General features: G+C 65.1%; 56 protein-coding genes and 3 tRNA genes (1 of these 59 running past the window's edge). 38 read left to right on the plus strand and 21 right to left on the minus strand.

Features of this window, described 5'->3' with window-relative positions:
• Nucleotides 1–241: 241 nt before the first annotated feature.
• From BST27_RS13755 to rplA, 12 genes are all read left to right on the plus strand, one after another.
• A complete protein-coding gene (locus BST27_RS13755; RefSeq protein WP_069420857.1) occupies nt 242–457 on the plus strand; it encodes a type II toxin-antitoxin system VapB family antitoxin in 216 nt (71 codons plus the stop codon).
• A 104-nt stretch (nt 458–561) separates the two neighbouring features.
• Nucleotides 562–634 (plus strand) — tRNA-Thr (locus tag BST27_RS13760).
• 63 nt (nt 635–697) lie between these two features.
• A tRNA-Met gene (locus tag BST27_RS13765) sits at nt 698–771 on the plus strand.
• Between the two features lie 36 nt (nt 772–807).
• Nucleotides 808–975 carry a 50S ribosomal protein L33 gene (gene rpmG, locus BST27_RS13770; RefSeq protein ID WP_069420856.1) on the plus strand — a complete coding sequence of 56 codons (168 nt, stop codon included), beginning with the start codon at nt 808–810 and terminating at the stop codon, nt 973–975.
• A 56-nt stretch (nt 976–1,031) separates the two neighbouring features.
• Complete coding sequence (gene hadA / locus BST27_RS13775) at nt 1,032–1,511, plus strand: (3R)-hydroxyacyl-ACP dehydratase subunit HadA (RefSeq protein ID WP_069420855.1); 480 nt, start codon at nt 1,032–1,034, stop codon at nt 1,509–1,511.
• On the plus strand, nt 1,498–1,926 hold the full coding sequence (hadB, locus tag BST27_RS13780) for a (3R)-hydroxyacyl-ACP dehydratase subunit HadB (RefSeq protein WP_069420854.1): 429 nt from the start codon (nt 1,498–1,500) through the stop codon (nt 1,924–1,926). The genes hadA and hadB overlap by 14 nt, the downstream gene beginning before the upstream one ends.
• Nucleotides 1,927–1,928: 2 nt before the next feature.
• Nucleotides 1,929–2,429, plus strand: coding sequence for a (3R)-hydroxyacyl-ACP dehydratase subunit HadC (hadC, locus tag BST27_RS13785; RefSeq protein WP_069420853.1), 501 nt, complete (start codon nt 1,929–1,931; stop codon nt 2,427–2,429).
• A 130-nt stretch (nt 2,430–2,559) separates the two neighbouring features.
• Nucleotides 2,560–2,632: transfer RNA gene (locus BST27_RS13790), tRNA-Trp, on the plus strand.
• 104 nt (nt 2,633–2,736) lie between these two features.
• Complete coding sequence (gene secE, locus BST27_RS13795) at nt 2,737–3,219, plus strand: preprotein translocase subunit SecE (RefSeq protein ID WP_069420852.1); 483 nt, start codon at nt 2,737–2,739, stop codon at nt 3,217–3,219.
• 25 nt (nt 3,220–3,244) lie between these two features.
• The gene (gene nusG, locus BST27_RS13800; RefSeq protein WP_069420851.1) at nt 3,245–3,973 is read left to right on the plus strand and encodes a transcription termination/antitermination protein NusG; all 729 of its coding nucleotides are present in this window, start codon (nt 3,245–3,247) and stop codon (nt 3,971–3,973) included.
• Between the two features lie 57 nt (nt 3,974–4,030).
• Nucleotides 4,031–4,462 carry a 50S ribosomal protein L11 gene (gene rplK, locus BST27_RS13805; RefSeq protein ID WP_069420850.1) on the plus strand — a complete coding sequence of 144 codons (432 nt, stop codon included), beginning with the start codon at nt 4,031–4,033 and terminating at the stop codon, nt 4,460–4,462.
• A gap of 76 nt (nt 4,463–4,538) precedes the next feature.
• Nucleotides 4,539–5,249 (plus strand): 50S ribosomal protein L1, encoded by a 711-nt coding sequence (gene rplA / locus BST27_RS13810; protein ID WP_069420849.1) that lies wholly within the window; start codon nt 4,539–4,541, stop codon nt 5,247–5,249.
• Between the two features lie 81 nt (nt 5,250–5,330).
• Here rplA and BST27_RS13815 read toward each other — a convergent pair whose 3' ends face one another.
• The 13 genes from BST27_RS13815 to BST27_RS13875 form a co-directional block, all read right to left on the minus strand.
• Entirely contained in the window at nt 5,331–5,897 is a 567-nt protein-coding gene (locus BST27_RS13815; RefSeq protein ID WP_069420860.1) for a dihydrofolate reductase family protein, read from the minus strand.
• 243 nt (nt 5,898–6,140) lie between these two features.
• The gene (locus BST27_RS13820; RefSeq protein ID WP_069420848.1) at nt 6,141–7,841 is read right to left on the minus strand and encodes a PPE family protein; all 1,701 of its coding nucleotides are present in this window, start codon (nt 7,839–7,841) and stop codon (nt 6,141–6,143) included.
• 315 nt (nt 7,842–8,156) lie between these two features.
• The gene (locus BST27_RS13825; protein ID WP_069420847.1) at nt 8,157–9,374 is read right to left on the minus strand and encodes an RNA polymerase sigma factor; all 1,218 of its coding nucleotides are present in this window, start codon (nt 9,372–9,374) and stop codon (nt 8,157–8,159) included.
• An 8-nt stretch (nt 9,375–9,382) separates the two neighbouring features.
• The gene (locus BST27_RS13830) at nt 9,383–10,078 is read right to left on the minus strand and encodes a YciI family protein (RefSeq protein WP_069420846.1); all 696 of its coding nucleotides are present in this window, start codon (nt 10,076–10,078) and stop codon (nt 9,383–9,385) included.
• A gap of 113 nt (nt 10,079–10,191) precedes the next feature.
• Nucleotides 10,192–11,103 (minus strand): hydroxymycolate synthase MmaA4, encoded by a 912-nt coding sequence (gene mmaA4 / locus BST27_RS13835; RefSeq protein WP_139805154.1) that lies wholly within the window; start codon nt 11,101–11,103, stop codon nt 10,192–10,194.
• A gap of 131 nt (nt 11,104–11,234) precedes the next feature.
• Nucleotides 11,235–12,116: a cyclopropane mycolic acid synthase family methyltransferase gene (locus BST27_RS13840; protein WP_069420844.1), complete on the minus strand. Its 882-nt coding sequence runs from the start codon at nt 12,114–12,116 to the stop codon at nt 11,235–11,237.
• Between the two features lie 122 nt (nt 12,117–12,238).
• Entirely contained in the window at nt 12,239–13,105 is an 867-nt protein-coding gene (gene mmaA2, locus BST27_RS13845; protein ID WP_069420843.1) for a cyclopropane mycolic acid synthase MmaA2, read from the minus strand.
• A 170-nt stretch (nt 13,106–13,275) separates the two neighbouring features.
• Entirely contained in the window at nt 13,276–14,136 is an 861-nt protein-coding gene (locus tag BST27_RS13850) for a cyclopropane mycolic acid synthase family methyltransferase (RefSeq protein ID WP_069420842.1), read from the minus strand.
• A 76-nt stretch (nt 14,137–14,212) separates the two neighbouring features.
• Nucleotides 14,213–15,118, minus strand: coding sequence for an alpha/beta fold hydrolase (locus BST27_RS13855; RefSeq protein WP_069420841.1), 906 nt, complete (start codon nt 15,116–15,118; stop codon nt 14,213–14,215).
• 6 nt (nt 15,119–15,124) lie between these two features.
• On the minus strand, nt 15,125–16,471 hold the full coding sequence (locus BST27_RS13860) for an ABC1 kinase family protein (RefSeq protein ID WP_069420840.1): 1,347 nt from the start codon (nt 16,469–16,471) through the stop codon (nt 15,125–15,127).
• A gap of 97 nt (nt 16,472–16,568) precedes the next feature.
• Entirely contained in the window at nt 16,569–17,474 is a 906-nt protein-coding gene (locus BST27_RS13865) for an alpha/beta fold hydrolase (protein WP_069420839.1), read from the minus strand.
• A gap of 20 nt (nt 17,475–17,494) precedes the next feature.
• Nucleotides 17,495–18,079, minus strand: coding sequence for a DinB family protein (locus BST27_RS13870; protein ID WP_069420859.1), 585 nt, complete (start codon nt 18,077–18,079; stop codon nt 17,495–17,497).
• Between the two features lie 27 nt (nt 18,080–18,106).
• Entirely contained in the window at nt 18,107–18,625 is a 519-nt protein-coding gene (locus BST27_RS13875) for a DinB family protein (protein WP_069420838.1), read from the minus strand.
• A 105-nt stretch (nt 18,626–18,730) separates the two neighbouring features.
• Here BST27_RS13875 and BST27_RS13880 point away from each other — a divergent pair, with 105 nt between their 5' ends.
• The 5 genes from BST27_RS13880 to rplL all read left to right on the plus strand — a co-directional run bounded on the left by BST27_RS13880 (nt 18,731) and on the right by rplL (nt 25,849).
• The gene (locus tag BST27_RS13880; protein ID WP_069420837.1) at nt 18,731–22,915 is read left to right on the plus strand and encodes a glycoside hydrolase family 38 N-terminal domain-containing protein; all 4,185 of its coding nucleotides are present in this window, start codon (nt 18,731–18,733) and stop codon (nt 22,913–22,915) included.
• Complete coding sequence (locus tag BST27_RS13885) at nt 22,912–23,529, plus strand: DUF7158 domain-containing protein (protein WP_069420836.1); 618 nt, start codon at nt 22,912–22,914, stop codon at nt 23,527–23,529. Before BST27_RS13880 ends, BST27_RS13885 begins: the two co-directional genes overlap by 4 nt.
• Complete coding sequence (locus BST27_RS13890; RefSeq protein ID WP_069420835.1) at nt 23,529–24,443, plus strand: ROK family protein; 915 nt, start codon at nt 23,529–23,531, stop codon at nt 24,441–24,443. Before BST27_RS13885 ends, BST27_RS13890 begins: the two co-directional genes overlap by 1 nt.
• Before the next feature lie 357 nt (nt 24,444–24,800).
• Nucleotides 24,801–25,403, plus strand: coding sequence for a 50S ribosomal protein L10 (gene rplJ, locus BST27_RS13895; protein ID WP_069420834.1), 603 nt, complete (start codon nt 24,801–24,803; stop codon nt 25,401–25,403).
• Nucleotides 25,404–25,459: 56 nt separating this feature from the next.
• Nucleotides 25,460–25,849: a 50S ribosomal protein L7/L12 gene (gene rplL / locus BST27_RS13900; protein WP_069420833.1), complete on the plus strand. Its 390-nt coding sequence runs from the start codon at nt 25,460–25,462 to the stop codon at nt 25,847–25,849.
• Nucleotides 25,850–25,924: 75 nt separating this feature from the next.
• Here the strand turns inward: rplL and BST27_RS13905 are convergent, their stop codons facing one another.
• Nucleotides 25,925–26,617 carry a TetR/AcrR family transcriptional regulator gene (locus BST27_RS13905; protein ID WP_069420832.1) on the minus strand — a complete coding sequence of 231 codons (693 nt, stop codon included), beginning with the start codon at nt 26,615–26,617 and terminating at the stop codon, nt 25,925–25,927.
• Nucleotides 26,618–26,679: 62 nt separating this feature from the next.
• On the opposite strand from BST27_RS13905, the gene BST27_RS13910 reads away from it, so the two are divergent.
• The 4 genes from BST27_RS13910 (at nt 26,680) to BST27_RS13925 (ending at nt 37,390) form a co-directional block, all read left to right on the plus strand.
• Nucleotides 26,680–28,206, plus strand: a complete 1,527-nt coding sequence (locus BST27_RS13910) for a carotenoid oxygenase family protein (RefSeq protein WP_069420831.1) — start codon at nt 26,680–26,682, stop codon at nt 28,204–28,206.
• Between the two features lie 141 nt (nt 28,207–28,347).
• On the plus strand, nt 28,348–29,352 hold the full coding sequence (locus BST27_RS13915; protein WP_069420830.1) for an ABC transporter ATP-binding protein: 1,005 nt from the start codon (nt 28,348–28,350) through the stop codon (nt 29,350–29,352).
• A gap of 528 nt (nt 29,353–29,880) precedes the next feature.
• Nucleotides 29,881–33,384, plus strand: coding sequence for a DNA-directed RNA polymerase subunit beta (gene rpoB, locus BST27_RS13920; RefSeq protein ID WP_276014265.1), 3,504 nt, complete (start codon nt 29,881–29,883; stop codon nt 33,382–33,384).
• A 55-nt stretch (nt 33,385–33,439) separates the two neighbouring features.
• Nucleotides 33,440–37,390 (plus strand): DNA-directed RNA polymerase subunit beta', encoded by a 3,951-nt coding sequence (locus BST27_RS13925; protein WP_069420828.1) that lies wholly within the window; start codon nt 33,440–33,442, stop codon nt 37,388–37,390.
• On the opposite strand, the gene BST27_RS13930 is transcribed toward BST27_RS13925, so the two are convergent.
• Nucleotides 37,391–37,669 carry a hypothetical protein gene (locus tag BST27_RS13930; protein ID WP_069420827.1) on the minus strand — a complete coding sequence of 93 codons (279 nt, stop codon included), beginning with the start codon at nt 37,667–37,669 and terminating at the stop codon, nt 37,391–37,393.
• Between the two features lie 123 nt (nt 37,670–37,792).
• Here BST27_RS13930 and BST27_RS13935 point away from each other — a divergent pair, with 123 nt between their 5' ends.
• From BST27_RS13935 to BST27_RS13955, 5 genes are read left to right on the plus strand one after another with little or no spacing between them, the layout of a single operon-like run.
• The gene (locus tag BST27_RS13935) at nt 37,793–38,548 is read left to right on the plus strand and encodes a deoxyribonuclease IV (protein WP_069420826.1); all 756 of its coding nucleotides are present in this window, start codon (nt 37,793–37,795) and stop codon (nt 38,546–38,548) included.
• A 59-nt stretch (nt 38,549–38,607) separates the two neighbouring features.
• Complete coding sequence (locus tag BST27_RS13940; protein ID WP_069420825.1) at nt 38,608–40,236, plus strand: acyl-CoA dehydrogenase family protein; 1,629 nt, start codon at nt 38,608–38,610, stop codon at nt 40,234–40,236.
• 8 nt (nt 40,237–40,244) lie between these two features.
• Nucleotides 40,245–41,183, plus strand: a complete 939-nt coding sequence (locus tag BST27_RS13945; protein ID WP_069420824.1) for a crotonase/enoyl-CoA hydratase family protein — start codon at nt 40,245–40,247, stop codon at nt 41,181–41,183.
• Between the two features lie 4 nt (nt 41,184–41,187).
• Nucleotides 41,188–41,928: a PaaX family transcriptional regulator C-terminal domain-containing protein gene (locus tag BST27_RS13950; protein ID WP_069420823.1), complete on the plus strand. Its 741-nt coding sequence runs from the start codon at nt 41,188–41,190 to the stop codon at nt 41,926–41,928.
• The gene (locus BST27_RS13955; RefSeq protein WP_069420822.1) at nt 41,925–42,698 is read left to right on the plus strand and encodes a crotonase/enoyl-CoA hydratase family protein; all 774 of its coding nucleotides are present in this window, start codon (nt 41,925–41,927) and stop codon (nt 42,696–42,698) included. Before BST27_RS13950 ends, BST27_RS13955 begins: the two co-directional genes overlap by 4 nt.
• Before the next feature lie 9 nt (nt 42,699–42,707).
• On the opposite strand, the gene BST27_RS13960 is transcribed toward BST27_RS13955, so the two are convergent.
• The gene (locus BST27_RS13960) at nt 42,708–43,208 is read right to left on the minus strand and encodes a DUF3060 domain-containing protein (protein WP_069420821.1); all 501 of its coding nucleotides are present in this window, start codon (nt 43,206–43,208) and stop codon (nt 42,708–42,710) included.
• Nucleotides 43,209–43,224: 16 nt separating this feature from the next.
• Nucleotides 43,225–43,602 (minus strand): DUF3060 domain-containing protein, encoded by a 378-nt coding sequence (locus BST27_RS13965; RefSeq protein ID WP_069420820.1) that lies wholly within the window; start codon nt 43,600–43,602, stop codon nt 43,225–43,227.
• Between the two features lie 410 nt (nt 43,603–44,012).
• Here BST27_RS13965 and BST27_RS13970 point away from each other — a divergent pair, with 410 nt between their 5' ends.
• From BST27_RS13970 to BST27_RS14005, 9 genes are all read left to right on the plus strand, one after another.
• On the plus strand, nt 44,013–44,660 hold the full coding sequence (locus BST27_RS13970) for a TetR/AcrR family transcriptional regulator (protein ID WP_069420819.1): 648 nt from the start codon (nt 44,013–44,015) through the stop codon (nt 44,658–44,660).
• 258 nt (nt 44,661–44,918) lie between these two features.
• Entirely contained in the window at nt 44,919–45,293 is a 375-nt protein-coding gene (rpsL, locus tag BST27_RS13975; protein WP_003879423.1) for a 30S ribosomal protein S12, read from the plus strand.
• On the plus strand, nt 45,293–45,763 hold the full coding sequence (gene rpsG, locus BST27_RS13980) for a 30S ribosomal protein S7 (RefSeq protein WP_069420818.1): 471 nt from the start codon (nt 45,293–45,295) through the stop codon (nt 45,761–45,763). Before rpsL ends, rpsG begins: the two co-directional genes overlap by 1 nt.
• Nucleotides 45,764–45,839: 76 nt before the next feature.
• Nucleotides 45,840–47,945, plus strand: a complete 2,106-nt coding sequence (gene fusA, locus BST27_RS13985) for an elongation factor G (RefSeq protein ID WP_069420817.1) — start codon at nt 45,840–45,842, stop codon at nt 47,943–47,945.
• Between the two features lie 118 nt (nt 47,946–48,063).
• On the plus strand, nt 48,064–49,254 hold the full coding sequence (gene tuf / locus BST27_RS13990) for an elongation factor Tu (RefSeq protein WP_069420816.1): 1,191 nt from the start codon (nt 48,064–48,066) through the stop codon (nt 49,252–49,254).
• Nucleotides 49,255–49,326: 72 nt separating this feature from the next.
• Nucleotides 49,327–49,488: a hypothetical protein gene (locus BST27_RS32415; protein ID WP_156789290.1), complete on the plus strand. Its 162-nt coding sequence runs from the start codon at nt 49,327–49,329 to the stop codon at nt 49,486–49,488.
• Between the two features lie 63 nt (nt 49,489–49,551).
• Entirely contained in the window at nt 49,552–50,352 is an 801-nt protein-coding gene (locus tag BST27_RS13995) for an SHOCT domain-containing protein (RefSeq protein WP_069420815.1), read from the plus strand.
• Nucleotides 50,353–50,402: 50 nt separating this feature from the next.
• Entirely contained in the window at nt 50,403–51,218 is an 816-nt protein-coding gene (locus tag BST27_RS14000) for a mycofactocin-coupled SDR family oxidoreductase (RefSeq protein WP_069420814.1), read from the plus strand.
• 25 nt (nt 51,219–51,243) lie between these two features.
• A complete protein-coding gene (locus BST27_RS14005; RefSeq protein ID WP_069420813.1) occupies nt 51,244–52,419 on the plus strand; it encodes an NAD(P)/FAD-dependent oxidoreductase in 1,176 nt (391 codons plus the stop codon).
• Between the two features lie 9 nt (nt 52,420–52,428).
• Here the strand turns inward: BST27_RS14005 and BST27_RS14010 are convergent, their stop codons facing one another.
• Genes BST27_RS14010 through mftR form a run of 4 tightly spaced genes read right to left on the minus strand, consistent with a single transcriptional unit; the run spans nt 52,429 to nt 55,927 of the window.
• Nucleotides 52,429–53,709, minus strand: a complete 1,281-nt coding sequence (locus tag BST27_RS14010) for a VOC family protein (protein WP_069420812.1) — start codon at nt 53,707–53,709, stop codon at nt 52,429–52,431.
• Nucleotides 53,706–54,236 (minus strand): RNA polymerase sigma factor, encoded by a 531-nt coding sequence (locus BST27_RS14015; protein ID WP_069420811.1) that lies wholly within the window; start codon nt 54,234–54,236, stop codon nt 53,706–53,708. Before BST27_RS14015 ends, BST27_RS14010 begins: the two co-directional genes overlap by 4 nt.
• Nucleotides 54,237–54,290: 54 nt before the next feature.
• Complete coding sequence (locus BST27_RS14020) at nt 54,291–55,346, minus strand: DUF2332 domain-containing protein (RefSeq protein ID WP_069420810.1); 1,056 nt, start codon at nt 55,344–55,346, stop codon at nt 54,291–54,293.
• Nucleotides 55,343–55,927: a mycofactocin system transcriptional regulator gene (gene mftR, locus BST27_RS14025; protein ID WP_069420809.1), complete on the minus strand. Its 585-nt coding sequence runs from the start codon at nt 55,925–55,927 to the stop codon at nt 55,343–55,345. Before mftR ends, BST27_RS14020 begins: the two co-directional genes overlap by 4 nt.
• A gap of 102 nt (nt 55,928–56,029) precedes the next feature.
• On the opposite strand from mftR, the gene mftA reads away from it, so the two are divergent.
• The 3 genes in view from mftA to mftC are tightly spaced (each overlapping or abutting the next) and all read left to right on the plus strand, a layout consistent with a single transcriptional unit that may run on beyond the window.
• Nucleotides 56,030–56,125 (plus strand): mycofactocin precursor MftA, encoded by a 96-nt coding sequence (mftA, locus tag BST27_RS14030; RefSeq protein ID WP_079219683.1) that lies wholly within the window; start codon nt 56,030–56,032, stop codon nt 56,123–56,125.
• The gene (mftB, locus tag BST27_RS14035) at nt 56,110–56,460 is read left to right on the plus strand and encodes a mycofactocin biosynthesis chaperone MftB (RefSeq protein ID WP_197518158.1); all 351 of its coding nucleotides are present in this window, start codon (nt 56,110–56,112) and stop codon (nt 56,458–56,460) included. The genes mftA and mftB overlap by 16 nt, the downstream gene beginning before the upstream one ends.
• Nucleotides 56,457–56,762 carry the 5' end (the start) of a mycofactocin radical SAM maturase gene (mftC, locus tag BST27_RS14040; protein WP_069420806.1) on the plus strand. It continues 906 nt past the right edge of the window, so the window shows 306 of its 1,212 coding nt (coding positions 1–306); the start codon lies at nt 56,457–56,459; its stop codon lies beyond the right edge, outside the window. Before mftB ends, mftC begins: the two co-directional genes overlap by 4 nt.

Consider the following 56,762-nt stretch of genomic DNA (forward strand, 5'->3'; position numbering starts at 1 on the left):
CGGCAGACGACGCCGCCACCACGACCGAAACGGAGGTCGCCTGAAACACCCGATCCACAGGTATTGACGATTCCTCCCGGACAAGCCCCGTATAAGCCTCCGATAAGACTCAGACAGGACCCGGATAGGACTCGCATAAGACTTCACGTGGATTCGGAGGAAGCAAAGTCGCGGGTAATGGGTCCCGAATCGCCGCGAGTTCGCAGGTACAAAGCCCGAAGACCATGAGTATTGTTGGTCCATGCTGCGACGGTTGGAGATCCTGGTCGACTCTCACCTCCTTGACGAGGTTATCGAGCGCTACCACCTACTCGATGCTCGAGAAGCCGTCCATCTGGCCCTAAATGCGCTGCTCGCCGACTCGAATGACGAGTCGGCGGAGCCAGCGGACGAGGAGTATGACGAGTTCAGCGACCTGAGCGCGTGGGATCGGGGCCGCCAGAGTAATTCCGGGTGATTCGAGCCGTTATCGCAGCAATGCTCGTAGTGGTTTGGTGACGTCGTGTGCCAGGTTGTACCCTCTTCTAGGCCCGAGGCACGACTGGTCGCTACGGGTTAACGGCCCCCTTAGCTCAGTCGGTAGAGCGTTTCCATGGTAAGGAAAAGGTCAACGGTTCGATTCCGTTAGGGGGCTCGACGGACGCCGGGCGGTCGGGCGACACCGGAGCTAGGCGGGGTTAGGCGGATTTTGTACCGAGGCGATGTAGCTCAGTCGGTTAGAGCGAACGACTCATAATCGTTAGGTCGCCGGTTCGAGTCCGGCCATCGCTACAACACAACACCAAAGAGAACTGAGAGAGAACGGACATGGCTTCCAGTACCGACGTGCGGCCGAAGATCACTTTGGCATGCGAGGTGTGCAAGCACCGTAACTACATCACGAAGAAGAATCGGCGCAACGACCCCGACCGGCTGGAGCTCAAGAAGTACTGCCCGAACTGCGGCAAGCACCAGGGCCACCGCGAAACGCGGTAATCAGGCAGGCAAGTGAGTTCCGACTAGGTCCAACAGAGTAGGTAGGTGTCAGAGTCGTGCCGCTGTCACCAGACATCGTCGGCAAGCACTACCGCTATCCCGACTATTACTTGGTGGAACGGGAGAAGATTCGCGAGCACGCGAACGCCGTGCAGAACGACGAGCCCTATTTCTTCGACGAGGACGCCGCGGCCGAGTTGGGTTACAAAGGTCTGGTAGCCCCTTTGACGTTCACTTGCAGATTCGGATACATGGCGCAGTCCGCCTTCTTCGAGTGGGCGAAGGTCGCGATTGCCGACGAAAAGATCGTTCAGATCGACCAGGTGCTGAAGTTGCACCAGCCGATCGTTGCCGGCGACAAGCTCTACTGTGACGTTTGGGTGGACTCGGTGCGGGAAGCCCATGGCACGCAGATCATCGTGACCAAGAACGTCATCACCAACGACAAAGGTGACACTGTGCAAGAGACCTACACGACCTTGGCGGGTCGTGCCGGCGAAGACGGACAAGAAGGATTTACTGATGCCTCTGCGTGAGTTCAGTTCGGTGCAGGTCGGAGACCAGCTTCCCGAGCGGACCTATCAGCTAACCCGCCAGGACCTTGTCAACTACGCTGGTGTGTCGGGTGACCTCAATCCGATCCACTGGGACGACGAGATCGCCAAGGTCGTCGGGCTGGACACCGTGATCGCGCACGGCATGCTGACCATGGGCATCGGTGGTGGTTACGTCACGTCGTGGGTCGGGGATCCCGGCGCCGTCACGGAGTACAACGTGCGGTTCACGTCGGTGGTACCGGTGCCCAACGACGGAAAGGGTGCCGAGATCGTTTTCAACGGGCGGGTCAAGTCGGTCGACTCCGAGAACAAGTCCGTGACCATCGCTTTGACCGCGACAACCGGTGGCAAGAAGATCTTCGGCCGTGCCATCGCGTCTGCGAAGCTGGCGTAGGGATGGCGCTGAAAGTCGACATACGTGGCATGGTCTGGCGGTATCCGGATCATTTCGAGGTCGGTCGCGAGCAGGTGCGCCAATATGCACGTGCGGTCAAGTCCAACGACCCGGCCAGCTTCAATGAGCAAGCCGCCGCCGAGCTGGGCTATGACGGCCTACTTGCACCGCTCACCTTCGTGTCGATCTTTGCGAAACTCGTCCAGGATGACTTCTTCCGCAACGTCGACGTGGGCTTCGAGACGATGCAAATCGTCCAGGTAGACCAGAAGTTCGTCTATAACCGACCGATGTGTGTCGGCGACAAGCTCTTCGGCGTGATGGAAATCCAATCCGTGAACGAGCGTTTTGGCGCCGACATCGTCGTCACCAAGAACACCTGCACCAACCAGGACGGCGAGGTTGTCCTCGTCGCATACACCACGCTCATGGGACACGAGGGTGACAACTCCATCCAGCTCAAGTGGGACAAAGAAACCGGCCAGGTTGTCAGGACGGCGTAGCTAGCACTGGATTTCCAGTGTTCAGGGTGCATCGAGTACACTCGGACCTCGGGCTTTTCCCAACATCAGCGCGCTTTTCCGTGAGTCCAACCAGCGGGGGGCGCGCGTAGTTATGTAAGCCCCGCCATGAAGGGGCGTAGCTCAACTGGCAGAGCAGCGGTCTCCAAAACCGCAGGTTGCAGGTTCAAGTCCTGTCGCCCCTGCTGACGGACAATAGAAGGACTGTGCCATGGTGGACACTAGAAGCAGGATGTGTCCTAACGGGACGGGACGACTCGCAGATAGCTAGCGAACAAAGGAGCACGCGGTGAGCGACGAGCGCGACGTTGCCGACGACGCCGCAACCGACAGCGACGACGCGCAGGACGATGGGGGTCGCACGGCGGTGGTGACGAAGACTGTGGCGCGCCCGCAGCGACCCACCGGCAAGCGATCTCGGCAGCGTCCTGCGGAGGTCGGCGAGGACGCCGACGAAACCGTCGAGGCTGAGGCGGCCAAGTCGAGCTCCGCCAAGGAGTCGTCGAAAGCCGGGAAAGCCAAGGCAGCTCAGAAAACCAAGAAAGCGAAGAAGGCCGGCAAACCGGGGGCTCGGCCCAACCCCATCGCATTCGTCTACAACTACCTGAAGCAGGTCGTAGCCGAGATGCGCAAGGTCATCTGGCCGAACCGCAAACAGATGCTCACCTACACCTCGGTGGTGCTTGTATTTCTGGCCTTCATGACGGCGCTGGTAGCCGGCGCCGACCTGGGTCTGAGCAAGCTCGTCCTGCTTGTGTTCGGTGGGTCGTGAGAGTGATTAGAGAGGACTGCAGACCGTGACAACCTTTAACGGTGACACGTCCACGGATGAGGCGGTCGACCTGCAAGAAGACTTGCAAGAGACACCTGGCCCCCAAGACGCTGAGGCCCCGGCTGAAGAGCTGGACCCCGCCGCCGCGCTCAAGGCCGAGCTGCGTAGCAAGCCTGGCCAGTGGTATGTCATCCACTCCTACGCGGGGTACGAGAACAAGGTGAAGGCCAACCTGGAAACCCGCGTCCAGAACCTGGACGTCGGCGACTACATCTTCCAGGTCGAGGTGCCGACCGAAGAGGTCACCGAGATCAAGAACGGCCAGCGTAAGCAGGTCAACCGCAAGGTGCTGCCCGGCTACATCTTGGTGCGTATGGATTTGACCGACGACTCGTGGTCCGCCGTGCGGAATACCCCCGGGGTCACCGGCTTCGTTGGTGCGACGTCACGCCCGTCGGCGTTGTCGCTGGACGACGTGGTGAAGTTTCTGCTGCCGCCGGGTTCGGCGAAGAAGGCGACCAAGGGTGCGGCCAGCACCGCCGCCACGGCCGAGGTTGGTGGGCTGGAGCGTCCTGTCGTCGAGGTCGACTACGAGGTCGGCGAATCGGTGACGGTCATGGACGGACCCTTCGCCACGTTGCCGGCCACGATCAGCGAGGTCAACGGCGAACAGCAGAAGCTCAAGGTGTTGGTCTCCATCTTCGGCCGTGAAACACCCGTCGAACTGACCTTTAGCCAGGTCTCCAAGATCTAGCCCGCCGGGCTCGTAGCACCAAAACTTTGTAAACGCAGGAAGGAATATCGACCCCTCATGGCCCCGAAGAAGAAGAAAGTCGCTGGGCTGATCAAGCTGCAGATTGTGGCGGGTCAGGCCAACCCCGCACCGCCCGTCGGCCCCGCGCTGGGTCAGCACGGCGTCAACATCATGGAGTTCTGCAAGGCGTACAACGCCGCGACAGAGAACCAGCGCGGCAACGTCATCCCCGTGGAGATCACCGTCTACGAGGACCGCAGCTTTACTTTCCAGCTGAAGACGCCCCCCGCCGCCAAGCTGCTGCTCAAGGCGGCCGGCGTGGCCAAGGGTTCGGCGGAGCCGCACAAGACCAAGGTCGCCAAGGTCAGCTGGGACCAGGTGCGCGAGATCGCCGAGACCAAGAAGGCCGACCTCAACGCCAACGACATCGACGCTGCCGCCAAGATCATCGCCGGGACCGCCCGGTCGATGGGCATAACTGTCGAATAAGTCAAAGTAGTACCCGAACGCGTGGGAGGGCCAGCTTCGGCCCGTCAACCACGACCCAACACAGATTGGATTCAACATGAGCAAGACGAGCAAGGCATACCGGGCCGCGGCCGCCAAGGTTGACCGCACCAACCTTTACACCCCACTGGAGGCGGCCAAGCTCGCCAAAGAGACCTCCTCAACCAAGCAGGACGCGACCGTCGAGGTGGCGATCCGCCTTGGCGTCGACCCGCGCAAGGCAGACCAGATGGTCCGCGGCACGGTCAACCTGCCGCATGGCACTGGCAAGACCGCGCGCGTTGCAGTGTTCGCCGTCGGTGAGAAGGCCGAGCAGGCCCAGGCGGCCGGTGCTGACATCGTGGGCAGTGACGACCTGATCGAAAAGATCCAGGGTGGGTTCCTGGACTTCGATGCAGCGATCGCGACGCCCGACCAGATGGCCAAGGTTGGCCGCATCGCCCGGATCCTCGGTCCGCGCGGTCTGATGCCCAACCCCAAGACCGGCACCGTCACTCCCGACGTCGCCAAGGCCGTCGCCGACATCAAGGGCGGCAAGATCAACTTCCGCGTGGACAAGCAGGCGAACCTGCACTTTGTCATCGGCAAGGCATCCTTCGACGAGAAGAAGCTGGCGGAGAACTACGGGGCCGCGCTCGAAGAGGTGCTGCGGCACAAGCCGTCCTCGTCCAAGGGCCGCTACCTGAAGAAGGTCACCGTGTCGACGACGACGGGTCCGGGTATTCCGGTCGACCCGTCGATCACCCGCAACTTCACTTCGGAGGCGTAAGAGCTCCTCTGCGCGAGCAGACGCAAACTCGTACGAAAACCCGTCGGGCAGTACGACTTTGCGTCTGCTCGGCGTGTCCGTTCAGTCGTGGTTCGCCTCGTAGCGCAGCAGGACCGTCCCGCCCGGGAAGGTACGGTTCTCCACGAGCCGTAGCGAGATCCAGGACGGCAGCGTCGGGAAGAATGGTGTGCCGCCGCCCACGGCGGTGGGCGCGACCACCATCCGGTACTCGTCGACCAGGCCGGCCCGCACGATTGGTGCGGCCAGCGTCGCGCCCGCCACCTCCAAATTGCCGTCGGTTTCGGCTTTGAGCTTGGTGACGACTTCGACCGGGTCCCCACGCTCCAGGCGTGAGTTCCAGTCGACGGACTCCAGGGTGCGCGAGAATACGACCTTGCGCATGTTGCGCCAGATGTGCGCGAAGTCAACGATCAGCGGGGTGGCATCAGGGGCCTCGTCGGCGGTCGGCCAGTACGCCGACATCAGTTCGTAGAGGCGCCGACCGTAGAACGACAGGGCGGTCTCCCGCTCGAAGTCATTCCAGTACTGGTGCAGTTCTTCGCTTGGCTCGCCCCAGTCGATGTTGCCTTGAGCGTCGGCGATGTACCCGTCGACCGACACGTTGAAGCCATAAATGAGTTTGCCCACGTAGGTCAGACTGCACCGAAAGGGAAAACTCATCGCGATGCCACGCGCGTGTCCAGTCGCGACAGAAAAATTCTGAGCCCAGCTGCCAAGCGCCGTTCAATAAACGCGGCCAGGCATGACAACTCCGCCCACCGTCGACCAATCCGAACTGCAGTTTCCTACACCGCAATTCGAGTGTAGGTGCCGGCCGATCGGCAAAGGGCCGTCAGCGCCCGTCGATCGGCCGGAGTCTCGCCCGGGCGCTCAGCTCAGGTTCTTCAAGATCGAAACGATGTTGAAAATGCCGGGTATCGCGGTGCCGCTGTTGAATAGGCCAGAGATTATTCCGGCATAACCGGCCCCATATTCAGCTACCGGGAAGCCCCGGTTGAAGAAGCCCGAGATTTGGCCATTTATCCCAAACATACTGTTTGCGCCAGTGGCGGTGTTGAAGAATCCGGACATCCCACCGTTGCTCATGGCGCCTGCCGCTGTGTTGAAGAAGCCAGAGCTTCCTACATTGCCGGTGTTCCCGTAGCCCGAGTGGGTGGCGCCACTGTTCGTGGTCGACCCGATGGTCGTGTTGGTGTTGCCGGAGTTGAAGAAACCGGTGTTGAAGTTGCCCGAATTGCCGTCGAACGTGTTGAAGTTGCCCGAGTTGTCTATTCCGGTGTTGAACTGACCAGAGTTTCCCAAGCCGGTGTTCCCGTTGCCCGTGTTCCCGAAGCCCGTGTTCAAGTAGCCGCTATTCCCGATGCCGAAGTTGGCCTGGCCGGTGTTTCCGATGCCGATGTTGCCGTAGCCGGAGTTGCCTATGCCGATGCCCTGGATTTTGCCAAGATCACCGGCGTTCAAGTTGAAGCCGGAGTTGAAGATGCCGACGTTGCCGTCACCGGAGTTGAAGAAGCCGATGTTGCCGGTGCCCGAGTTGCCGAACCCGATGTTGCCGGAACCCGAGTTAAGGCCGGTGAAAACGAACTCGCCGTTCGCCGTGTTGTAGTAGGCGTTGCCGATGCCGATCAGGTTGTTGCCGGTCAGGCCGAAACCGATGTTGTTATCGCCGGTGTTGCCGGCGCCCCGGTTACCGATGCCGTTGTTGCCGAACCCGATGTTGTCGCTGCCGACGTTTCCAAATCCGATACTTCCAGGCCCGTTGGAGGTATTGATGTTGGCGAAGCCTCTATTGCCGTTACCTAGGTTTCCGAAGCCGATGTTGTTGTTGCCGCCGTTGCCGCTGCCGATGTTGCTGTCGCCGTAGTTCCCGCCGCCGAAGTTGCCGCTGCCGGTGTTGCCGTTGCCGATGTTGCCGGCGCCGGTGCCGCTGTTGTTGCCGTTGCCGATGTTGCCGCCGCCCTTGTTGCCGACGCCGAGGTTCGGGTCACCCGGGGCGGCGGGACCGACGCCTGCTGGGGCACCGAACAGTTGGCCGATGCCCGGCAGGTGCTGCAGCGTCTGCTGCCACGGTGCCAGCTGCGCGGCTACTGAGGAGACTGCGGAGTGATAGCCGGTCATCGCCGCCACGTCGGCGGCCCAGAACTCCTCGTAGGCGCCTTCGACGGCGGCGATGAACGGTGCGTTGAAGCCAAACCAATTCGAGCGCACCAGTTGAAGAAATGCATTGCGGTTGGCGGCGATGGCCTGCGGATGAATCATGGCCGCCTTGGCCGCCTCGAAGATGCTGACGACGGTCTCGGCCTGCTTGGCCGTGCCCGCAGCCTGGGCCGAAGCGGCGTTCAAGAACGCCGAGTACGGCGAGGCGGCGGCGGCCATCGCGGCGGCTGAGGGACCCTGCCATGCACCGCTGACCAATTCGGAGGTCACCGAAGAGAATGAATTCGCCACCGCGCTTAGCTCCTCGGCCAAACTTGACCAGGCCGCCGAGGCTTGCAGCATCGGCGCGGAACCAGCACCGAGGTACATGCGCAACGAATTAATCTCCGGCGGCAAGACCCAGTAGTTGACCATGTTGACCTCCGTTGACCTACGGCGTTCCGGACGAAGCAGCGTGTAACAGGGGGAATATACGTTGCACCTAGAAGATGATGGCCGATTTGCGAAAGTTCGTCAGCCGGATAGCGATCGCCCAGACTTCCGCCGCTCAGCGAACGCGGCCAGGCAGGAAACTGCGCAGCCCCGGTCGACCAAACTGAACGAAGCGGCGAGCCGGCGCACTCACATTCCGGTGGCCTGCGAGATCAACTGAATCCGAAATTGAACAAACCCGAATTTATTGCCGGGCGGAATCAGTAACGGGACTGGCCACTCGGTGTTGTGCCGACTTCAGGCGGTGCATTCTGCGATGCGGCGTCGCAGGAAGTCGCGGGCTGGTTCAGAGCCGTTATATTCCAACGCTCGTCGGTACCAGGTGAGCGCTTCGGTGCGGCGTCCCGCGCGGCGCAGCAGATCGGCGCGCACCGACGCTATCAAACTCGAGCGGACCAACCGCGGATCGTCGGCCACCTGTTCCAATGCGGCCAGGCCGGCGTTGGGGCCGTCGCGAAAGCCCACGGCGAGTGCTCGATTGGTCATCACCACCGGGGAGTCAGTCAGTCGCAACAACCGATCGTAGGCCGCGCAGATCGTCGTCCAGTCCGTCTCCTCAAAAGAGGGAGCGGTCGCGTGTACCGCGGCGATCACCGCCTGTGGCAGGTACGGGCCGGTCGATCCCTCGGCCAGCCGCAACTGGTCCAGACCGCGGGCGATGCGCGCGCGGTCCCACCGTGCTCGCGGCTGCTCATCTAGCGGGACCAGGGCTCCGTTCTCGTCCACGCGGGTCAGCCGCCGCGAATCATGAAGCAGTACAAGGGCTGCCAAGGCATGCGCGTCCAACTCGTGCGGCATCAGCGTGCAGAGTTCACCGGCTAACCGCACGCCTTCATCGCACAGTTCGTCGCGGATCGCCGAGGGCCCAGCCGTTGACCAATACCCCTCGGTGAACACCGAATAGATGCAGCTCAGCACGTGCGGAGTGCGCTCCGGCAACAGTTCCGCGGGTGGCACCCGCAGCGGGATATTGGCGTGTCGAATCTTGTTCTTGGCGCGAGTGATTCGCTGACCAACCGCGGCCTCGGTCTGTAGCAGCGCGCGAGCGATCTCGGCGACGGTCAACCCGGATACCAGGCGCAGTGTGAGTGCCAGCTGGGACTGCCGGTCCAGCGCCGGGTGGGCGCACGTGAACATCATCCGCAATTCGTCGTCACGGACAGGCTGCGGGTCGCTGTGTTCGGTGCGGGCCCGGATGTCGTCTATCACAGCCGCCAATTCCTTTCCGGGACGGGCGGATTCGCGACGTAGCCGATCCCGTGCGCGATTGCGCGCGACCGTGACCAGCCAAGCGCCCGGATTGTCCGGTGGGCCGTCGGCAGGCCAGGTCCGAAGCGCTTCTGCGCAAGCCTCCTGGACGGCGTCCTCCGCGACGGTGAGATCGCCGGACCACCGCGCAAGCGCGGCGACGACGGGCCCCCATTCCCTGCGGAAGACGCCGTCCAGGTCGGTCATGCGTGCCGCTACAGCCCCGACACTCCGGCGAGTTGGCGCAATTCGACAGTGGTGGCGGGGATCATCGAGGCCAGCTTGATTGCCTCGTCTTGATCGTGGGCGTCCAAGAGATAGAACCCGTTGGCTACTTCGGCGCCTTCCGCATAGGGCCCGTCGGTGATCAGCACCTCGCCGTTTCGGACGCGTACCGTCGTCGCCGACGTCGGGCCATGGAGCGCGGCGCCGCCAGCAATGGCAGTGCCCGCGGTGGCGGCGAAGTCTCCATGCCGCGTTGCAACGGCCTGCCACTCCGGCGTGCCCGGCTCGAATGCGGTTGCCGGCGGTTCCAGCAGCAGAGCCAGCCACCGACCGGTGCCCGACCAATCGGGTTCGGCGGCATGGTAAATCGGCCAGACCTCGACAGCCCCAAAATCGGCGACCGGGACATCGCGCGCCAATGCCAGCGCCTCGTCCAGGTTCTCGGCCTCGAAAACGTAGTAGCCGCAGGCTACCTCGGCGGATTCGGCATAGGGCCCGTCGGTGGTGATGGGCGCATCGGGTCCGCCGGTGACCCGCACCGCCGACGCCGCAGGCGCCAGCGCATCACCGGCGCGGATCGAGGAGGCCGCATTGGCGTGGAACTTTTGGAAGGCGGCCATCGCGGCCTGGCCATCCTCGGGTGTGCGGTCGCTCTCCCCGCTGATCAACAACGCGAAATACTGCATGTCGTCACCTCCGAGTAGTGAGCGAAACCCCGTGTTTCACTCTCTACCTAACCGACGAACGGCGCAGCCCCAATCCGACACCCGTGGGCCGTGCGCAGGTCGGCTTGGGCGCGTCAGGCAGCCGCTGCCGGTTTGAGGTAGGTGACCAGGCTGACGTCGAGCATCTCGTCATCGAAGTAGTGCTCGCAGCCACGCAGGTACTTCATGTACCGGTCGTAGACCTCGACAGAGGTGATCCTGATGGCCTCGTCCCGGTTGGCTTCCAGATTGTCGCCCCAAATTCGCAGCGTCTTGATGTAGTGCGGGCGCAGCGACACCGGCTCGGGCACGACGAAGCCGGCCTTTTCGCCGTGTTCGACCATCATGTCGGTGGTCGGCAGCCGACCACCCGGGAAGATCTCGGTGATGATGAATTTGATGAACCGCATGGTTTCGAACGTCAGCTTCTTGCCTCGGGCGTTCAGGTTGTACGGGTGGTAGCTGACGCTGCTCTGAACGGTCATCCGGCCGTCGTCGGGCATGATGTCGAAACAACGCTTGAAGAAGTCGTCGTAGTTCTCGTGGCCGAAGTGCTCGAATGCCTCGATGGACACGATCCGGTCGACCGGCTCGTTGAAGTCTTCCCACCCGTGCAAAAGCACCCGACGGGAGCGGTTGGTGTCGAGTGATTCCAGCACCTGCTGAGAACGGGCGTGCTGGTTGTTGGACAAGGTCAAACCGACGACATTGACGTCGTACTTCTCCACGGCACGCTTCATCGTGGTGCCCCAGCCGCACCCGATGTCGAGCAGAGTCATACCGGGCTTGAGGTCCAACTGATCCAGATTCAGATCGACCTTGGCAATCTGAGCTTCCTCGAGCGAGATGTCCGGCGGCTCGAAGTACGCGCAGCTGTAGGTGCGTGTCGCGTCCTGGAACAGGCCGAAGAATTCGTCCGAGACGTCGTAGTGAGCCTGGATATCTCGGAAGCTGGTCCGGGTCTTCGTCGGACTAGGCGGGTTCTCGGCCATGTTTGTCTTTCTCATTTCTCATGGGGTGGGGTCACCGGGGATCAGCACGCGCGTGAGGCCCCGGCCGGAGTGCCTACCGGATGAGTTCTTGAGGCCGTTTGCAAAACGCGTGGGTGTGCGCCCGAAGCCTGTCGTTGGCACGAAGTCTACTTCGCCAAGGTGAAGTGGTTGCAGTCGATATAGCCAATCCGGAACGCCTTCGCAGCTCCAGTCAGGAATCTCATGTATCGGTCGTAGACCTCTTCCGACTGGATATCGATGGCCTCCTCGCGGTGCGCCTGCAGCGCTTCCGCCCAAAGGTCCAGGGTCTTGGCGAAGTCGAGCTGTAGCGACTGGATCTGAGTCACGGTGAAGCCGGCCTTCGTCGCGTGCTCTTCGACCTTCTCGATCATTGGCAGGCGACCACCGGGGAAGATGTCGGTGATGATGAACTTCATGAACTTCGCCCATTCGATGGTGAAAGGCAGGCCGCGTTCCATGATCTGCCTCGGGTGCAACCCGGTGATCACATGCAGCAGCATGACCCCGTCGCCGGGCAGGGCTTCGTAGGCGAATTTGAAAAAGTCGTCGTAGCGGTGGAAGCCGAAGTGTTCTAGAGCCTCGATGGTGACGATTCGGTCCACCGGCTCGCTGAAGTCGGCCCAGTCGCTGAGCAGCACGCGGTGTGAACGGTGGGTGTCGACTCCGTCGAGCAACCGCTGGCAGTAGGCGTGCTGGTTTTCCGACAGGGTCAACCCGACGACGTTGACGTCGAACTTTTCCAGCGCCCGCTTCAGGACCGGTCCCCAGCCGCAACCGATGTCCAGCAGCGTCATACCCGGCTGCAGCCCTAGCTTGCCCAACGCCAGGTCGATCTTGGCGAGCTGGGCTTCGTGCAGGCTCATGCCCTCGTGTTCGAAATACGCGCAGCTGTAGGTGTGCGTCGGGTCTACGAACAGGCCAAAGAACTCGTCGGACAGGTCGTAATGTGCCCTGACATCGTCGGTGTTGGAGCGCAAGCTGCCTGCGCGTGTGGAGACTTCGGACATCTGTCCTCCCGACAAGGAAGACCCCGCCCCCCGGCGAGGTGGCCATTCCCCGGGACCCTACACGTCCTCGACCGCATCGCGTGCATTTGAGCTTGGGTAGCCGGGAGTTTCTCGACCAGTTCCTACTGCTTGGCGAGCGTGAACTGGTTGACGTCGATGTAGCCGACCCGGAAGGCGTTGGCGCAACCGGTCAGGTACTTCATGTACCGCTCGTAGACCTCTTCTGACTGAATCCGAATGGCGTCGTCCTTGCGCGACTCCAGTGCTGCGGCCCAGATATCCAGGGTCTTCGCGTAGTGCGCCTGCAACGACTGGCGCCGGGTCAGGGTGAAGCCCGCCTTCGCCGAGTGCTCCTCGACCTTCTCGATCGACGGCAACCGGCCGCCGGGGAAGATCTCGGTGACGATGAACTTGATGAAGCGGGCCATCTCGAAGGTCAGCGGCATGCCGCGCTCGACGATCTGGGGGCCGGTCAAACCCGTGATGGTGTGCAGCAGCATCACGCCGTCGGCGGGCAGGATCCTGTGGGCCAACGCGAAAAAGTCGTCGTACCGGTCGTGGCCGAAGTGCTCGAATGCGCCGATCGACACGATCCGGTCGACGGGCTCGTCGAACTGTTCCCAGCCGTTGAGCAGCACCCGCCTGGTCCGGGAGGTGTCCATCTCGTCGAACTGCGTCTGTACGTGGGCCGCTTGGTTCTTGCTCAGCGTCAGCCCGACGACGTTGACGTCGTACTTCTCGATGGCCCGGCGCATGGTGGCGCCCCAGCCGCATCCGACGTCGAGCAGCGTCATCCCGGGCTGCAGCCCCAACTTGCCCAGCGCCAGGTCGATCTTGGCGATCTGAGCCTCTTCCAGGGTCATGTCATCGCGCTCGAAGTACGCGCAGCTGTAGGTCTGGGTCGGATCCAGAAACAGCCGGAAGAAATCGTCGGACAGGTCGTAATGGGCCTGCACATCGTCGAAGTGCGGCGTCAGCTTTTCGGCCATGTGGTCGTGTTGCCTTCCTGAGACCGCAAGGCCCCACGCTTTGCATGCGAACTGCATTCCCCCCGCGCATGCTGGTGGCATGGTATCCGACGTGACGGCGATCACTAAATTGCGCACCTGGCGAAGAAGCCGTCTTGCTACGTGAAACGCCTGTTCAGGCGGCCTAAGCGCTACTTCGTCAGGGTGTACTGAGCGACGCTGGACAAGCCTTTACGGAAGAGTCCGGCGCACCCGGTGAGATAGCGCATGAAGCGGTCGTACACCTCTTGCGACTGGATGGCGATGGCCTTCTCTCGGTTGGCTTCCAAATTGGCCGCCCACATATCCAGCGTCCGCGCGTAGTGCGATGGCAGGTACTGGATCTCGCCGACCGAGAACCCGCTGTTCTTGGCGTTGTCGATGATGTCTTCTTCGCCGCACATCCCGCCACCGGGGAAGATCTCCGTCGCCAGGAACTTGAAGAAGCGCAAGTCGCTCATGGTCACGGTGATGCCGTGCTCGCGCCAATACGTCTGCTTGCGGGTGAAGATGCTGTGCAAAAGCATGCTGCCGTCATCGGGCAGCATCTCGTAGGCGCGATCGAAGAACAGCGGCCAGCGGTCCTTTTTGAAGGCGTCGAAAGCCTCGAAGCTGACGATGCGATCGACTTTTTCGTTGAACTCTTCCCAGCCCTGCAGTCGCGCCTCCGCGCGCCGGGTCGTCGGGATCGCGGCCAGCCTGGCTTTGCTGCGCTCGTAGTGATTACGGCTCAAGGTGATGCCGATGACGTTGACGTCGTACTTCTCCAGAGCCCGCACCACCGCGCCGCCCCAGCCGCAGCCGACGTCCAGCAACGTCATTCCCGGCTCGAGGTTCAGCTTGTCCAGCGCCAGATCGAGCTTCGCGATTTGCGCTTCTTCCAGCGTCATGTCGTCTTCTTTGAAGTACGCACACGTATAGACCATGTTGGGGTCTAGGAACAACGCGAAGAAGTCGTCTGAAATGTCGTAGGTTGCCTGCGATTCCTCGTAAAAGGGTCTGAGTTCCGTCATCTTGTCGCAACCTCCGCGGCTAACCGTAGCAATGTCGAATATGTTGGGATACACGAGCTCCCAGAACTGAGCCGTGTCATGCGGTCTCGGCAAAGTTGACAGTCAACTCGCTGATCACCCGATCCCAGAGTGGTCTGGGCAAGTCATGACCCATGCCGTCGACCAAGACCAGCCGGGCGCTTTCGATCGCGCGTGCGATCGCGCGGCCACCCGAGGGTCGCATCAGCTTGTCCGCGCGACCATGGATCACGACGGTCGGTGCCGTGATGCGCCGGTTGTAGCGCAACAGGCTGCCGCTGGCCATGATCGCCCCGAACTGTTGGGCGATGCCCCACGGGTGGAAACTGCGCTCGTAGGCCTCGATGGCGTGCGCCCGCAGCTCCTCTTCGTCGGTCCGATAGGCCGGACTGCCGATGATTTTGCTGACCCGCACGGCATTGTCGATGATGACGTCCCGAGGCGAACTCGGCGACGGCCCCTTGATGAGTGACAACAGGGCACGCGGCGCCGGCGGAGGCAGGAACGGGCGGTTGTTGCTCGAGAAGATGATGCCCAGGCTCTTCGTCCGCTCGGCGAACTGCGCGGCGAAAACCTGCGCGATCATGCCACCCATCGAGGCGCCGACCACGTGGGCGCGATCGATGCCCAGATGCTCGAGCAGCGCAGCGGCGTCGTCGGCCATGTCTTCCAGCCGGTAGGCGGCCTGGCTGGGCAGGCCGAGCCAGGACCGGCCCAGTCGCAGGGCCAGCGGTTGTCCGCCACGGTAAGGGTCGGTCTTGGTGGACAGCCCGACGTCGCGGTTGTCGTACCTGATGACGCGCAGGCCCTGGCTGACGAGCTTCTGGCAAAACTCGGTCCGCCATAACAGCAGCTGGGCTCCCAGGCCCATGATCAGCAATACGGGCGGGTGATCCGGGTCGCCCATGTCCTCGTAATAGAGCTTGACATCACCCGATACCGCAGTGCCGCTGCGAACTTCCACTGGTTCCTAGACCTCGACATCCGCTTGGTGTTCGCGGCTGACCTCGACCATGAAGTTGGCGAAGTATCCGGTCAGCTGCGGGTCCGACATCATCTGCCACTTCGGTGCCAGCAGCTTCATGTACCGCTCGACATAAAGGAACTGCTTGCCGATCAGCACCAACTCGCGGGGCAGCTTGACATCGTAGGCGTCGGCCAGCGCGGACAGCTGACGGCCGATGTCGGCGTACGACATGTCACCCAGCGACTGCATGGTGAGCGGCGTAGCGAACTTCTCCAAGTCCTTGGCCGCCTGCGCTTCGGGCTTGACGGTTCCCACCGCGCCCATCAGCACCACGATCTTGCCCGCCGCCGCGTGATCTTTCTTGACCAGCAGCGCATACACCAGCTCGCGCAACAGCCAACGCGTCCGGGGGTCGATGCGGCCCATGATGCCGAAGTCGAAGAACACGATGCGGCCTTGGTCGTCCACGTACAGATTGCCCGCGTGCAGGTCGCCGTGGAACAACCCGTGCCGCAGGCCGCCTTCGAACACGCTGAACAGCAGCGCCTTCACCAACTCGGTGCCGTCGAAACCGGCCTTGCGGATGGCGGCGACGTCGTCGATACGGACGCCCTGCACCCGTTCCATCGTCAGCACCCGCTCGGTGGTGAAATTCCAGTGCACCTGCGGCACCCGGATGTTTTTGCCCAGCGGCGATGCGTGCAGGTGAGAGATCCACGCGTCCATCGACTGCGCTTCGAGGCGGAAGTCCAGCTCCTCGGCCAGATTGTCGGCGAAGTCGGCCACGACGTCCTGAGCGGACAGCCGCCGGCCGAGCTTGGCCAGTTCCACGGCCTGGGCGAAGCGCCGCAAGATCTGCAGATCGGCGGCGACCCGGCGGCGGATTCCCGGCCGCTGGATTTTGACCACCACCTCCTCGCCGGTTTTCAGGGTCGCGTAATGCACCTGGGCGATCGAGGCCGAAGCGAACGGCTCTTCGTCGAAGCTGGCGAATAGGTTCTTCGGTTCTTCCCCGAGTTCCTCAATGAAGAGCTTGTGTATTTCGTCGGTGTCAGCGGGTGGCACGCGGTCGAGCAGGCCGCGGAATTCGCGCGACAGCGATTCGCCGAAAGCCCCCGGGCTAGACGCGATGATCTGCCCGAACTTCACGTAGGTGGGTCCCAGGTCAGCAAATGTCTGTGGGATTTGTTTGATCACCTTCTGCTGCCACGGGCCCTTGCTCGGCAACTTCGCGACGACGCGAGCGGCGGTGCGGGTGACCTGCCAACCGGTGGCAGCTACCCGGGCCGCCTCGACCGGCAATGGCACCCGGTCGAGCTTGGCCACCTCGCGGTGCTTAGTAGAGCTCATTGAAGCAGTGTGCCAAATCCGGGCAGTCAATTCCCAATTTGCGTGAGCCCGCTCACCTGCAACTAATAGTCGGCGGAACGGTCAAAATCCGCAAAAACTAGTCCGCGAGCGCGAAGTTTTCGGTGAGGATCTCCACGATCGGGCGCCACACCGGCCGGGGGAGATCGTGGCCCATGCCGTCGACCACGACGAACCGGGCGTCCGGGATCGTCGCGGCAACCGCGCGTCCGTTGCGAGGCCGAACCATCGGATCGTGTGAACCGTGCAACACCACCGTCGGAGCGGTGATCGCCTTGCTGAAGCGGAGCAGGCTGCCGGTGCCGAGCATGGCGTCGAACTGCCGCAATATGCCGGGCGGGTAGGTGCAGCGCTCAGCCAGCCGACGCACTCGCTGGCGCAATTCCTCCTCGGACGGCAAGAAGTTCGGCCCGTTGAACACCGCGATGTTGCGCACCTCGTAGGCCAGTTTGTCCTCGAGCGACGCGTCGGCCGGCGGCGTATCGAACCTCAGCTTGAGCACTCGCCACGACGGTGGCGCGGACAGCGGCTTGCCCGTGGACGACATGATGACGCCCAGCGAGGCGACGCGGTCGGGTTCGCTGCCGGCCAGAATTTGCGCGATCATGCCGCCCAGCGAAGCGCCGACGACGTGGGCGCGGGCGATGCCCAGGTGGTCCAGCAGCGCGACCACGTCCCGAGTCATGTCGATCAGGGTGTAGGGCACCGGACTCGGCTTGCCCAACATGTAGCGCCCGATTCGGCGGTACAGCGAGCCTTGGGCGCGTTGTCCGTGCACCTTGGCCGACAAGCCGGTGTCGCGGTGGTCGAAGCGAACCACGCGGTAGCCGGCGCCGACGAGGCGCGCGCAAAAGCCGTCGGGCCACATTGGCAACTGGGCGCCCAAACCCATGATGAGCAGCACCGGTGGGGCGTCCGGGTCGCCGAGGTCCTCGTAATAGATGTCTATCGCGTCGTGCGACGCCGTGCCGCTACGGATGAGCACGCTTCACATTGTTCCTGGAGTTACTGGGCCTGCGCCGGGGGCGTCCACGGCGTGATCCACGGCCTAGGCTCCCAGTTCTCCAGTCCCGCGATCAACTCGTACATGGTGGCGCCGTCGATGGACTCGCGGATGATGTCGGCGTGCCCGGCGTGCCGGGCCAGCTCGTTGATCACGTGCAGGATGACCCAGCGCACCGACCAGGCGTCGATGTCCTTCGGAAACCACGGAGCGTCCTTGGGGACCGGCACCGGCGCGTCGAGATCCGCGGTCGTCACCAGCCTCAGGGACTCCGCGTTCTGGCTTTCGAAAGCCCGCAGCAGCGAATCCAGCGATTCGTCCGGACGCATCACGTGCTCGTCGGACAAAGCCCGGGCCCGCTCCTCGAACGGACGTTTGTCTGTCGGTGGCGAGCCGGGCGCTGCCGCAACACGGGCCATCCAACTGCGTTGCATTCCCGTCGCGTGCTTGATCAGCCCGCCGATGGACAGCGCGCTGACCGACGGGGTCGATCGGGCCTGTTCATCGGTGAGGCCGTAGGCCACCGCGAAGTAGGCGCTCTGGTGGTAGGCCAAGAACTCGCGTAGGGCGCTGCGTTCGTCGGTCACCGGCGGGGCGAGTGCGGGCATAGTCAGTCAGTCCTCCTCATGCAGGTAAAGGTCTCGCAGGCAAGCGATTTCGGCTCCGTGATGGATGGCCTCCCGATTGATGTGCAGGACCAGCTCGACGAAGGCGCGGTCGGCGTACGGACCTTCGGCCGGACCGCACGGGCGGTCCAGATCGGCGTTCGACAGCGATCGCACTCCGCTGATCCACGTCGCATAGACATCGTCGAGTTGCCGCAGCGCGGTGTCGGCGTCGGTCGCATAGTCCCAGTTGGAATAGTCGGCCGGGGGTGCGCCGAAATGGCTCTGATTGCGCATGGCGAAGACGCCGACGATGACGTGCGCCAGGCGCCACGCGATCGTGGTGAAGGGCGTCGGATCTGGTGGGGGAAAGGCGAAGTCCACCGTCCCGTCGCGATGCAGCGTCCAGCAGTTGGGTACGGGTTGCCAGAAGTATTCGTCATCGGTGAGGCCGTCCAGTCGAGGGCGTAGCTGGCCCTGCCAGTGCCAGTCGAGCTGGTCGGCCAGGTATGCACTCAAGTTGGTCATACATTCGAGGGTTCCATTTTCCAGGCCGCCTCGCTGCTGCCGATTCGCTGTCCGGCCCCCGCGTGGCCCTATATCGGACGGGCCGGTTCGCCGTAGGGTGCGAGGGTGCAGCTGATTTCGGCGCAATCCACCGACCTTTTCGTAGGTCCGCCGGATTCCCCGCTGCAGTTGGCGCGCGTCGCCGTCGCCGGGGTCACCGAGCCCACGCGCGTGCGCATCGAGGGCGACGGGCTGGCCGGTGAAGTGGTCGTCGAGGCCGGCCAGGAGCTCGTCGAGGTCGCAATCACGGTGCGGCAGCCGGTGATCGGCCAGGCGAGGGCGGCGCGTGCGCATGCCGGCGGTGCGGCCCTGCCGTTCGAATTCGTGATAGCCGAGCCCGGCTGGACGATGTTCATGATCAGCCACTTCCACTACGACCCGGTCTGGTGGAACACCCAGGGCGCTTACACCAGCCTGTGGACCGAAGACCCGCCCGGACGATGCCGGCAGACCAACAGCTTCGAGTTGGTGCACGCGCACCTGGAACTGGCCCGTCGTGAGCCCGAGTACAAGTTCGTGCTGGCCGAGGTCGACTACCTCAAGCCCTACTGGGACACCCACCCCGAGGACCGCGCCGACCTGCGCCGCTTCTTCGCAGAGGGCCGAGTCGAGGTGATGGGCGGCACCTACAACGAGCCCAACACCAACCTGACGAGTCCCGAAACAACGATCCGAAATCTTGTGCACGGCATAGGTTTTCAACGCCATGTGCTGGGGGCTGACCCGTCCACCGCGTGGCAGCTCGACGTGTTCGGCCACGACCCGCAGTTCCCGGGGATGGCGGCCGAGGCCGGGCTGACGTCGAGTTCCTGGGCGCGCGGACCGCACCACCAATGGGGTCCGGGACAGGGCGGCGGGTTCGAGCGGATGCAGTTTTCCAGCGAGTTCGAATGGATCTCGCCATCGGGTGCCGGCCTGCTCACCCACTACATGCCGGCCCACTATTCGGCCGGCTGGTGGATGGACGAGTCGACCTCGCTGGCCGAGGCCGAGGAGGCCGCCTATGGGTTGTTCGACCAACTCAAGAGGGTCGCGCTGACCCGCAACGTGCTGCTGCCGGTCGGCACCGACTACACGCCGCCCAACAAGTGGGTCACCGAGATCCATCGGGACTGGGCCAAGCGGTACACCTGGCCGCGCTTCGTCTGCGCGCTGCCCAGAGAATTCTTCGCCGCGGTGCGCGCCGAGTTGGCCGAACGCGGTCCCGAACAGGGGGGGTTGGCTTCGCCGCAAACCCGCGACATGAACCCGATCTATACGGGTAAGGACGTGTCGTACATCGACACCAAACAAGCCAACCGGGCCGCCGAGCATGCCGTGCTTGACGCCGAGCGGTTCGCCGTCTTCGCCGGGCTGCTCGCCGGCGCCGAGTACCCGCAGGCCGCGCTGGCCAAGGCCTGGGTGCAACTGGCGTACGGCGCACACCACGACGCGATCACCGGTTCGGAATCCGACCAGGTGTACCTCGACCTGCTGACCGGCTGGCGCGATGCGTGGGAACTGGGCGGGACGGTTCGGGACAACGCGTTGCGGCTGGTGTCCGGTGCGGTGGTGGGCGGCGACGATTCGGTCGTCGTATGGAATCCACTGACGCATGAGCGCACCGACATCGTCACCGTCCGGCGTGATCGGCCGTTGGGTACGGGCGTGCGGGTCGTCGATTCGGACGGCGCTGAGGTGCCTGCACTCATCGAGCACGACGGACGATCGGTCACCTGGCTGGTCCGCGACGTGCCGTCATTCGGCTGGCGGGCCTTCCGGCTGGAGCCTGGGGGCACCGCGTCAGGGTGGGAGCCGCGGCGCGGCCGCGAGATCGCCAACGAGCACTACCGGCTGACCGTGGACCCGGCGCGGGGCGGGGCGGTGGATTCGTTGATCCAGAACGGGGTCCAGCTGATCGCCGACGGCAGGTTGGGCAACGAACTCGCCGTCTACGAGGAGTACCCGTCGCACCCGACGCAGGGTGAGGGCCCGTGGCATCTGCTGCCGAAGGGCCCGGTGGTGTGTTCGTCGGAATCACCGGCCCGGGTGCAGGCTTACGAAGGGCCGCTCGGTCAGCGGCTCGTGGTGAGCGGGAGCATCGGCGCCCTGCTGAGCTATACCCAGACCCTGACTCTGTGGCGCGGCGTGGCTCGAGTGGACTGCCGCACCACCATCCACGACTTCACCGGGGAAGACCGCCTGCTGCGGTTGCGCTGGCCCTGTCCGGTGCCGGGTGCGATGCCGGTCAGCGAGGTGGGCGACGCCGTCGTCGGCCGGGGCTTCGCCCTGTTGCATGACGGGCCCGAATCGGTCGACACCGCTCAGCACCTCTGGACGCTGGACAACCCGGCCTACAGCTGGTTCGGGCTGTCCTCGACGCTGCGCGTCCGCGTCAACGACAGTGCCGTGCGGGCCGTATCGGTTGCCGAGGTGGTGACGCCGTCGGAGGCGGTGTCGGGATCGATGGCTCGCGATCTGATGGTCGCGCTGGTCCGCGCCGGCGTCACCGCCACCTGTAGCGGCGCCGACAAGCCGCGTTACGGCCACCTGGACGTCGACTCCAATCTGCCCGACACCCGCATCGCGCTGGGCGGGCCGGACCGCAATGGGTTCACCAAGGCCGTGCTGGCCGAAGCCGACCCGGCCTACACCGCCGAACTCGAGCGCCAGTTGGCCGAGACCGGCCGGGCGCGAGTGTGGGTTCCAGCCGCGACACCGCTGGCGACGGTGTGGTTGCCCGACGCCGACCTGCGCGCGCCGAGTGCGTTGCCGGTGCTGGTCATCGATGGCAGCGACGAACGGAAACTCGCGTCGGCCATCGCATCCCTGGCGGACGATCTCGCCGATGCCGAGATCGTGGTCAGCCAACAGGGTGCCCCGTCCAGCATCGAGCCTTTCGAGGCGCGCACGGTCGCGCTGTTCAACCGCGGCGTGCCCAGCTTCGCCGTCGACACCGAAGGGACCCTGCACACGGCGCTGATGCGGTCCTGTACCGGCTGGCCCTCTGGTGTCTGGATCGACGAGCCGCGTCGTACCGCGCCGGACGGCTCGAACTTCCAACTACAGCACTGGACCCACGATTTCGACTACGCGCTGGTCTGCGCCGACGGCGACTGGCGACAGGCCCGGATCCCGACTCGCAGCGCGCAGTTCTCTCAGCCGCTGATCGCGGTGATTCCGGACGCCGGTGGGGGCGTGTTGCCGTCGATGGGTTCGCTGTTGCATGTCGAGCCGGCCGGCTCCGTGCAGTTGGGCGCGCTCAAGGCGGCCGGCAACCCGCTGACCGCCGGCAGCGTCGAGCCGGTCGCACCAGGCGCGGTGGCGCTGCGCCTGGTCGAAACGACCGGGGCGACGGTTCGCGTCGCCGTCAGCTCGGAGCTCGGCAAGATTCGCTCGCTGCAACTAGCCGACTTGCTGGAGCGCCCACGACAACGCAAGCGGGCAATTGATCTGCACGGCTTCCAGATCGCCACGGTGCTGGCTCGCCTCGATTTTCCTCAGGCGGTGTCCGGTCCGGTGCCAGCGCTGGCTCCCGAGACGGAGGACGCCCAGCCGCTCTACGCGCGGTACTGGCTGCACAACCGCGGCCCGGCGCCAATGGGCGGCCTGCCCGCCGTCGCCCACCTGCGCCCGCAGCTGGTGAGCGCGTCCCCGGGCGACGACGTCGTCCTTCGCCTCACCGCGGCCAGCGACTGCACCGACTCCGTACTACGCGGCACCGTCGTACTTCGCTATCCCGACGGATGGTCCGGGTCACCTGGCGAGCTGCCGTTCCGGCTGGCCGGCGGCGCCCATCTGGAAACCGATGTGGCGCTTGGTATTCCGGCCGACGCCGCGCCGGGGCTGTATCCGGTGCGGGCGCAGCTGTGCGTCACGGACGCGGAAGTCCCGGCGGCGTGGCGGCAAGTGGTCGAGGATGTGTGCGTGGTGGCGGTCGGAACGGATTCGGTGGAACTGATCCATGTTGTCCAGGAACCGGCCGACGTCGAGGTGGCGGCCGGCGGGTCCGGCAAGTTAGCGGTGACGATCGGCAGCCGCGCCCGCGCAGAGCTCGCGCTGGAGGCGCACGTGATCAGCCCGTGGGGCACCTGGGAGTGGATCGGTCCGGGTGTGGTTGGAGCTTCGCTGCCCGCGCGCGGCACGACGGAGTTGGTCTTCGACGTGCAGCCGCCAGCCTGGCAGGGCCCGGGCCAGTGGTGGGCGCTGGTCCGGGTGGGTTGCGCGGGCCGGCTGTTGTATACGCCAGCGGTGAAGGTGACGGTGACATGAACGGACATTCGGCCGCGACGGTGGACGGCAAGCCGGTTCTGGTTGCCGAGGTCGATGACCGGGAAGCCCGGCTACGCAGCGGTCCCCGCGCAGCGGCGCTGCCGGCCAGCGGCACCAGCGAAGGACGGCAATTGCGACGCTGGCTAACCCAATTGATCGTGACCGAACGGGTGGTGGCCGCCGAGGCGGCCGCGCGGGGACTGACCGGGTGTGCAGCGCCGAGCGAGGTCGAACTGCTACCCGACGTGACGGCCCGGCTGGAAATCGGCAGCATCGCCGCGGCGGCGCTGGCCGATCCGCGTGCGCGGGCGCTGTTCGCGGTCGTCACCGCCGACGTGCACGTGTCCGAGGCCGAGGTCGGCGAATACCACGCCCGCAACCCGCTGCGGTTCGCCGAATCGCGACCGGACGGGCGCGGCTGGCGCGCTGCCGCGGACGGCGGCCCTTCGCTGCAGCGGGCACGGCCCGCGATCACCGCGCATCTGCTGGCCGCGGCGCGGCGTCGCGCCTTTCGGGTGTGGTTGGACCAGCGGCGAGCCGCGCTCGTCGAGCTGGCCCCCGGCTACGAGCATCCCGGCGATCCCCGTCAACCCGACAACACCCACCGACACTGATGCTCACCCTCTGCCTGGACATCGGCGGCACCAAGATCGCCTGCGGTTTGGCCGACTCAGCCGGGACGTTGGTCCACAACGCCACCTGTCCCACTCCGTCCGGTGTTGGCGCCGAACAGGTTTTTGCGGTGGTGGCCGCGCTGATCGGCGACGCACTGCGTGCGGCGGGCGGCTCCGTCGCGGCAGTGGGGATCGCGTCGGCCGGACCGGTCGATGTGCGCGCCGGTACCGTCAGCCCGATCAACATCCCGGCCTGGCGCAGGTTTCCGCTGCGGGACCAGGTCGCCGGCGTTGTTCCCGGGGTTCCGGTGCGCCTCGGTGGAGACGGTGTGTGCATGGCGCTCGGCGAGCATTGGGTCGGCGCCGGCCGCGGCGCGCACTTCATGCTGGGCATGGTGGTGTCCACGGGGGTGGGTGGCGGCCTCGTGCTCGACGGCAAGCCGTACGACGGGCGCACTGGCAATGCAGGTCACGTCGGTCACGTGGTGGTCGACAGCGACGGCGACCGGTGCGCGTGCGGTGGCCGCGGCTGCGTCGAGACCATCGCGTCCGGGCCCTCGATGGTGCGATGGGCGCGCGCCAACGGGTGGTCGGCGCCGGCGGGCGCCGGTGCCAAAGAACTGGCCGACGCGGCGTCGGCCGGGGATCCATTGGCGCTCAAGGCGTTTCAACGTGGCACTACCGCACTCGCGGCGATGATCGCTTCGGTGGGGGCGGTCTGCGACGTGGATCTCGTTGTCATCGGCGGGGGAGTGGCCAAGTCCGGCAGCGTGCTCTTCGGTCCATTGCGCGCGGCGTTGGCCGACTACACGGGCCTCGACTTCCTCGCCGACCTGCGTGTAGTCCCCGCCGCACTGGGCGGCGACGCCGGCTTGGTCGGCGCGGCTCGACTCGCTGCGCTCGAGACCATCTGATCGCGCTGCTCGCGCGCTGCGGCACGAGGAGGTAGCTGCCGCGAGGGCGCTCATTTGTACGCGACACGCCGCCCGGATGTGTGCATTTGGGCGCGCTCGCGCCGCGGGCTCGGCGCCGTTTTGGCTGATCGGAGGGCGCCACGCTATTGTGGTTGCCGATCCACCGAAGACCGTCGGTCACCGAGCAATCGGTTGAAGGTCCGGGAAGCATCCCGGCGGCCCACGCAGGAGGACGAGGCAACCGCTGGCGCACGCCAGCACATATCCACGCCCCGGCCAATTCCTGCGCCGGGGCGTTTCGCGTTTTCGGCAGATCACCGACGCCAAGTCGCAAGACTTTTTATTTCAGGAGGTTGCATGGCCAGGGCTGACAAGGCCACCGCCGTCGCAGAGATCACAGAGCACTTCAAGGCCTCGACGGCAACCGTCATCACCGAGTACCGCGGCCTGTCGGTGGCCAACCTGGCCGAGCTGCGCCGGTCGCTGGGGGATTCCGCCACCTACGCCGTTGCCAAGAACACGCTGATCAAGCGGGCGGCGTCGGAGGCCGGTGTCGAGGGGCTCGACGAGCTGTTCGCCGGGCCCACCGCGATCGCGTTCGTCACCGGTGAGCCGGTGGACGCCGCCAAGGCGCTCAAGACCTTCGCCAAGGAGCACAAGGCGCTGGTCATCAAGGGCGGTTACATGGACGGCCACCCGCTGACCGTCGCCGAAGTCGAGCGCATCGCCGACCTCGAATCGCGTGAGGTGCTGCTGGCCAAGCTCGCCGGCGCGATGAAGGGAAACCTCGCCAAGGCTGCCGGCCTGTTCAACGCGCCGGCTTCGCAGGCGGCCCGGCTGTTCGCCGCCCTGCAGGAAAAGAAGGCCTCCGAGGCCCCGGCAACCTCGGCGGCCGAGGCCGCTGCCGACGCCCCGGCCGACGAGGCACCCGCCGACGCTCCGGCCGAAGCAGCCGAATAACCCCCACCCCGTCAACCAAACGTCAAGAAACGTAGTAACCAGGAAGGACCCACACCATGGCAAAGCTCTCCAGCGACGAACTGCTCGACGCCTTCAAGGAAATGACCCTGTTGGAGCTCTCCGACTTCGTCAAGAAGTTCGAGGAGACCTTCGAGGTCACCGCGGCCGCTCCGGTTGCGGTTGCCGCCGCCGGCCCCGCCGCGGGTGCGCCCGCCGAGGCCGCCGAGGAGCAGTCCGAGTTCGACGTCATCCTCGAGGCCGCCGGCGAGAAGAAGATCGGCGTGATCAAGGTGGTCCGCGAGATCGTCTCCGGCCTGGGCCTGAAGGAGGCCAAGGACCTGGTCGACAGCGCGCCCAAGCCGCTGCTCGAGAAGGTCGCCAAGGAGGCCGCCGACGAGGCCAAGGCCAAGCTCGAGGCCGCCGGCGCCACCGTCACCGTCAAGTAGTACTGCCCAAGCAGACGCAACGGCCCCCGAGCATCGGGGGCCGTTTGCGTTGGCGCAGCGCGCCTCGGCGCGCCTTCAGCGGCTGATGGCGTGTTGTGACCGCTGCACTTGCTCGGGTGAATCGCCAAGGGCCACAAGCAGATTGTTGGTCATGGCCGCCAGCACGGGTAGGACGGCCTCGCCGCTGACGCTCGGATCGCCGTAAAACCCGGCCAGTTCGAGCATCACGAAGCCGTGGATCATTGCCCAGAACTGGGCTGCCGTGGCCACTACGGAGGTGTCGTCATCGGCTGAGCACGCAGTAATCCGGCCCGCGTGCAGCGCTCGGTGCACCGCACGCACGACGTGAGCGAAGCTGGGCTCACGCCGCTCGATCTCCGCGAGGCTCTGCGTCAGAACATTCTCGGTGGGCACGTTGATGCCGTGCGCGCTGGTACTGCCGAACATCAGCCGATAGATGTGCGGCCGCTCGATGGCGAAACGCCGATAGGCGACGCCAATCTGCATCAGGTCTGCCACCGGATCGTCCGACGGGGGCACTGCCAGCGCGGCGTCGAACTGCCGTAACCCCTCGCGAGCGACCTCGGCAATGAGCTCGCGCATCCCGCCGAAATGGGTGTACACGGCCATCGTCGAGGTTCCCGCGGCGCTGGCAACCTTGCGGGTTTGCAGCGCGTCGGGTCCGTGCTCGTTGAGCAATCTCACCGCGGCGTGCAGCAACTCGTCGCGAACGCTGCGTCGGGTCTGCGGAGCAGTCATCCTTGCCATCTTCTCATCAGGGGCGTACGGTTCCGATAACGCTGTAATAACGATGTTATAGGAGCTCAGACATGACGGCGACGCAAACGTCCGAATCCCGGAATCCGTACCTCGAGGACTTTCTGGCGCCGGTCGAGGCCGAAGTCACCGCGACGGACCTGCGGGTCACCGGGCGCATCCCGGAGCACCTCGACGGCCGTTACCTGCGCAACGGACCGAATCCGGCCGCCGAAGTAAACCCGGCCGTTTACCACTGGTTCAGCGGCGATGCGATGGTGCACGGTGTCGCGCTGCGCGACGGAAAAGCCCTCTGGTACCGCAACCGTTGGGTGCGCACCCCACCCGTGTGTAAGGCGCTGGGTGAGGCGGCGCCACGGGGACTGGACCCGCGCGTGGGAATGCTTTCCGTGGGGCCCAACACCAACGCCCTGACCCACGCCGGCAAGACACTTGCCCTCGTCGAGGGTGGCGGAGCCAACTACGAGCTCACCGACGAACTGGACACTGTGGGACCGTGCGACTTCGACGGCACCTTGTACGGCGGCTTCACCGCCCACCCGCACCGCGACCCGAAGACTGGTGAGCTTCACGCGGTGTCGTACTCGTTCCTGCGCGGCCGGACCGTGCAGTACTCGGTGATCGACACCCAGGGACGGGCGCGGCGGACCGTCGACATCGAGGTGAGCGGGTCGCCGATGATGCACGACTTCTCTCTGACCGACAAATACGTCGTGATCTATGACCTCCCGGTGACCTTCGACCCCATTCAGATTTCGCCGGTCAAGGTGCCGCGCTGGCTGAATGCGCCCGCCCGGTTGGCGCTGCAGTCGGTCCTGGGCCGCGTCCGGGTTCCCAGTCCGATCAGCGCTGTGGTGAACCGCAATCCGCAACGCATCCAGACCATGCCCTACCTCTGGAACGACGACTACCCGGCGCGGATCGGGGTGATGCCACGCGACGGCGGCAATAAGGACGTGCGGTGGTTCGATATCGAACCCTGCTACGTGTTCCACCCGCTGAACGCCTATTCGGAGGTTCGCGACGAGGGCGAGGTGCTGGTGCTCGACGTCGTGCGTTACTCGCGAATGTTCGAGCGCGACCTGCGTGGGCCGGGCGACACCAAGCCCGCGCTGGACCGCTGGACGGTGAACCTGACCACCGGCGTGGTGAAGACCGAACGTCGTGACGACCGGTCGCAGGAATTTCCCCGGATCAACGAAAGCCTGCTGGGCGCCAAACACCGCTACGGCTACGCGCTGGGTTTCGACGGCGGCTACCTCACCGCCGGGGAGTCCCTCATGACCACGACCGTCTACAAACACGACTACGAGACCGGGTCGAGCGAAATCGCGCCCCTGGATCCCGACCTTCTGATCGGCGAGATGTCATTTGTCCCCAACCCGGCGGCGTCGGCGACCGGGCAACAGGCAGGCTCCGCCGAAGACGACGGTGTCCTGATGGGCTTCGGCTACCACCGCGAGCTCGACGAGGGGCAGCTGGTGCTCCTGGACGCCCAGACGCTCGAATCGGTGGCGACGGTGCATTTGCCGCAGCGGGTACCGATGGGCTTCCACGGGAACTGGGCGCCGACTGCCTGAGGAACGCCCCACGAGGGTTCCCACAAGGAGTGGCCCGAAGATTGTTATCTTCCCAACCTGATGCGCCGCCCCACGGGTGCGCTACAGTGACTCAAGCCACAAGGGCAGGTGGCCGGTTCGTGCGCGACGGAAGGATTTCCCATGGGCGTCAGCATCCAGGTGAATGGACTCACGAAGTCCTTTGGGTCCTCAAGGATTTGGGAAGACGTCACGCTCGAAATCCCCGCCGGGGAGGTCAGCGTGTTGCTGGGCCCGTCGGGTACCGGTAAGTCGGTGTTCCTGAAGTCACTGATCGGTTTGCTGCGGCCGGAACGCGGCTCGATCATCATCGACGGCACCGACATCATCGAATGCTCGGCCAAGGAGCTGTACGAGATCCGCACGCTGTTCGGCGTGCTGTTCCAGGACGGCGCCCTGTTCGGCTCGATGAACCTCTACGACAACACGGCGTTCCCGCTGCGCGAGCACACCAAGAAGAAGGAAAGCGAAATCCGTGACATCGTCATGGAGAAGCTGCAGATGGTGGGTCTGGGCGGCGACGAGAAGAAGTTCCCGGGTGAGATCTCCGGTGGTATGCGCAAGCGTGCCGGCCTCGCTCGCGCGCTGGTGTTGGACCCGCAGATCATCCTCTGCGACGAGCCTGACTCCGGTCTGGACCCCGTGCGTACGGCCTACCTGAGCCAGCTGATCATGGACATCAACGCCCAGATCGACGCGACCATCCTGATCGTCACGCACAACATCAACATCGCTCGCACCGTGCCGGACAACATGGGCATGTTGTTCCGTAAGCACCTGGTCATGTTCGGGCCGCGCGAAGTGCTCCTGACCAGCGACGAGCCGGTGGTGCGCCAGTTCCTCAACGGCCGCCGTATCGGGCCGATCGGCATGTCCGAGGAGAAGGACGAGGCCACCATGGCCGAAGAGCAGGCCATGGTCGACGCCGGCCAGCACGCCGGCGGTGTCGAGGACATCGTGGGTGTGCCGCCGCAGATCCAGGCGACGCCGGGCATGCCCGAGCGCAAGGCCGTCGCCCGCCGCCAGGCCCGCGTTCGCGCCATGCTGCACACCCTGCCCCCGAAAGCGCAGAAGGCGATCCTCGACGACCTCGAGGGCACGCACAAGTACGCGCCGACCGACTACTAAACACCCTCCGGCGCCCACCCTCGAGACGCGTGCTTTTGCGCGTCCCGTCGGCGTGCGCCGATGGTCTCGCTCACGCAGATCCGTGCCCCCTGCAGGGCCCTCACCGGCGAACTTTCAGGAAAACTCGGCGTAACTCGCCGCTTGTTCCTCTTGACGACGAGCCGTAAACGGGCCAATCTGTTGGGCAGCATGTGTAGGCGGGAAGATCGAGAAGCCAGCCAGCGCCGGTCCCCGTACACGGCTACTTGTGATGGGCAGTTGAGGAATGCGCGCGTCTCCGCTATTGTTGGACGTTGCGCTGGCTGCTTCCTGCCCACCTCACCCGCCACCTGACACCGTGGTCTTAGCCTGAGCCCACTTTCCGGCTCAGCTAGTTAGTCGCGTGCGTGAGCTCTGGGGAGATCGTTCGCCAGCCGAACCGACACAATTATTCTGCGGCGAACAGGCCCGATAGGCACCGGCATACCGGCTCTATCCCGGCTCCTCCTGGGCTTCGCGTCGTCGCACGAGGTGCTGGAAGGACGCATCTTGGCTGATTTCCGCCAGACTAACGCGAATCTCTCTCAAAGTTCTTCAAATCGCTCCGTACCGGGAGCCCCCAACCGGGTCTCTTTCGCCAAGCTCCGTGAACCGCTCGAGGTTCCGGGGCTGCTTGACGTTCAGACGGACTCGTTCGAGTGGCTGATCGGTTCGGAACGTTGGCGCGAGCGCGCCCTGGAGCGCGGCGACGTCAGCCCCAAGGGCGGCCTGGAAGAGGTGCTCGACGAGCTCTCGCCGATCGAGGACTTCTCCGGTTCGATGTCGCTGTCGTTCTCCGACCCCCGCTTCGACGATGTCAAGGCGCCGGTCGACGAGTGCAAAGACAAGGACATGACGTACGCGGCCCCGCTGTTCGTCACGGCCGAGTTCATCAACAACAACACCGGTGAGATCAAGAGCCAGACGGTGTTCATGGGTGACTTCCCGATGATGACCGAGAAGGGCACCTTCATCATCAACGGCACCGAGCGTGTCGTCGTCAGCCAGCTGGTCCGTTCGCCGGGTGTCTACTTCGACGAGACGATCGACAAGTCCACGGAGAAGACGCTGCACAGCGTCAAGGTCATCCCCAGCCGTGGCGCGTGGTTGGAGTTCGACGTCGACAAGCGCGACACCGTCGGCGTGCGCATCGACCGCAAGCGCCGCCAGCCGGTCACCGTGCTGCTCAAGGCCCTCGGTTGGACCAACGAGCAGATCCACGAGCGCTTCGGTTTCTCCGAGATCATGATGTCGACCCTGGAGAAGGACAACACCGTCGGCACCGACGAGGCGCTGCTCGACATCTACCGCAAGCTGCGTCCGGGCGAACCGCCGACCAAGGAGTCCGCGCAGACCCTGCTGGAGAACCTGTTCTTCAAGGAAAAGCGCTACGACCTGGCTCGCGTGGGTCGGTACAAGGTCAACAAGAAGCTGGGCATCACCGAGAACCCGGCTCAGACCACGTCGACCACGCTGACCGAAGAGGACGTCGTCGCCACCATCGAGTACCTGGTGCGGCTGCATCAGGGTGACAAGACGATGACCGTGCCGGGTGGGGTCGAGGTGCCCGTCGAGGTCGACGACATCGACCACTTCGGCAACCGTCGTCTGCGTACCGTCGGCGAGCTGATCCAGAACCAGATCCGGGTCGGCATGTCCCGCATGGAGCGCGTTGTCCGCGAGCGGATGACCACTCAGGACGTCGAGGCGATCACGCCGCAGACCTTGATCAACATCCGGCCGGTGGTCGCCGCGATCAAGGAGTTCTTCGGCACCAGCCAGCTCTCGCAGTTCATGGACCAGAACAACCCGCTGTCGGGTCTGACCCACAAGCGTCGTCTGTCGGCGTTGGGCCCGGGTGGTCTGTCGCGTGAGCGTGCCGGGCTGGAAGTCCGTGACGTGCACCCGTCGCACTACGGCCGCATGTGCCCGATCGAGACCCCGGAGGGGCCGAACATCGGTCTGATCGGCTCGCTGTCGGTGTACGCGCGGGTGAACCCGTTCGGCTTCATCGAGACGCCGTACCGCAAGGTCGTCGACGGTGTGGTTACCGACGAGATCCACTACCTGACGGCCGACGAGGAGGACCGCCACGTCGTGGCGCAGGCCAACTCGCCGATCGCCGAAGACGGTCGCTTCCTGGAGCCGCGTGTGTTGGTCCGCCGGAAGGCGGGCGAGGTCGAGTACGTGCCGTCGTCCGAGGTGGACTACATGGACGTCTCGCCGCGCCAGATGGTGTCGGTGGCCACGGCCATGATCCCGTTCCTCGAGCACGACGACGCCAACCGCGCGCTGATGGGCGCCAACATGCAGCGTCAGGCGGTCCCGCTGGTGCGTAGCGAGGCGCCGCTGGTGGGCACCGGCATGGAGCTGCGCGCCGCGATCGACGCCGGCGACGTCGTGGTGGCGGAGAAGTCCGGCGTGATCGAGGAGGTCTCTGCCGACTACATCACCGTGATGGCCGACGACGGCACCCGGCACACCTACCGGATGCGCAAGTTCGCCCGCTCCAACCACGGGACGTGCGCCAACCAGTCGCCGATTGTGGACGCCGGCGACCGCGTCGAGGCCGGCCAGGTCATCGCCGACGGTCCCTGCACCGAGAACGGTGAGATGGCGCTCGGCAAGAACCTGCTGGTGGCGATCATGCCGTGGGAAGGCCACAACTACGAGGACGCGATAATCCTCTCGAACCGACTGGTCGAAGAAGATGTGTTGACGTCCATTCACATCGAGGAGCACGAGATCGACGCCCGCGACACCAAGCTGGGCGCGGAGGAGATCACCCGGGACATCCCGAACGTCTCCGACGAGGTCCTCGCCGACTTGGACGAGCGGGGCATCGTGCGCATCGGCGCCGAGGTTCGCGACGGCGACATCCTGGTCGGCAAGGTCACCCCGAAGGGTGAGACCGAGCTGACCCCGGAGGAGCGGCTGCTGCGCGCGATCTTCGGTGAGAAGGCCCGCGAAGTCCGCGACACCTCGCTGAAGGTGCCGCACGGCGAGTCCGGCAAGGTGATCGGCATTCGTGTGTTCTCCCGCGAGGACGACGACGAGCTGCCGGCCGGTGTCAACGAGTTGGTCCGCGTTTACGTCGCGCAGAAGCGCAAGATCTCCGACGGTGACAAGCTGGCCGGACGCCACGGCAACAAGGGCGTCATCGGCAAGATCCTGCCCGTCGAGGACATGCCGTTCCTGCCGGACGGGACCCCGGTCGACATCATCCTGAACACCCACGGTGTGCCGCGACGGATGAACATCGGCCAGATCTTGGAGACCCACCTCGGGTGGGTGGCCAAGTCCGGCTGGAAGATCGACGTCGCCAACGGGGTTCCGGACTGGGCCGCCAACCTGCCGGAGGACCTGTACCACTCCGAGCCGGACGCCATCGTCGCGACGCCGGTGTTCGACGGTGCTCAGGAAGCCGAACTGCAGGGGCTGCTGTCGTGCACGTTGCCCAACCGGGACAACGAGGTGATGGTGGACGGCGACGGCAAGGCCGTGCTGTTCGACGGCCGCAGCGGTGAGCCGTTCCCGTACCCGGTGACGGTTGGCTACATGTACATCATGAAGCTGCACCACTTGGTGGACGACAAGATTCACGCCCGCTCCACCGGTCCGTACTCGATGATCACCCAGCAGCCGCTGGGCGGTAAGGCGCAGTTCGGTGGTCAGCGGTTCGGTGAGATGGAGTGCTGGGCCATGCAGGCCTACGGCGCCGCGTACACGCTGCAGGAGTTGTTGACCATCAAGTCCGACGACACCGTCGGCCGGGTCAAGGTGTACGAGGCGATCGTCAAGGGCGAGAACATCCCAGAGCCGGGTATCCCCGAGTCCTTCAAGGTGTTGCTCAAGGAGCTGCAGTCGCTCTGCCTCAACGTCGAGGTGCTCTCGTCCGACGGCGCGGCCATCGAGCTGCGCGAGGGCGAGGACGAGGACCTCGAACGTGCCGCAGCCAACCTGGGAATCAACTTGTCGCGCAACGAATCTGCGTCAGTCGAGGATCTTGCTTGATCCTCTTTGGAACTAGCTGGACAGTTACTAAACCCGCAAGGGGAAAGGGAGTTACGTGCTAGACGTCAACTTCTTCGATGAACTCCGCATCGGCCTGGCCACCGCGGAGGACATCCGCCAGTGGTCCTACGGTGAGGTCAAGAAGCCGGAGACCATCAACTACCGCACGCTCAAGCCCGAGAAGGACGGTCTGTTCTGCGAGAAGATCTTCGGACCGACTCGCGACTGGGAGTGCTACTGCGGCAAGTACAAGCGCGTGCGCTTCAAGGGCATCATCTGTGAGCGCTGCGGTGTCGAGGTCACCCGCGCCAAGGTGCGTCGTGAGCGGATGGGCCACATCGAGTTGGCCGCACCCGTCACCCACATCTGGTACTTCAAGGGCGTCCCGTCGCGTCTGGGTTACCTGCTGGACCTGGCTCCGAAGGACCTGGAAAAGATCATCTACTTCGCCGCCTACGTGATCACCTCGGTGGACGAGGAGATGCGTCACAACGAGCTGTCCACGCTCGAGGCCGAAATGATGGTGGAGCGCAAGGCCGTTGAGGACCAGCGTGACGCAGATCTGGAGGCACGGGCGCAGAAGCTCGAGGCCGACCTGGCCGAGCTGGAGGCCGAAGGCGCCAAGGCCGACGCCAAGCGCAAGGTGCGCGACGGTGGCGAGCGTGAGATGCGCCAGATCCGTGACCGTGCCCAGCGTGAGCTGGACCGGCTCGAGGACATCTGGAACACCTTCACCAAGCTGGCTCCCAAGCAGCTGATCGTTGACGAAAACGTCTACCGCGAGCTGCAGGACCGCTACGGCGAGTACTTCACCGGTGCCATGGGCGCCGAGTCGATTCAGAAGTTGATCGAGAACTTCGACATCGACGCCGAAGCCGAGGCGCTGCGTGAGGTTATCCGAAACGGCAAGGGGCAGAAGAAGCTTCGTGCCCTGAAGCGGTTGAAGGTGGTGGCCGCGTTCCAGCAGTCCGGCAACTCGCCGATGGGCATGGTGCTCGACGCCGTGCCGGTGATCCCGCCGGAACTGCGTCCCATGGTGCAGCTGGACGGTGGTCGTTTTGCCACGTCCGACCTCAACGACCTGTACCGCCGCGTGATCAACCGCAACAACCGCCTCAAGAGGCTGATCGACCTCGGGGCACCCGAGATCATCGTCAACAACGAGAAGCGGATGCTGCAGGAGTCGGTGGACGCGCTGTTCGACAACGGCCGTCGCGGCCGGCCCGTCACCGGGCCGGGCAACCGTCCGCTGAAGTCGCTGAGCGATCTGCTCAAGGGCAAGCAGGGTCGGTTCCGTCAGAACCTGCTCGGTAAGCGTGTCGACTACTCCGGCCGTTCGGTCATCGTGGTCGGCCCGCAGCTCAAGCTGCACCAGTGTGGTCTGCCCAAGCTGATGGCACTCGAGCTGTTCAAGCCGTTCGTGATGAAGCGTCTGGTCGACCTCAACCACGCGCAGAACATCAAGAGCGCCAAGCGCATGGTGGAGCGCCAGCGTCCGCAGGTGTGGGACGTGCTCGAAGAGGTCATCGCCGAGCACCCGGTGCTGCTGAACCGCGCACCTACCCTGCACCGGTTGGGTATCCAGGCGTTCGAGCCAATGCTGGTGGAAGGCAAGGCCATTCAGCTGCACCCGTTGGTGTGTGAGGCGTTCAACGCCGACTTCGACGGTGACCAGATGGCCGTGCACCTACCGCTGAGCGCCGAGGCGCAGGCCGAGGCTCGCATCCTGATGCTGTCGTCGAACAACATCCTGTCGCCTGCTTCTGGCCGCCCGCTGGCCATGCCGCGTCTGGACATGGTGACCGGGTTGTACTACCTGACCACCGAGGTTCCCGGCGACAAGGGCGAATACCAGCCGGCCGGCACGGACAGCCCGGAGACGGGCGTGTACTCCTCGCCGGCCGAGGCGATCATGGCTGCCGACCGCGGTGTGCTGTCGGTGCGGGCCAAGATCAAGGTGCGGTTGACGCAGTTGCGTCCGCCCGCCGAGATCGAGACCGAGCTGTTCGGCCGCAATGGCTGGCAGCCGGGTGATCCCTGGACTGCCGAGACCACGCTGGGTCGGGTGCTGTTCAACGAGCTGCTGCCGCTGGGCTACCCGTTCGTGAACAAGCAGATGCACAAGAAGGTGCAGGCTTCGATCATCAACGACCTGGCCGAGCGCTACCCGATGATCGTGGTCGCGCAGACCGTCGACAAGCTCAAGGACGCCGGCTTCTACTGGGCGACCCGCAGCGGTGTCACGGTCTCGATGGCCGACGTGTTGGTGCCGCCGCGGAAGAAGGAGATCCTCGACCGCTACGAGGAGCGGGCCGACAAGGTCGAAAAGCAGTTCCAGCGCGGTGCTTTGAACCACGACGAGCGCAACGAGGCGCTGGTGGAGATCTGGAAGGAAGCCACCGACGAGGTGGGCCAGGCGTTGCGGGAGCACTACCCCGACGACAACCCGATCATCACGATCGTCGACTCGGGTGCTACCGGTAACTTCACCCAGACGCGAACGCTGGCCGGCATGAAGGGTCTGGTGACGAACCCGAAGGGTGAGTTCATCCCGCGTCCGGTGAAGTCCTCGTTCCGTGAGGGCCTGACGGTGTTGGAGTACTTCATCAACACCCACGGTGCTCGAAAGGGCTTGGCGGACACCGCGTTGCGTACCGCTGACTCGGGCTACCTGACCCGTCGTCTGGTGGACGTGTCGCAGGACGTGATCGTCCGCGAGCACGACTGCCAGACCGAGCGCGGCATCGTCGTCGAACTGGCCGAGCGTCAGCCGGATGGCACCCTGATCCGCGACCCGTACATCGAAACCTCGGCGTACGCGCGGACTTTGGGTACCGACGCGGTCGACGAGGCCGGCAACGTCATCGTCGCGCGCGGCGAGGATCTGGGTGACCCGGAGATCGACGCCTTGCTGGCGGCCGGCATCACTTCGGTCAAGGTGCGCTCGGTGCTGACCTGCACGACCGGAACCGGCGTGTGCGCAACCTGCTACGGGCGGTCGATGGCCACCGGCAAGCTGGTCGACATCGGCGAGGCCGTGGGTATCGTTGCGGCCCAGTCCATTGGCGAGCCCGGCACGCAGCTGACCATGCGTACCTTCCACCAGGGTGGTGTGGGTGAGGACATCACCGGCGGTCTGCCGCGTGTCCAGGAGCTGTTCGAGGCCCGTGTTCCGCGTGGCAAGGCGCCCATCGCCGACGTCACCGGCCGGGTTCGGCTCGAGGACAACGACCGGTTCTACAAGATCACCATCGTTCCCGACGACGGCAGCGAGGAAGTTGTTTACGACAAGCTGTCCAAGCGTCAGCGCCTGCGCGTGTTCAAGCACGAGGACGGCTCCGAGCGGGTGCTGTCCGACGGCGACCACGTCGAGGTGGGCCAGCAGTTGATGGAAGGCTCGGCCGACCCGCACGAGGTGCTGCGTGTGCAGGGCCCGCGCGAGGTGCAGATCCACCTGGTCCGCGAGGTCCAGGAGGTCTACCGGGCGCAGGGTGTGTCGATCCATGACAAGCACATCGAGGTGATCGTTCGCCAGATGCTGCGCCGGGTCACCATCATCGACTCGGGCTCGACGGAGTTCCTGCCCGGTTCGCTGATCGACCGTGCGGAGTTCGAAGCGGAGAACCGTCGGGTGGTGGCCGAGGGCGGCGAACCCGCCGCCGGCCGTCCGGTGCTGATGGGTATCACGAAGGCGTCGCTGGCCACCGACTCGTGGCTGTCGGCGGCGTCGTTCCAGGAGACCACGCGAGTGCTGACCGATGCGGCCATCAACTGCCGCAGCGACAAGCTCAACGGTCTGAAGGAGAACGTGATCATCGGAAAGCTGATCCCTGCCGGCACCGGTATCAGCCGGTACCGCAACATCCAGGTTCAGCCGACAGAGGAAGCGCGCGCCGCGGCGTACACGATCCCGTCCTACGAGGACCAGTACTACAGCCCGGACTTCGGTCAGGCCACTGGTGCTGCCGTTCCGCTGGACGACTACGGATACAGCGACTACCGCTAGTCACTTCGCAATTCGTGACGAAAAAGCCCCGGGCGACCCGCCCGGGGCTTTTTCGTGCGGCTTCTGGTGGTCGAGCGTCACGTCGAGTGTCACGCTGGGGCGGCGCTCGGGTGCGACGGCAACGCTGGCGTGACGCTCGTGTCCGGTGCGGCGGCTGGTGGTTTCGAGCGTCACGTCGAGCGTCACGCTGGGGCGGCGCTCGGGTGCGACGGCAACGCTGGCGTGACGCTCGCGTCCGGTGCGGCCTATGGTGGTTTCGAGCGTCACGTCGAGCGTCACGCTGGGGCGGCGCTCGGGTGCGACGGCAACGCTGGCGTGACGCTCGCCGCTCGTAAGACTGTGCCGTGGTGCCGGCGCTGCGGCGGGCGGCAGCCGATCCGGTCACTCACTACACTGGCCTGCGTGCTCATAGGTTCGCACGTCCATTCAGATGACCCTCTGGCCGCAGCCCAGGCCGACGGCGCCGACGTGGTGCAGTTCTTCCTTGGCAACCCACAGAGCTGGAAGAAGCCCAAGCCGCGCGAGGACGCTGAAGCGCTGCGAGCCTCGACCGTGCCGCTGTACGTTCATGCGCCGTACCTGATCAACGTGGCGTCGGCCAACAACCGCATTCGCATCCCGTCACGAAAGATCCTGCAGGACACCTGCGATGCCGCTGCCGACATCAATGCCACTGCGGTGATCGTGCACGGCGGCCACGCCGATGACGACGACATGGAGGCAGGCTTCGAGCGCTGGGTCAAGGCGCTCAAGTACCTCGAGACCGACGTTCAGGTGTATCTGGAGAACACCGCGGGCGGGGATCACGCGATGGCGCGCTACTTCGACACCATCGGCCGGTTGTGGGATCACATCGGCGACACGGGCATCGGTTTCTGCCTCGACACCTGCCACGCGTGGGCGGCCGGGGAGGAGCTGGTTGACGCGGTCGACCGGATCAAGGCGCTGACCGGTCGCATCGACCTCGTGCACTGCAACGACTCGCGGGACGCCGCCGGGTCGGGCGCGGACCGGCACGCCAACTTCGGCACCGGCAAGATCGATCCCGACCTTTTGGTCGCCGTCGTGAAGGCCGCCGACGCACCGGTCATCTGCGAGACCGCCGACGAAGGCCGCAAGGACGACATCGCGTTTCTGCGGGAGCACACCGCGACCTGATCGTCGGCCGACTATTACACCTCTTGGTTCGGTTGTCGAAAAAATGTAATATCGACGTCATGCCAGATACGCACGTCGTCGTCAACCAGGTCCCGCCGCTGGAGAACTACAACCCCGCGTCGTTTCCCGTCCTCGCCGAGGCGTTGATTCGGGAAGGCGGTCAGTGGGGTCTGGACGAGGTCAACGAGGTGGGGGTGCTGTCCGGCTCCACCCAGGCCATCCGGTGGGGCGAACTCGCGGAACGTAACCGACCCATCTTGCGCACCCACGACCGCTACGGCCACCGTGTCGACGAGGTCGAGTACGACCCCGCCTACCACGAATTGATGAAGGCGGCGATCGCCCACGGCTTGCACGCGGCCCCCTGGGCCGACGACCGCCCGGGCAGCCACGTGGTACGCGCCGCAAAGATGTCGGCCTGGAACTGCGAGCCCGGCCACGTGTGTCCGATCTCGATGACGTATGCCGTGGTGCCGGCGCTGCGCTACAACCCCGAGTTGGCGGCGGTTTACGAGCCCTTGCTGACCAGCCGGGAGTACGACCCGGAGCTCAAGCTGGCGGTGAACAAGCGGGGGATCACCGCGGGCATGTCGATGACGGAGAAGCAAGGTGGTTCCGACGTGCGCGCCGGCACCACCCAGGCCACCCCCAACTCCGACGGCAGCTACCGCCTCACCGGCCACAAGTGGTTCACATCCGCTCCGATGTGCGACATCTTCCTGGTGCTGGCGCAAGCACCAAATGGCTTGTCCTGCTTCATGTTGCCGCGCATCCTCCCCGACGGCACCCGCAACCGCATGTTCCTGCAGCGACTCAAGGACAAGCTCGGCAACCGCGCCAACGCGTCCAGTGAGGTCGAATACGACGGCGCGACAGCGTGGTTGGTGGGCGAAGAGGGTCGCGGTGTGCCGACCATCATCGAGATGGTCAACCTGACCCGCCTCGACTGCACACTGGGCAGCGCCACCAGCATGCGCACCGGACTGACCCAGGCGGTACACCACGCCCAGCACCGAAAGGCGTTCGGCGCCTATCTCATCGACCAGCCATTGATGCGCAATGTACTGGCAGACCTGGCGGTCGAGGCGGAGGCCGCAACCATCGTGGCCATGCGGATGGCCGGGGCCACCGACCGCGCGGTGCGTGGCGACCAACGGGAGGCGCTGCTACGTCGGATCGGCCTGGCGGCCAGCAAGTACTGGGTGTGCAAGCGCTCCACCCCACATGCCGTCGAAGCGCTGGAATGCCTCGGCGGCAACGGTTATGTGGAAGACTCCGGAATGCCCCGGCTGTATCGCGAGGCCCCGCTGATGGGAATCTGGGAGGGCTCGGGCAACGTCAGCGCGCTGGATACGTTGCGCGCCATGGCAACTCGGCCCGAGTGCGTGGACGTGCTGTTCGACGAACTGGGCGGCAGTGCGGGCCAGGACCCGCGACTGGATCGGCACGTCGAGCAACTGCGGCCGCAACTGGAGGAGCTGGAAACCATCCAGTACCGAGCCCGAAAGGTCGCCGAGGACATCTGCCTGGCGTTGCAGGGATCGCTGCTGGTGCGCCACGGGCATCCCGCCGTCGCCGAAGCGTTCCTGGCCAGCCGACTCGGTGGTCAATGGGGCGGCGCGTTCGGCACGTTGCCGGCCGGGCTGGACCTCGCACCCATTCTCGAGCGCGCCCTGGTGAAGGGCTGAGTCGGGGCATGACCCACGCGATCAGGAAGGTCGATTTCGACAACCTGAAGACGATGACCTATGAGGTCACCGATCGGGTCGCACGCATCACGTTCAACCGCCCGGAGAAGGGCAACGCGATCATCGCCGACACCCCACTGGAGCTGTCGGCGTTGGTGGAGCGAGCCGACCTCGACCCCAACGTGCACGTCATCCTGGTATCCGGTCGAGGCGAGGGTTTCTGCGCCGGTTTCGATCTGTCCGCCTACGCCGACGGCACCGGATCGTCTGGCGGCACGGGCGCGTATCAAGGCACGGTGCTGGACGGCAAGACACAGGCCATCAACCATCTGCCGAATCAGCCCTGGGATCCGATGATCGACTACCAGATGATGAGCCGGTTCGTACGCGGCTTCTCCAGCCTGATGCATTGCGACAAGCCGACGGTGGTCAAGATCCACGGGTACTGCGTGGCCGGCGGAACCGACATCGCCCTGCATGCCGATCAGGTGATCGCCGCCGCCGACGCCAAGATCGGCTATCCGCCGACCCGGGTGTGGGGCGTTCCGGCGGCGGGTCTGTGGGCGCATCGGCTCGGTGACCAGCGCGCGAAAAGGCTGCTGTTCACCGGTGATTGCATCACCGGAGCCCAGGCCGCCGAGTGGGGACTCGCCGTCGAGGCGCCGGCCGCCGAAGACCTCGACGAGCGCACCGAGCGACTGGTACAGCGGATCGCGGCGTTGCCGGTCAATCAGCTGATCATGACCAAGCTCGCGCTGAATTCCGCTCTGCTGCAACAAGGTGTGGCCACCAGCAGGATGGTCAGCACGGTCTTCGACGGCATCGCTCGGCACACTCCCGAGGGACACGCCTTTGTCGCCGACGCGGTCGAACACGGCTTCCGCGAGGCGGTCAAGCATCGGGATGAGCCGTTCGGCGACCACGGACGTCGAGCCTCCCAGGTCTGACACCATGCCGAACATGACGGCCCGTTCGGTGGTGCTCAGCGTGCTGCTGGGTGCTCATCCGGCGTGGGCTACTGCGAGCGAATTGATCAGACTGACGGCGGATTTCGGTATCAAGGAGACGACGCTGCGGGTTGCGCTCACCCGCATGGTCAGCGCCGGCGACCTGATCCGGTCGGCCGACGGCTATCGGCTTTCGGATCGACTGCTCGCTCGTCAGCGTCGCCAGGACGAGGCCATGCGCCCGCCGATTCGGGCCTGGGGCGGATACTGGCACGTCCTCATCGTGACCAGCGTCGGCACGGACGCCCGAACGCGTGCCGCCCTGCGAACAACCATGCAGAACAAGCGATTTGGTGAATTGCGCGAAGGCGTCTGGATGCGCCCGGACAATCTCGATCTGGAGCTCGACCCCGAGATCGCTGCCCGGGCCCGGCTGCTGAAGGCGCGCGACGACGCACCGGCTGAGCTGGCCGGGCAGCTGTGGGATCTGCCCGCGTGGGCCAGTGTCGGCACCCAGCTGCTTGACGAGATGTCCAACGCCGCAGACATTCCCACGCGGTTCGTGGTGGCCGCCGCGATGGTCCGTCACCTGCTGACCGACCCTATGCTGCCGCCCGAACTGCTGCCTCCTGACTGGCCGGGGGCGCGGCTGCGCGAGGCATACCACGACTTCGCCACTGAACTGGCGGAAAGGCGTGGCTTGACGGAAACATCAGACGCGACCCAACTCCAGGAGGTGCCATGAGTGATCTGGTTCGTGTGGAGCGTAAGGGCCCGGTTACCACCGTAATCATCAACCGGCCAGCGGCGCGCAACGCGGTGAACGGTCCTACGGCCGCCGCCTTGTATGCGGCATTCAGCGAATTCGATCGCGACGACACCGCCTCGGTGGCGGTGCTGTGCGGCGAAGGCGGAACATTCTGTGCGGGAGCCGATTTGAAGGCCATTGGCACCCCGGATACCAATGCCACGCACCGCACGGGCCCCGGGCCCATGGGCCCGACGCGAATGGTTCTGTCGAAGCCGGTGATCGCCGCGGTCAGCGGCTACGCCGTCGCCGGCGGCCTGGAACTGGCGCTGTGGTGCGATCTGCGGGTGGCCGAGGAGGATGCCGTGTTCGGTGTGTTCTGCCGGCGCTGGGGCGTCCCGCTGATCGACGGCGGCACCGTGCGCCTGCCGCGGCTGATCGGCCACAGCCGGGCGATGGACATGATTCTCACCGGCCGCCCCGTGAAGGCGGACGAAGCGCTGGCGATGGGTTTGGCCAACCGGGTTGTGCCCAAAGGCCAAGCGCGACAGGCGGCCGAGGAATTGGCGGCCGAGTTGGCGGCGCTGCCGCAGCAGTGCATGCGCTCGGATCGGCTGTCGGCGCTCACGCAGTGGGGCCTGTCCGAGTCGGAAGCGCTCGACGTCGAATTCGCGAGCTTGTCCCGGTCGGCGGGTGAAGCGGTCGAGGGGGCCGGACGGTTCGCCGCGGGCGCAGGGCGGCACGGCGCCCCGAGCGGGCGCGGCTAGCCGAGCGGGCTAGCCGCCCTTCTTGATCTCGTTGCTTGACCCGCCCACATTGTTGATCTCGGGGTCGCCGTTCTGGTAGGTGATCTTGTTGTCGAGCCCGATCACGCTGATGCGCTCTTTGACCGTGTCCAGGTTGATGGTGTTCTTGGTGCCGCCGACGGTGAGTGACTGGCAGGTTCCGGTCACGGTCAGCGTGTTCTTCGAGCCGGCCACGTTGAGTGATTTGCCGTCACCGCAGTCCACCGTCGCGGTCGTCCCCAACGACCCGTAGTTCACCGTGTCGCCGACCTCGACGGAAATGCTGGTCGTCAAGTCGCCCGACGAGGTGGTCTCCGTCGCACCGCTTGTCGACTTGGTTGCGCTCGACTTCGTGGTGGTAGTGCTGGTCGTACCGCCCGGCGGGCTGGCCGTCCCACTGCAGGCCACCAGACCGAACGCCGCGGTGATGGCGGCCACTGCCAGAGCGGGCGCGGCCCGCCGTGCCGTCAGGACAACGCCGTGAACGCGCATGATTCCTCGATTCGTCTCAGGGACCTACTCGTTGGATCCGGTTGGTCATGCCCAGCTCGCGGCCACGGTCCCAGATGACTGGATCGCCGTTGTGGAAGTACACCGTCCCGTCGTAGCCGTAAACGGTGATGTCGTTGATGACGGTGTCGGCGACGACGGTGTTGGACGTACCCATGATCGTCACCGCCCAGCACGTTCCCTTCGCCGTCACGTAGTTGTTGGTGCCGTTGACGATGAGGGTGGAGTCGTTGCAGTCAACTGTTGTCTGCAGACCCTGACCCGTGATGTGAGTGTCACCGTTCTTCGCCTGGGCGACCGGCGGTGACGCGGCAGGGGTGACGGCAACCGTCACAGCGCAGGTAGCCAGCGCCCCGGCAACGGTTGTCCATTTCATGGCGGTCCCCCCTTCGTTGGGCGGGTGGTCTGCAGATCTGGATTTGAGATTACGTGTACCGGCCGGTGCTGGGACAGCCCCAAGTTCGCGCGGGTCCACTGGTCGCGTTGATACTGCGTCCTGGGCGGCAAAGGCCGAGAGGCGACCGCCCTGGGCGCAATGTCAACTCTCGCTGGCGGGCGTTGGGTTTTGACTCTGCGTCCTGGGCGGCAAAGTGCGAGTAACCCCCGCCAAATCTGCAGTGTCAGCGCTGGCGGGTCCACTGGAAGCGTTGACTCTGCGTCCTGGGCGGCAAAGTGCGAGTAACTCCCGCCAAATCTGCAGTGTCAACTGGCCCGCCTCAGTCAACTAGAGTCATTAGTTGAAACTAGAGTCATTAGTTGACGCGATGGCCACGACCCGGGAGACCCATGGCAGCTCAGCCTGAAACAGCACCGGCGGGTGGTCGCCCGCGCGGCGGCAAGTCCTCGGCCCGTCCCGCCAAGCTGAGTCGTGAGGGCATCGTCGAGGGCGCACTGATGTTCCTGGATCGCGAGGGCTGGGATTCGCTGACCATCAACGCGTTGGCGACGCAGCTCGGAACCAAGGGGCCGTCGCTCTACAACCACGTCGACAGCCTCGAGGACCTGCGCCGCGCGGTGCGGATCCGGGTCATCGACGACATCATCACGATGCTCAACCGGGTCGGCGAGGGTCGCGCCCGTGACGACGCGGTATTGGTTATGGCGGGTGCATACCGCAGCTACGCCCACCACCATCCCGGTCGGTATTCGGCGTTCACCCGGATGCCGCTGGGCGGCGACGATGCGGAATACGCCGAGGCCACCCGGGCCGCGGCAGCGCCGGTGATCTCGGTGTTGTCGTCCTACGGCCTAGACGGTGAGGACGCCTTCTATGCGGCCCTGGAGTTCTGGTCGGCACTGCACGGATTTGTGCTGCTGGAAATGACCGGCGTCATGGACGACATCGACACCGATGCCGTGTTCACCGACATGGTGCTGCGGCTGGCCGCCGGCATGGAACGGCGCACAATAAAGGGGGGCGCTTCGTCCCACTAAGGTCACTTTGACCTGCATGACCGCCGACGGGTATTGTGGTTCCTCGTGCCTGGCGGCTTGCGACGCCTGAAGTAGAGGCGTTGATGCCGGGCCAATTCGCATGTCCGCGATGCCAACGGATACGACGAATTAAATTCGGGGCGAGCGCATGCGACACACCCGGCCGCGGGGTACTCGATCTACTCCAAGGCGGGGCATAACTGCAGTACAAGGACTTTTACACCGCACGTCATAACAGCAAAAGAAGAAAGCCGGTAGATGCCAACCATTCAGCAGCTGGTCCGCAAGGGTCGTCGCGACAAGATCGGCAAGGTCAAGACCGCGGCGCTCAAGGGCAGCCCGCAACGCCGTGGCGTATGCACCCGCGTGTACACCACCACCCCGAAGAAGCCGAACTCGGCGCTTCGGAAGGTTGCGCGTGTGAAGCTGACGAGCCAGGTCGAGGTCACCGCCTACATCCCGGGCGAAGGTCACAACCTGCAGGAGCACTCGATGGTGCTGGTGCGTGGCGGCCGTGTGAAGGACCTGCCCGGTGTGCGCTACAAGATCATCCGCGGTTCGCTTGACACCCAGGGCGTGAAGAACCGCAAGCAGGCTCGCAGCCGCTACGGCGCCAAGAAGGAGAAGAGCTAATGCCGCGCAAGGGCCCCGCACCCAAGCGTCCGTTGGTCAACGACCCCGTCTACGGGTCGCAGCTGGTCACCCAGTTGGTGAACAAGGTTCTGCTCAAGGGGAAGAAATCGCTGGCTGAGCGCATTGTTTATGGTGCGCTCGAAAACGCCCGCGAGAAGACCGGTACCGACCCGGTCATCACCCTCAAGCGGGCCCTGGACAACGTCAAGCCGGCCTTGGAGGTCCGCAGCCGCCGCGTCGGTGGTGCGACCTACCAGGTCCCGGTGGAGGTGCGACCCGACCGGTCGACCACGTTGGCGTTGCGTTGGCTGGTCGGCTACTCGCGGCAGCGCCGGGAGAAGACGATGGTCGAGCGCCTGGCAAACGAGATTCTGGATGCCAGCAACGGCCTCGGTGCCTCCGTGAAGCGGCGCGAGGACACCCACAAGATGGCCGAGGCAAACCGCGCCTTCGCGCACTATCGCTGGTGATGCAACCGGCGCTGGTACGCCGGGCATAGACCGACAGCGAAACTAACTAAGCAATCGAAAGAGTGGGAAGACTTCTGTGGCACAGAAGGACGTTCTGACAGACCTGAGCAAGGTCCGCAATATCGGCATCATGGCGCACATCGATGCCGGCAAGACCACGACCACCGAGCGGATCCTCTACTACACCGGCATCAGCTACAAGATCGGTGAGGTGCACGACGGTGCCGCCACCATGGACTGGATGGAGCAGGAGCAGGAGCGGGGTATCACCATCACCTCGGCTGCGACTACCACGTTCTGGAAGAACCACCAGATCAACCTGATCGACACGCCCGGCCACGTCGACTTCACCGTCGAGGTGGAGCGCAGCCTGCGGGTCCTCGACGGTGCCGTCGCGGTGTTCGATGGCAAGGAAGGCGTCGAGCCGCAGTCCGAGCAGGTGTGGCGCCAGGCCGACAAGTACGACGTGCCCCGTATCTGCTTCGTCAACAAGATGGACAAGATCGGCGCCGACTTCTACTTCTCGGTCAAGACCATGGAGGAGCGCCTCGGCGCCAACGTGATCCCGATCCAGTTGCCGATCGGCTCGGAGAGCGAGTTCGAGGGCGTCGTCGACCTGGTCGAGATGAACGCCAAGGTGTGGCGTGGCGAGACGAAGCTGGGCGAGACCTACGACACCGTCGAGATCCCCGCAGAGCTGGCGGAGAAGGCGGAGGAGTACCGCACCAAGCTGCTCGAGGCCGTCGCCGAGACGGACGAGGAGCTGCTGGAGAAGTACTTCGGCGGCGAAGAACTCACCGTCGACGAGATCAAGGGCGCGTTGCGCAAGCTGACCATCAGCTCCGAGGCCTACCCGGTGCTGTGCGGCAGTGCGTTCAAGAACAAGGGCGTGCAGCCCATGCTCGACGCCGTCGTCGACTACCTCCCGTCCCCGTTGGACGTGCCGCCGGCCATCGGCCACGTTCCGGGCAAGGAAGACCAAGAGATCACCCGCAACCCGTCGGTCGACGAGCCGTTCGCGGCGCTGGCGTTCAAGGTCGCCGCGCACCCGTTCTTCGGCAAGCTGACCTACGTCCGGGTGTACTCGGGCAAGGTCGACTCCGGCTCGCAGGTCATCAACGCCACCAAGGGCAAGAAGGAGCGTCTGGGCAAGCTCTTCCAGATGCACTCCAACAAGGAGAACCCGGTGGAGACGGCCAGCGCCGGCCACATCTACGCGGTGATCGGCCTGAAGGACACCACCACCGGCGACACGCTGTGCGATCCGAACGACCAGATCGTGCTGGAGTCGATGACCTTCCCCGACCCGGTTATCGAGGTGGCCATCGAGCCCAAGACCAAGAGCGACCAGGAGAAGTTGAGCCTGTCGATCCAGAAGCTCGCCGAGGAGGACCCGACCTTCAAGGTGCACCAGGACCCCGAGACCGGTCAGACCGTGATCGGCGGCATGGGCGAGTTGCACCTGGACATCCTGGTCGACCGCATGCGTCGGGAGTTCAAGGTCGAGGCCAATGTCGGCAAGCCGCAGGTGGCCTACAAGGAAACCATCCGCCGGGTGGTGGACAGCGTCGAGTACACCCACAAGAAGCAGACGGGTGGCTCCGGCCAGTTCGCCAAGGTGATCATCAAGCTCGAACCGTTCACCAGCGAAGACGGTGCCACCTACGAGTTCGAGAGCAAGGTCACCGGTGGGCGCATCCCGCGCGAGTACATTCCGTCGGTGGATGCGGGAGCGCAAGACGCCATGCAGTACGGCGTCCTGGCCGGCTACCCGCTGGTGAACCTGAAGGTCACCCTGCTTGACGGCGCCTTCCACGAGGTCGACTCGTCGGAGATGGCCTTCAAGATCGCCGGTTCGCAAGCCCTGAAAAAGGCTGCAGCACAAGCGCAACCGGTGATCCTGGAACCCATCATGGCCGTCGAGGTCACCACGCCCGAGGCGTACATGGGTGACGTGATTGGGGACCTGAACTCCCGCCGTGGTCAAATTCAGGCCATGGAGGAGCGGGCCGGTGCGCGCGTCGTGAGGGCGCACGTGCCGCTGTCGGAGATGTTCGGCTACGTCGGCGACCTACGGTCCAAGACTCAAGGCCGGGCGAACTACTCCATGGTGTTCGACAGCTATGCCGAAGTGCCGGCGCAGGTGTCGAAGGAAATCATCGCCAAGGCGACCGGCGAATAGGCGCCGGGCAATAGGTAAACGCCCTACGAGTAAGCTGACGCGGTTGGCACCCGCGGCAAATAATTTCAGAACATCAACACTGCTTTTTTAAGCACCAACAGTCCAGGAGGACACAAAAGTGGCGAAGGCGAAGTTCCAGCGGACCAAGCCCCACGTCAACATCGGGACCATCGGTCACGTTGACCACGGCAAGACCACCCTGACCGCGGCCATCACCAAGGTCCTGCACGACAAGTTTCCGGACCTGAATGAGTCCAAGGCGTTCGACCAGATCGACAACGCGCCTGAGGAGCGTCAGCGCGGTATCACGATCAACATCGCGCACGTGGAGTACCAGACCGACAAGCGCCACTACGCGCACGTCGACGCGCCTGGTCACGCTGACTACATCAAGAACATGATCACCGGTGCCGCCCAGATGGACGGCGCGATCCTGGTGGTCGCCGCTACGGACGGCCCGATGCCGCAGACCCGCGAGCACGTGCTGCTCGCCCGTCAGGTCGGTGTCCCCTACATCCTGGTGGCGCTGAACAAGGCCGACGCGGTCGACGACGAGGAGCTGCTCGAGCTCGTCGAGATGGAGGTCCGCGAGCTGCTGGCCGCCCAGGAGTTCGACGAGGAGGCCCCCGTTGTGCGGGTGTCCGCCCTGAAGGCTCTCGAGGGTGACGAGAAGTGGGTCAAGAGCGTCGAGGAGTTGATGGACGCCGTTGACGAGTCGATTCCGGACCCGGTACGCGAGACCGACAAGCCGTTCCTGATGCCCGTCGAGGACGTCTTCACCATCACCGGCCGTGGCACCGTGGTGACCGGCCGTGTCGAGCGGGGCGTCATCAACGTCAACGAGGAAGTCGAGATCGTCGGTATCCGTCCGACCACCACCAAGACCACGGTCACCGGTGTCGAGATGTTCCGCAAGCTGCTCGACCAGGGCCAGGCGGGCGACAACGTCGGTCTGCTGCTGCGTGGTGTCAAGCGTGAGGACGTCGAGCGCGGGCAGGTCGTCACCAAGCCCGGCACCACCACGCCGCACACCGAGTTCGAGGGCCAGGTCTACATCCTGTCCAAGGACGAGGGCGGTCGGCACACGCCGTTCTTCAACAACTACCGTCCGCAGTTCTACTTCCGCACCACCGACGTGACCGGTGTGGTGACGCTGCCGGAGGGTACGGAGATGGTCATGCCCGGTGACAACACCAACATCTCGGTGAAGCTGATCCAGCCGGTCGCCATGGACGAGGGTCTGCGGTTCGCCATCCGCGAGGGTGGTCGCACCGTCGGCGCCGGCCGGGTTACCAAGATCATCAAGTAATTTCGCTGCGCGCTACCTTCGTAGCGCCAACAGACGCAAAGCCCCCGACTAGTTCGGGGGTTTTTGCGTCTGTTGGCCGCGGCCGAGGTCGCCAACGTCCAGCAGCAGGTGTTCGACCTGATCAACACTCCCACCCGGCTGCTCCTTGGGCGTCCCCTGATCGGCGACGGGCGGCCCGGGGCACCGGGAATGCCGATTTCGGCGGCGGAGCGGCGCGTCGGCGAAAAGCTGTGATCGGTAGGGGCTGCGCGGGCGCTACTGTGACAGCAACTTTCCGGCTTAACGAGGAGTGGTCACATGCTGGCGCGCTACATCAAGACGCAGTTGCTGGTGCTGTTGTGTGGGGGTTTGGTCGGGCCGATCTTTCTGATCGTCTACTTCGCCCTGGGCCTGCAGGAATACACGGGCTGGATGTTCTGGGCCGGTCTGATCATCACCGTGCTCGACGTTCTCGTCGCGCTTGCGTTGACCAACTGGGGCGAGAAGACCGCGGCCAAGACGGCGTTGCTGGAACAAACCGGGGTGCTGGCGCTCGCCCAGATCACCGGCTTGCAGGAGACGGGGACCCGGATCAACGACCAGCCGATGGTGAAGGTGCAGCTGCACATCTCCGGGCCGGGGATCACACCGTTCGACTCCGAAGACCGGGTGATCGCGAGCGTGACGCGACTCGGCAACCTCACCGCGGGCAAGCTCGTCGTCCTCGTTGATCCCGTCACCAACCAGTACCTGATCGACTGGGAGCGCAGCGCACTGGTCAACGGCCTGGTGCCCGCGCAGTTCCACGTCTCTTCGGACAACCAGACCTACGACCTGCGTGGGCAGGCCGGACCATTGATGGAGATCCTGCAAATTCTGAAGGCCAACAACATCCCGTTGAACCGGATGATCGACGTCCGTTCGAATCCGATCCTCACTCAGCAGATCAACGAGGTGGTACGCCGGGCGGCCCACCAGCAGTCGGGGCAGGCGGCCCCGGCCGCCCAGCAGGCATCGATCGGCGAGCGGCTGCAGGAACTGGATTCGCTGCGCGCCAGCGGTGCGCTCAACGACCAGGAATACGCCAGCCGCCGCGCCCAGATCATCTCCGAGATCTGACGCGCCGACCGAGTTAGAACACGTTTCAGTTCCGCTGTTAACCTTGCCGAATGGGATCTCTACAAGGACGGGTGGCCTTCATCACCGGGGCCGCCCGAGCCCAGGGGCGCTCGCACGCGATCAGGCTCGCCCGTGAGGGCGCGGACATTGTTGCGTCGGACGTCTGCGCTCGGGTGTCCGACAGCATCACCTACACGCCGGCCACTCCCGAGGACCTCAGCGAAACCGTGCGCGCGGTTGAGGCCGAGGGGCGCAAGGTGCTGGCCCGCGAGGTCGACATCCGGGACGACGCGGCACTGCGGCAACTGGTTGCCGACGGAGTCGAGCAGTTCGGACGCCTCGACATCGTGGTGGCCAACGCCGGGGTGCTGGGTTGGGGACGGGTTTGGGAGCTCACCGACGAGCAGTGGGACACCGTCATCGGGGTCAACCTCACCGGCACCTTCAAGACGCTGCGGGCCACGATTCCGGCGATGATCGAGGCCGGCAATGGGGGGTCGATCGTGGTGGTCAGCTCCTCGGCGGGCCTGAAGGCGACACCGGGCAACGGCCACTACGCGGCCAGCAAATACGGACTCACCGGTCTGACCAACACGTTGGCGATCGAACTCGGCGAATACGGCATCCGGGTCAATTCCATCCACCCCTACTCGGTGGACACGCCGATGATCGAGCCGGAAGCGATGATGGAGATATTCGCCAAGCATCCGCGCTTTGTGCACAGCTTCCCGCCAATGCCCATGCAGTACAAAGGCTTTATGACCGCCGACGAGGTGTCCGACGTCGTGGTCTGGCTCGCTGGCGACGGGTCGGGCACTCTGTCGGGCCAGCAGATCCATGTCGACAAGGGCGCGTTGAAGTACTGAGTGTCGACCGTGCTATGAACTCCACGTGACGACTAGCAACGGAATCGTGATCGTCGGCGGCGGGTTGGCCGCCGCCCGCACCGCCGAGCAGCTGCGACGCGCGGAGTACGCCGGCCCCATCACCATCGTCAGTGACGAGGTGCACCTGCCGTACGACCGGCCGCCCCTGTCCAAGGAAGTGCTGCGCGCCGAGATCGACGACACCGCCCTCAAACCCCGCGAATGGTACGACGAGAAGAACATCAATCTGCGGCTGGGAGCGGCAGCCACCGGCGTGGACACCGCGGCCAAGACCATCACCCTGGCCGATGGCTCCGTGCTCGGCTACGACGACCTCGTCATCGCGACCGGCCTTGTCCCACGGCGCATCCCGAGCTTCCCCGACCTGGAGGGCATCCGGGTGCTGCGGTCGCTCGACGAGTGCATGGCGCTGCGCAGCCACGCATCGTCGGCCAACAAGGCGGTGGTGATCGGGGCGGGCTTCATCGGCTGTGAGGTGGCGGCGAGCCTGCGCGGCCTCGGGGTCGACGTGGTCCTGGTGGAGCCTCAGCCGACGCCGCTCGCCTCGGTCCTGGGCACCCAGATCGGTGAACTGGTGACGCGCCTGCACCGCGACGAGGGTGTCGACGTGCGGACCGGCCTGGGTGTGGCGGAGGTGCGTGGCGACGGGCACGTGGACACCGTGGTGCTGACCGACGGCACGGAGGTGAGCGCCGACCTGGTGGTGGTGGGCATCGGGTCGCACCCGGCCACGGATTGGCTGGAGGGCAGCGGCATCGAGGTCGACAACGGCGTGGTGTGCGACGAGGCCGGCCGCACCAGCGCGCCGCACGTTTGGGCGCTGGGTGACGTCGCCTCCTGGCGAGACGCGACGGGACACCAAGCGCGGGTGGAGCATTGGAGCAACGTCGCCGACCAGGCCCGGGTCATCGTGCCGGCGATACTGGGCAACGAGCTGCCGACCAACGTGGTAGTCCCTTACTTCTGGAGCGACCAGTATGACGTCAAGATCCAGTGCCTGGGCGAGCCGGAAGCCACCGACATCGTCCACCTGGTCGAGGACGACGGCCGCAAATTCCTGGCCTACTACGAACGGGACGGCGTGCTCGTCGGCGTGGTCGGCGGCGGCGTTCCCGGCAAGGTCATGAAGACCCGGGCCAAGATCGCCGCAGCCGCCCCGATCGGCGAAGTGCTGGAATAGGCAAGAGTCCTAGAACTCGCCCAGGTAGAACCGGCCACCCTGGTCGTCGGCGCACTCGGCCGACAACCCGTACGGCTGGCGCGACGGCTCGGCCAACACCGTGCCGCCGGCCTCCCGCACCCGCGCGACGGCCGCATCGATGTCGGCGACGGTCCACATCGGCACCGTGCGCGGATGTGCGCTGCCACCGGCGGCACCGGCCATCGGGTGAACGTTGGCCACCTGCCAGCCGTCGTCGATGCGCCCGGGTTCGAACGTCCACCCCAGCACCCGGCCGTAGAAACCGCGGAATTCCGCGGAGTCGGCCACCTCGTAGGTGATGTAGGACAGTTCACCCGGGCCAGACCCGTTGAGCTGTGGGCGTTTCCGGCCGGCCATCGGCTCGAACACGGCGAAGGCCGTGCCTTGGGAGTCGGTCGCCTCCAGTACCGTCCCGAACTCGAACTCGCGCGTTTCGCCCACCGCGCCGCCGGCCTCGGTGATCGCCGCGCGAGCGGCGGCCAAATCCGCGACGGCGTAGCAACAGAACAGCGTGGGGCGTCCCGCGACGGTGAAAATGCCGGTCGGCAGGTCTGTGTTGGTCACTTGCTGGGAGTCCGGATCGTACGTCCAGCCCAGCACGTGACCGTAGAACGCGGCCGCCCGAGCGGCGTCGGGAACCCACACCGAGATGTAGCCGACGTCGCCATGCCGGATCGGTTCGCCGACGGGGCCGGTGAGCATCCAGCGGTGGCCGAACGGATCGATGATGGTCGCGTTGCGCGATCCATGGGCCTCGTAGATGTCCCGCACGACGTCGGCGCCCTGCTCTTGGGCTCGACGCAAGGCCGCATCGGTGTCCGGGACATGCAGCATCAGGCTGACCGAAACCGCCTCCGGGGCAGGAGCCTTCAGACCCAGCTCGGGAAACTGGTCGGCCAGATACAGAACACCGCCGGCGATCTCGATTTCGGCGTGCCCAATTCGACTGTCGTCCATCACGATTGGCTCACCGATGACGGTTGCGCCGAAAGCATCGGTGTACCAGGCAAGGGCGGCTCGCGCATCGGCGACGGTGAGGTAGGGCAGTGCGGCCGAGCGCGGGGGCGCAGCGGCGGTGGCCCCAGTGGTATCCGTGTTCAGGGCCGACGGTTCGGTCAATTCGGAAACGGCTGTTGCGGTTCCGCTCATCTCAACTCCTTCCGGTAACGAAAGCGCGGCCTCGAGGCGCCGTCGCAAGCGCGCCGCGAAGGCCGGATCGGGTTGCACCGGAAGGTCTTCGGTGTGCAGCACGTGCAGAGGGTCGCTCATGACGTGCCTCCTTCCGGATATTGCTCCCTGAATGCCCTTCGGGCCCGCACCAGCAGCGCCTCGGTGGCGTGCACGGTGCGTCCGATCAGTTCGGCGCATTCGCCTACGCTGCAGTCGTCCATGTAGCGCAGCACCAGCACGGTGCGGTGCGGCTCGGTCAACCGGGCCAGCACGCTTTCGGCCACCAGGCGGTCCAACTCGGCGTCGCAGTCGTCGACCCCGGGCGGTTCTGGCACCTCGGCAACCGGGTCGGTGAACCGGTCGTGGCGGCGTCGGTAATGATCGGCCAGTTTGTGCCGCGCCACGCCGAGCAACCACGGAACGGCGATCGGCGGCGGGTCGTCCTTTCGGGCGGCGTCCATCGCCGCCAGGAAGGTTTCCGAGGTCAGATCCTCGGCCGTCCCGCGATCGCCGCAACGCCGCACGAAGTAGCCGTACACCACCGGCAACGCGTCGTCGTACAGCGACAGCAGCGCGTGCGCGGCTTCGCCGGCGGCACGGCGATCGCGGTCCGGTCGGGCGCTCACACTCTTATCGTCGCCGTTTCGGCCGAAACTCCGACGGGCCGATCGGAAGAATTTTCAAAACCAGTGCACCGGCGGGCCGTGCGCGTGGCATTCGCCCAGGACCCGCATGTCACCGCCCGGCCAGCTCGCCGCCCTTACCAGAAACTTGAGCGGCGCCCCGGGCCCGGCGCGATTGGGCTCCATCGTGAGATGGGCGAACGGGCGGCGGCCGGTGGCGAGTTCGGTCAGGCGGTCGATCGATTCGCGCACCGCGACCCGTTCTTCGCGCGACAGGTATTGCCACGTGATCGAATGCCACAGCACGGTCAGCGTGCCGTCGGACAGGGTCAGCGCGGCCGCTGCTGCTGCCGCCCTCTGCCGCTCCAAACGCACCGGAACGTCGCGCGCAACCTCGATGGCGCCGCGCAACCGTTCCAGCCGAGCGGTCTGGTCGGGCCAGACGTAGCTCAACACGGTCATGGCCCCGTCGCCGTCAGTGACATCGATCGGCGCGATGTCGTAGCCGTTGCGTTCGATGATCCGCACCGTGCCCGCCGGCGGCAGCTCCCCGCGCCACGCGTCGTCGATGCGGACCGGTGAATCCGGGGTTCCCCAACCGTCGCCGTCGTAGCGATAGTGGTAACGGTCGGCTCGCAGGTTCAGCCCGGCGCTCGTGCCGATCTCGAAAAGTCTTATTGGAAAGCCGAATTCGCGGTTGAGCCGGAGCAAGCCGCCGATCAGCGCGGCGGACCTGCCCACCTCGTTGGTCTGTGGCGGTTGGTCGAGAGCCGCCCGCAACGACTCGGTGTGCGCCGCCGCGGTACTCAGGATTTCCGGCCAGGCGGCCGTAGCGTCCCAGCTGCCTCCGACGCTGGGATACCAGGCTCGCAAGGTCGGCGCCCGCCCGTCGAGCACCATCCGGTGCAGACCACCGAGGAGACGCAGCGGCACCGCCTGGCCGGACGACGCATGTTCGCGGCCGGCCAGGATGCCGGCGAAGACGCCGTCGGCCTCGACGTCGGCGGCCACCATCTCGAACAGGTCGCCGTACATCGGCGACCCCGCTGCCGCGCAGAACCGTCCCTGCGCGCGCAGCGTGTGCAGCAGATGCTCGTCACCCGTGCCGTTCACAGGTCGAGCCCGGCGCCGACGACGTCGAACGCGCTGCCCAACGCCTCGGAGAGCGTGACGTTCTCGTCGCTCAGCCAGTGTTCGTAGGCGCTCAACGCGACCCCGAGCATCGTCCAGGCGATGGTCTGGGGCAACAGGTCGGTCGTCTTGGTGCCGGTCCGACGGGCGACGAACTCGGCGACCACTTCCCGCCAGCCGGCGTACATGGTCATCGAATATGCCTGCAGCTCTGGGGTTTGCAGGATCACCCGCATGCGTTGGCGGTGCCGGATGGTCTCGCACTCGTCGAATGTGTTGAACGCCAACAAGGCGGCACGCAATGCCGCGCGGAGCGGCACGCTGTCGTCTGCGTCGAGCAGGTCCCGCAGCTGGTCGAGGTGGGTATCGAAATCGCCCCAGGGCAGCGCGTTCTTGGAGGCGTAGTAACGAAAGAGCGTGCGGCGCGCGATGCCCGCCGCCTGCGCGACATCGTCGACGCTGACGTCGTCGAAACCTCGGACGGCGAACAAGTCGATGGCCACGTTGGAGATGTGGTGTGGTGTCGTCGAGCGGCGTCGGCCGACCCGCGACTCGTGCGCCATCGCACCCCGCCCTTTCATTTCGGCACTCGATGCCATATTCTGTCGACGATTGTGATCACAACCACCCCTTCTTGTCGAGACCCTATGGAGAGGCGAACCCACATGGACCGCGAGAACGAGAACGAGACCACCACCGAGCTTGTCACCGAGACCCTGGTTGAGGAAGTGTCCATCGACGGCATGTGCGGGGTCTACTGAGCATGTCCCCGGCGCCGCCTCGGGCGGCTGCACGGCCCGCGCCATCGCAGCGCGGGCCGGCCGCGTTCGATCCCGACCGTGGTTGGCGGTTGCACCCTCAGGTAGCGGTACGACCGGAACCGTTCGGTGCGCTGCTCTACCACTTCGGGACGCGCAAGCTGTCGTTCCTCAAGAACCGCACCATCCTCACGGTGGTGCAGACGCTGGCCGATCATCCCGATCTCCGCTCCGCCTGCCGCGCGGCGGGGGTCGAGGATGGCGACCAGGGCCCGTATCTGCACGCCCTGGGTGTGCTGGCCGATTCCAACATGCTGGTGCCCGAGGAGGCCCAATGACCGTGCTCGACACCGGGCCCAAGACCGTACGAGTGCCCCGTCTCATCGAGCAATTCGAGCGTGGGCTGGACGCGCCGATTTGCCTGACCTGGGAACTGACCTACGCCTGCAACCTGGCGTGCGTGCACTGCCTGTCGTCGTCGGGCAAGCGTGATCCACGTGAGCTGTCCACCCGCCAATGCAAGGACATCATCGACGAGCTGGAACGCATGCAGGTGTTCTACGTGAACATCGGTGGCGGCGAACCCACTGTGCGACAAGACTTTTGGGAGCTGGTGGACTACGCCACCGAGCACCATGTC

Origin of the sequence: Mycobacterium intermedium (assembly GCF_002086275.1) — a bacterium.
Lineage (GTDB): Bacteria > Actinomycetota > Actinomycetes > Mycobacteriales > Mycobacteriaceae > Mycobacterium > Mycobacterium intermedium.

Coding starts and splice junctions, on each gene's coding strand:
- BST27_RS13875 (WP_069420838.1), bottom strand. CDS start 18,625: ATGACCAACTTGAGTGCATACCTGGCCGACCAGCTCGACTGGCACTGG.
- BST27_RS13860 (WP_069420840.1), bottom strand. CDS start 16,471: ATGAGCTCTACTAAGCACCGCGAGGTGGCCAAGCTCGACCGGGTGCCA.
- rplL (WP_069420833.1), top strand. CDS start 25,460: ATGGCAAAGCTCTCCAGCGACGAACTGCTCGACGCCTTCAAGGAAATG.
- BST27_RS13890 (WP_069420835.1), top strand. CDS start 23,529: ATGCTCACCCTCTGCCTGGACATCGGCGGCACCAAGATCGCCTGCGGT.
- BST27_RS13830 (WP_069420846.1), bottom strand. CDS start 10,078: ATGCAGTATTTCGCGTTGTTGATCAGCGGGGAGAGCGACCGCACACCC.
- BST27_RS13885 (WP_069420836.1), top strand. CDS start 22,912: ATGAACGGACATTCGGCCGCGACGGTGGACGGCAAGCCGGTTCTGGTT.
- BST27_RS13940 (WP_069420825.1), top strand. CDS start 38,608: ATGCCAGATACGCACGTCGTCGTCAACCAGGTCCCGCCGCTGGAGAAC.
- BST27_RS13960 (WP_069420821.1), bottom strand. CDS start 43,208: ATGCGCGTTCACGGCGTTGTCCTGACGGCACGGCGGGCCGCGCCCGCT.
- BST27_RS13965 (WP_069420820.1), bottom strand. CDS start 43,602: ATGAAATGGACAACCGTTGCCGGGGCGCTGGCTACCTGCGCTGTGACG.
- BST27_RS13755 (WP_069420857.1), top strand. CDS start 242: ATGCTGCGACGGTTGGAGATCCTGGTCGACTCTCACCTCCTTGACGAG.
- hadC (WP_069420853.1), top strand. CDS start 1,929: ATGGCGCTGAAAGTCGACATACGTGGCATGGTCTGGCGGTATCCGGAT.
- rplA (WP_069420849.1), top strand. CDS start 4,539: ATGAGCAAGACGAGCAAGGCATACCGGGCCGCGGCCGCCAAGGTTGAC.
- BST27_RS14010 (WP_069420812.1), bottom strand. CDS start 53,709: ATGAGCGACCCTCTGCACGTGCTGCACACCGAAGACCTTCCGGTGCAA.
- BST27_RS13910 (WP_069420831.1), top strand. CDS start 26,680: ATGACGGCGACGCAAACGTCCGAATCCCGGAATCCGTACCTCGAGGAC.
- rplJ (WP_069420834.1), top strand. CDS start 24,801: ATGGCCAGGGCTGACAAGGCCACCGCCGTCGCAGAGATCACAGAGCAC.
- BST27_RS13915 (WP_069420830.1), top strand. CDS start 28,348: ATGGGCGTCAGCATCCAGGTGAATGGACTCACGAAGTCCTTTGGGTCC.
- mftR (WP_069420809.1), bottom strand. CDS start 55,927: ATGGCGCACGAGTCGCGGGTCGGCCGACGCCGCTCGACGACACCACAC.
- BST27_RS13820 (WP_069420848.1), bottom strand. CDS start 7,841: ATGGTCAACTACTGGGTCTTGCCGCCGGAGATTAATTCGTTGCGCATG.
- BST27_RS14000 (WP_069420814.1), top strand. CDS start 50,403: ATGGGATCTCTACAAGGACGGGTGGCCTTCATCACCGGGGCCGCCCGA.
- BST27_RS13840 (WP_069420844.1), bottom strand. CDS start 12,116: ATGTCCGAAGTCTCCACACGCGCAGGCAGCTTGCGCTCCAACACCGAC.
- BST27_RS13945 (WP_069420824.1), top strand. CDS start 40,245: ATGACCCACGCGATCAGGAAGGTCGATTTCGACAACCTGAAGACGATG.
- BST27_RS13825 (WP_069420847.1), bottom strand. CDS start 9,374: ATGACCGACCTGGACGGCGTCTTCCGCAGGGAATGGGGGCCCGTCGTC.
- BST27_RS13950 (WP_069420823.1), top strand. CDS start 41,188: ATGCCGAACATGACGGCCCGTTCGGTGGTGCTCAGCGTGCTGCTGGGT.
- BST27_RS13955 (WP_069420822.1), top strand. CDS start 41,925: ATGAGTGATCTGGTTCGTGTGGAGCGTAAGGGCCCGGTTACCACCGTA.
- mmaA2 (WP_069420843.1), bottom strand. CDS start 13,105: ATGGCCGAAAAGCTGACGCCGCACTTCGACGATGTGCAGGCCCATTAC.
- mmaA4 (WP_139805154.1), bottom strand. CDS start 11,103: ATGAGAAAGACAAACATGGCCGAGAACCCGCCTAGTCCGACGAAGACC.
- rplK (WP_069420850.1), top strand. CDS start 4,031: ATGGCCCCGAAGAAGAAGAAAGTCGCTGGGCTGATCAAGCTGCAGATT.
- BST27_RS13970 (WP_069420819.1), top strand. CDS start 44,013: ATGGCAGCTCAGCCTGAAACAGCACCGGCGGGTGGTCGCCCGCGCGGC.
- hadB (WP_069420854.1), top strand. CDS start 1,498: ATGCCTCTGCGTGAGTTCAGTTCGGTGCAGGTCGGAGACCAGCTTCCC.
- BST27_RS13850 (WP_069420842.1), bottom strand. CDS start 14,136: ATGACGGAACTCAGACCCTTTTACGAGGAATCGCAGGCAACCTACGAC.
- mftA (WP_079219683.1), top strand. CDS start 56,030: ATGGACCGCGAGAACGAGAACGAGACCACCACCGAGCTTGTCACCGAG.
- BST27_RS13995 (WP_069420815.1), top strand. CDS start 49,552: ATGCTGGCGCGCTACATCAAGACGCAGTTGCTGGTGCTGTTGTGTGGG.
- rpmG (WP_069420856.1), top strand. CDS start 808: ATGGCTTCCAGTACCGACGTGCGGCCGAAGATCACTTTGGCATGCGAG.
- rpsG (WP_069420818.1), top strand. CDS start 45,293: ATGCCGCGCAAGGGCCCCGCACCCAAGCGTCCGTTGGTCAACGACCCC.
- rpsL (WP_003879423.1), top strand. CDS start 44,919: ATGCCAACCATTCAGCAGCTGGTCCGCAAGGGTCGTCGCGACAAGATC.
- BST27_RS13905 (WP_069420832.1), bottom strand. CDS start 26,617: ATGGCAAGGATGACTGCTCCGCAGACCCGACGCAGCGTTCGCGACGAG.